43 protein-coding genes (2 of these 43 running past the window's edge) are annotated in these 57,671 nt (G+C 71.0%); 14 read left to right on the top strand and 29 right to left on the bottom strand.

Features of this window, described 5'->3' with window-relative positions; all coding sequences use genetic code 11:
• On the bottom strand, nt 1-622 hold the 5' portion of the coding sequence (gene dapA / locus OG788_RS32315; protein ID WP_266763353.1) for a 4-hydroxy-tetrahydrodipicolinate synthase. The gene continues 278 nt to the left of window position 1, outside the view; 622 of the gene's 900 nt are visible here — the first part of the coding sequence; it begins with the start codon at nt 620-622; its stop codon lies beyond the left edge, outside the window.
• Nucleotides 623-833: 211 nt separating this feature from the next.
• Nucleotides 834-1,574, bottom strand: a complete 741-nt coding sequence (thyX, locus tag OG788_RS32310) for an FAD-dependent thymidylate synthase (protein WP_266763352.1) — start codon at nt 1,572-1,574, stop codon at nt 834-836.
• A 236-nt stretch (nt 1,575-1,810) separates the two neighbouring features.
• Here thyX and OG788_RS32305 point away from each other — a divergent pair, with 236 nt between their 5' ends.
• Nucleotides 1,811-2,050: a hypothetical protein gene (locus tag OG788_RS32305; RefSeq protein ID WP_266763351.1), complete on the top strand. Its 240-nt coding sequence runs from the start codon at nt 1,811-1,813 to the stop codon at nt 2,048-2,050.
• Between the two features lie 90 nt (nt 2,051-2,140).
• Nucleotides 2,141-2,698 (top strand): hypothetical protein, encoded by a 558-nt coding sequence (locus OG788_RS32300; protein ID WP_406374730.1) that lies wholly within the window; start codon nt 2,141-2,143, stop codon nt 2,696-2,698.
• A 93-nt stretch (nt 2,699-2,791) separates the two neighbouring features.
• Here OG788_RS32300 and OG788_RS32295 read toward each other — a convergent pair whose 3' ends face one another.
• The 5 genes from OG788_RS32295 to rpsO all read right to left on the bottom strand — a co-directional run bounded on the left by OG788_RS32295 (nt 2,792) and on the right by rpsO (nt 8,313).
• The gene (locus tag OG788_RS32295) at nt 2,792-3,244 is read right to left on the bottom strand and encodes a hypothetical protein (RefSeq protein ID WP_266763349.1); all 453 of its coding nucleotides are present in this window, start codon (nt 3,242-3,244) and stop codon (nt 2,792-2,794) included.
• 32 nt (nt 3,245-3,276) lie between these two features.
• A complete protein-coding gene (gene dapB, locus OG788_RS32290) occupies nt 3,277-4,029 on the bottom strand; it encodes a 4-hydroxy-tetrahydrodipicolinate reductase (protein ID WP_266763348.1) in 753 nt (250 codons plus the stop codon).
• Between the two features lie 38 nt (nt 4,030-4,067).
• Entirely contained in the window at nt 4,068-5,447 is a 1,380-nt protein-coding gene (locus OG788_RS32285; RefSeq protein ID WP_351552961.1) for a pitrilysin family protein, read from the bottom strand.
• Entirely contained in the window at nt 5,444-7,660 is a 2,217-nt protein-coding gene (locus OG788_RS32280) for a polyribonucleotide nucleotidyltransferase (protein ID WP_351552958.1), read from the bottom strand. Before OG788_RS32280 ends, OG788_RS32285 begins: the two co-directional genes overlap by 4 nt.
• Before the next feature lie 362 nt (nt 7,661-8,022).
• A complete protein-coding gene (gene rpsO, locus OG788_RS32275) occupies nt 8,023-8,313 on the bottom strand; it encodes a 30S ribosomal protein S15 (protein ID WP_081219736.1) in 291 nt (96 codons plus the stop codon).
• Between the two features lie 266 nt (nt 8,314-8,579).
• Between rpsO and OG788_RS32270 the strand changes: the two genes are divergently transcribed.
• The 7 genes from OG788_RS32270 to OG788_RS32240 all read left to right on the top strand — a co-directional run bounded on the left by OG788_RS32270 (nt 8,580) and on the right by OG788_RS32240 (nt 19,671).
• Entirely contained in the window at nt 8,580-8,876 is a 297-nt protein-coding gene (locus OG788_RS32270) for a DUF397 domain-containing protein (protein WP_406374729.1), read from the top strand.
• 703 nt (nt 8,877-9,579) lie between these two features.
• Nucleotides 9,580-13,374, top strand: a complete 3,795-nt coding sequence (locus OG788_RS32265; protein ID WP_406374728.1) for an SCO5717 family growth-regulating ATPase — start codon at nt 9,580-9,582, stop codon at nt 13,372-13,374.
• 328 nt (nt 13,375-13,702) lie between these two features.
• Nucleotides 13,703-15,547 (top strand): ABC transporter substrate-binding protein, encoded by a 1,845-nt coding sequence (locus OG788_RS32260; protein WP_406374727.1) that lies wholly within the window; start codon nt 13,703-13,705, stop codon nt 15,545-15,547.
• A 77-nt stretch (nt 15,548-15,624) separates the two neighbouring features.
• Nucleotides 15,625-16,692 carry an ABC transporter permease gene (locus OG788_RS32255; protein WP_406374726.1) on the top strand — a complete coding sequence of 356 codons (1,068 nt, stop codon included), beginning with the start codon at nt 15,625-15,627 and terminating at the stop codon, nt 16,690-16,692.
• Nucleotides 16,689-17,639 (top strand): ABC transporter permease, encoded by a 951-nt coding sequence (locus OG788_RS32250; RefSeq protein ID WP_406374725.1) that lies wholly within the window; start codon nt 16,689-16,691, stop codon nt 17,637-17,639. The genes OG788_RS32255 and OG788_RS32250 overlap by 4 nt, the downstream gene beginning before the upstream one ends.
• Nucleotides 17,636-18,670: an ABC transporter ATP-binding protein gene (locus tag OG788_RS32245; protein ID WP_406374724.1), complete on the top strand. Its 1,035-nt coding sequence runs from the start codon at nt 17,636-17,638 to the stop codon at nt 18,668-18,670. Before OG788_RS32250 ends, OG788_RS32245 begins: the two co-directional genes overlap by 4 nt.
• On the top strand, nt 18,667-19,671 hold the full coding sequence (locus tag OG788_RS32240) for an ABC transporter ATP-binding protein (protein WP_406374723.1): 1,005 nt from the start codon (nt 18,667-18,669) through the stop codon (nt 19,669-19,671). The genes OG788_RS32245 and OG788_RS32240 overlap by 4 nt, the downstream gene beginning before the upstream one ends.
• A 260-nt stretch (nt 19,672-19,931) precedes the next feature.
• Here the strand turns inward: OG788_RS32240 and OG788_RS32235 are convergent, their stop codons facing one another.
• From OG788_RS32235 to rimP, 9 genes are all read right to left on the bottom strand, one after another.
• Entirely contained in the window at nt 19,932-20,885 is a 954-nt protein-coding gene (locus tag OG788_RS32235) for a bifunctional riboflavin kinase/FAD synthetase (protein WP_266763339.1), read from the bottom strand.
• Nucleotides 20,886-21,026: 141 nt separating this feature from the next.
• Entirely contained in the window at nt 21,027-24,773 is a 3,747-nt protein-coding gene (locus tag OG788_RS32230) for a serine protease (RefSeq protein WP_406374722.1), read from the bottom strand.
• A gap of 278 nt (nt 24,774-25,051) precedes the next feature.
• On the bottom strand, nt 25,052-25,957 hold the full coding sequence (gene truB, locus OG788_RS32225) for a tRNA pseudouridine(55) synthase TruB (protein WP_351552935.1): 906 nt from the start codon (nt 25,955-25,957) through the stop codon (nt 25,052-25,054).
• Nucleotides 25,954-26,403 (bottom strand): 30S ribosome-binding factor RbfA, encoded by a 450-nt coding sequence (gene rbfA, locus OG788_RS32220; protein WP_351552932.1) that lies wholly within the window; start codon nt 26,401-26,403, stop codon nt 25,954-25,956. Before rbfA ends, truB begins: the two co-directional genes overlap by 4 nt.
• Nucleotides 26,404-26,436: 33 nt before the next feature.
• A complete protein-coding gene (locus OG788_RS32215) occupies nt 26,437-26,730 on the bottom strand; it encodes a DUF503 domain-containing protein (RefSeq protein ID WP_351552929.1) in 294 nt (97 codons plus the stop codon).
• A gap of 247 nt (nt 26,731-26,977) precedes the next feature.
• The gene (infB, locus tag OG788_RS32210) at nt 26,978-30,124 is read right to left on the bottom strand and encodes a translation initiation factor IF-2 (RefSeq protein WP_406374721.1); all 3,147 of its coding nucleotides are present in this window, start codon (nt 30,122-30,124) and stop codon (nt 26,978-26,980) included.
• A gap of 148 nt (nt 30,125-30,272) precedes the next feature.
• Nucleotides 30,273-30,551, bottom strand: coding sequence for a YlxR family protein (locus tag OG788_RS32205; protein WP_266763333.1), 279 nt, complete (start codon nt 30,549-30,551; stop codon nt 30,273-30,275).
• Between the two features lie 102 nt (nt 30,552-30,653).
• A complete protein-coding gene (nusA, locus tag OG788_RS32200) occupies nt 30,654-31,652 on the bottom strand; it encodes a transcription termination factor NusA (protein WP_266763332.1) in 999 nt (332 codons plus the stop codon).
• Nucleotides 31,653-31,654: 2 nt separating this feature from the next.
• A complete protein-coding gene (rimP, locus tag OG788_RS32195) occupies nt 31,655-32,152 on the bottom strand; it encodes a ribosome maturation factor RimP (RefSeq protein WP_351552920.1) in 498 nt (165 codons plus the stop codon).
• Nucleotides 32,153-32,404: 252 nt separating this feature from the next.
• On the opposite strand from rimP, the gene OG788_RS32190 reads away from it, so the two are divergent.
• The 3 genes from OG788_RS32190 to OG788_RS32180 are packed head-to-tail and all read left to right on the top strand — an operon-like array spanning nt 32,405 to nt 34,413.
• Nucleotides 32,405-32,986, top strand: a complete 582-nt coding sequence (locus OG788_RS32190; protein ID WP_406374720.1) for a hypothetical protein — start codon at nt 32,405-32,407, stop codon at nt 32,984-32,986.
• Nucleotides 32,983-33,456, top strand: coding sequence for a ferritin-like domain-containing protein (locus tag OG788_RS32185; protein WP_351552915.1), 474 nt, complete (start codon nt 32,983-32,985; stop codon nt 33,454-33,456). The genes OG788_RS32190 and OG788_RS32185 overlap by 4 nt, the downstream gene beginning before the upstream one ends.
• Nucleotides 33,457-33,495: 39 nt before the next feature.
• The gene (locus OG788_RS32180) at nt 33,496-34,413 is read left to right on the top strand and encodes an aminoglycoside phosphotransferase family protein (RefSeq protein WP_406376902.1); all 918 of its coding nucleotides are present in this window, start codon (nt 33,496-33,498) and stop codon (nt 34,411-34,413) included.
• Between the two features lie 523 nt (nt 34,414-34,936).
• On the opposite strand, the gene OG788_RS32175 is transcribed toward OG788_RS32180, so the two are convergent.
• From OG788_RS32175 to OG788_RS32140, 8 genes are all read right to left on the bottom strand, one after another.
• Entirely contained in the window at nt 34,937-36,628 is a 1,692-nt protein-coding gene (locus OG788_RS32175; RefSeq protein WP_406374719.1) for a proline--tRNA ligase, read from the bottom strand.
• 71 nt (nt 36,629-36,699) lie between these two features.
• Nucleotides 36,700-37,269 carry a GNAT family N-acetyltransferase gene (locus OG788_RS32170; protein WP_406374718.1) on the bottom strand — a complete coding sequence of 190 codons (570 nt, stop codon included), beginning with the start codon at nt 37,267-37,269 and terminating at the stop codon, nt 36,700-36,702.
• Between the two features lie 61 nt (nt 37,270-37,330).
• Nucleotides 37,331-38,179 carry a GNAT family N-acetyltransferase gene (locus tag OG788_RS32165; protein ID WP_406374717.1) on the bottom strand — a complete coding sequence of 283 codons (849 nt, stop codon included), beginning with the start codon at nt 38,177-38,179 and terminating at the stop codon, nt 37,331-37,333.
• A 334-nt stretch (nt 38,180-38,513) separates the two neighbouring features.
• Complete coding sequence (gene ispG / locus OG788_RS32160; protein ID WP_351540312.1) at nt 38,514-39,671, bottom strand: flavodoxin-dependent (E)-4-hydroxy-3-methylbut-2-enyl-diphosphate synthase; 1,158 nt, start codon at nt 39,669-39,671, stop codon at nt 38,514-38,516.
• 168 nt (nt 39,672-39,839) lie between these two features.
• Nucleotides 39,840-41,144, bottom strand: a complete 1,305-nt coding sequence (locus OG788_RS32155) for a site-2 protease family protein (protein WP_356752489.1) — start codon at nt 41,142-41,144, stop codon at nt 39,840-39,842.
• Nucleotides 41,141-42,397, bottom strand: a complete 1,257-nt coding sequence (dxr, locus tag OG788_RS32150) for a 1-deoxy-D-xylulose-5-phosphate reductoisomerase (RefSeq protein WP_406374716.1) — start codon at nt 42,395-42,397, stop codon at nt 41,141-41,143. The genes OG788_RS32155 and dxr overlap by 4 nt, the downstream gene beginning before the upstream one ends.
• Nucleotides 42,398-42,588: 191 nt before the next feature.
• Nucleotides 42,589-45,351 (bottom strand): preprotein translocase subunit SecA, encoded by a 2,763-nt coding sequence (secA, locus tag OG788_RS32145; protein WP_406374715.1) that lies wholly within the window; start codon nt 45,349-45,351, stop codon nt 42,589-42,591.
• 247 nt (nt 45,352-45,598) lie between these two features.
• On the bottom strand, nt 45,599-47,530 hold the full coding sequence (locus tag OG788_RS32140; RefSeq protein ID WP_406374714.1) for an acyl-CoA dehydrogenase family protein: 1,932 nt from the start codon (nt 47,528-47,530) through the stop codon (nt 45,599-45,601).
• Nucleotides 47,531-47,956: 426 nt separating this feature from the next.
• Between OG788_RS32140 and OG788_RS32135 the strand changes: the two genes are divergently transcribed.
• Both OG788_RS32135 and OG788_RS32130 read left to right on the top strand, forming a co-directional pair.
• The gene (locus OG788_RS32135) at nt 47,957-48,970 is read left to right on the top strand and encodes a LacI family DNA-binding transcriptional regulator (RefSeq protein WP_356752483.1); all 1,014 of its coding nucleotides are present in this window, start codon (nt 47,957-47,959) and stop codon (nt 48,968-48,970) included.
• A gap of 207 nt (nt 48,971-49,177) precedes the next feature.
• Complete coding sequence (locus OG788_RS32130; RefSeq protein WP_406374713.1) at nt 49,178-51,220, top strand: TIM-barrel domain-containing protein; 2,043 nt, start codon at nt 49,178-49,180, stop codon at nt 51,218-51,220.
• Nucleotides 51,221-51,271: 51 nt separating this feature from the next.
• Here OG788_RS32130 and OG788_RS32125 read toward each other — a convergent pair whose 3' ends face one another.
• The 5 genes from OG788_RS32125 to OG788_RS32105 form a co-directional block, all read right to left on the bottom strand.
• A complete protein-coding gene (locus OG788_RS32125; RefSeq protein WP_406374712.1) occupies nt 51,272-51,988 on the bottom strand; it encodes a glycoside hydrolase family 12 protein in 717 nt (238 codons plus the stop codon).
• 37 nt (nt 51,989-52,025) lie between these two features.
• A complete protein-coding gene (locus OG788_RS32120; protein WP_406374711.1) occupies nt 52,026-54,335 on the bottom strand; it encodes a glycosyl hydrolase family 95 catalytic domain-containing protein in 2,310 nt (769 codons plus the stop codon).
• Nucleotides 54,332-56,338: a beta-galactosidase gene (locus OG788_RS32115; RefSeq protein ID WP_406374710.1), complete on the bottom strand. Its 2,007-nt coding sequence runs from the start codon at nt 56,336-56,338 to the stop codon at nt 54,332-54,334. Before OG788_RS32115 ends, OG788_RS32120 begins: the two co-directional genes overlap by 4 nt.
• Before the next feature lie 113 nt (nt 56,339-56,451).
• The gene (locus OG788_RS32110) at nt 56,452-57,387 is read right to left on the bottom strand and encodes a carbohydrate ABC transporter permease (RefSeq protein WP_406374709.1); all 936 of its coding nucleotides are present in this window, start codon (nt 57,385-57,387) and stop codon (nt 56,452-56,454) included.
• Nucleotides 57,384-57,671, bottom strand: partial view of an ABC transporter permease subunit gene (locus OG788_RS32105; protein ID WP_356752471.1) — the final stretch only. Its footprint extends 777 nt past the window's final position; only the last 288 of its 1,065 coding nucleotides appear in the window; its start codon lies beyond the right edge, outside the window; the stop codon is at nt 57,384-57,386. The genes OG788_RS32110 and OG788_RS32105 overlap by 4 nt, the downstream gene beginning before the upstream one ends.

Genomic DNA, 57,671 nt, shown 5'->3' with positions numbered 1-57,671 from the left:
CCACCGCGCCGACGGAGAGCAGCGGCAGGTTCAGCATGTCGTCGCCGGAGTACCAGGCGAGGCCGGAGCGGGCGATGGCCCAGCTGGCGCGGCCCAGGTCCCCCTTGGCGTCCTTGTTGGCGACGATACGCGGGTGCTCGGCAAGCCGCACCAGGGTTTCGGTGTTGATCGGGACGCCGCTGCGGCCGGGGATGTCGTAGAGCATGACCGGCAGTTCGGTCGCGTCGGCGATGGCCGAGAAGTGCCGGTACAGGCCCTCCTGCGGGGGCTTGTTGTAGTACGGCGTCACGGTGAGCAGGCCGTGTGCGCCGGTCTTCTCGGCGTCGCGGGCCAGCTCGATGCTGTGGCGGGTGTCGTTCGTGCCGACGCCGGCGACGATGTGGGCGCGGTCGCCCACCGCCTCCAGCACGGCGCGTACGAGCTCCGATTTCTCCGCGTTGCTGGTGGTCGGGGACTCACCGGTGGTGCCGTTGATGATCAGGCCGTCGTTGCCTGCGTCCACCAGGTGGGTGGCGAGCCGCTGAGCGCCGTCGAGGTCGAGTGCGCCGTCCGCCGTGAAGGGCGTGACCATGGCGGTGAGGACCCGCCCGAAGGGGGTCTGCGGAGTGGAGGTCGGAGCCATGGGTAATACGCTACTCGCTGCTCAACGCGGGGTCTGCCCTCGGGGGACACGACAAAGCATGACAAAGGTGGAACCCGGCACTGCCTGCTCGGGGGTTCAAGCAGTGCCGGGTCCGTTTGATCAGGCTAGATGAACTTCGCGAAATGCCGCAATACGGACACTTCACTCGGCTGATCCGTACATCTGTGCCGGACCGGTGCGCTGGGGCGCGTTACGGCGCCACGCGCCCGTTGGCGTTGTAGGCCGCGTACGTGAGCGGCATGAGCCTGGCCCACTCCGCCTCCATCTTCTCGCCGACCATCTCGATCTCCCGCTGCGGGAAGGACGGGACCTTGGCGAGCTCGTGCTGGGTGCGCAGGCCGAGGAAGTGCATCAGGGAGCGCGCGTTGCACGTGGCGTACATCGAGGAGAAGAGGCCGACCGGGAGCACGGCGCGGGCCACCTCGCGGGCCACACCGGCGGCGAGCATCTCCTGGTAGGACGCGTACGCCTGGCGGTAGGAGTCCTCCATCACACGGCCCGTGAGCTCCTGCTGCGCCTGCGTGCCCTCGACGAACACGTACTTGCCGGGGCGGCCCTCCTGGACCAGCTTCCGGGAGGCGTCCGGGACGTAGAAGACCGGCTCCAGCTCCCTGTAGCGGCCCGATTCCTCGTTGTACGACCAGCCCACGCGGTGCCTCATGAACTCGCGGAAGACGAAGATCGGGGCGCTGATGAAGAAGGTCATCGAGTTGTGCTCGAAGGGGCTGCCGTGCCGGTCCCGCATCAGGTAGTTGATCAGGCCCTTGGAGCGCTCCGGGTCCTTCTGCAGCTCTTCAAGCGACTGCTCCCCGGCAGTGGAGACACGGGCGGCGAACAGCACGTCGGCGTCGGAGGCCGTGTGCTTGATCAGCTCGACGGTGACATCGCTGCGGAAGCTGGGCTTGAGGTCGTCGGCTGAGGTGTCGGTCACGGTGCGGAGGGTCCTTCCCATCGCTGGCTCGGGCGGCGACCACTCTACGGCCCGGCACTGACAACGGGGCGTTCGGTGCCGTGCCGCGACATTCGCCTGCGAACTTCTGCGAATTCGGAGAATCTGGGCACCTCTTGGACCATTCGACCGTCTGTATGAGTGAGAATGATGAGTTCGAGTCACTTTGTCGCCGGACCGTCGTGTCCTCGCGAGCCCTCAGAGGAGAAGCACCGCCCATGTTCCGTCGGCGCGAGCCCGTCCCGTTCGCCTTCATCGCCGAAGCCGACCAGTTCCGCAGCAATGTCGCTCCCCCGCCGCGCGAGCGGCCCTCCGCCGGGCAGATAACCGGCCGGTGGCTCATCGGCCTCACCGTGATCGCCGGGATCGCCGGGTCCCTGATCCTCGGGATGCCCGCCCTCTCACAGGATCAGTCACCTGCGCAGACGCAGGGTTCCCAGGCTTCGGACGGCCGCTGACTCTTCCGGACCCCCAAGGGTGGTGAGCCGGCATCCGGCTCGATAACCTCACCGGGCACAGCCCATGCGTGGATTGAGTGAGGATCAGTCGTGCCCCTGCCCTTCCTGACGGCGGACCGCGTCTTTGACGAGGCGGCGGAGGATGTCGCGCTGCCCTTCGACGACCGCGACCGCTGGCGGCGCCCCTACCGGCCCGGCCCGTGGCGGGTGGGCGCGGCCGCGCTCATCCTGCTGCTCGCCTCGTTCGTGCTCGTCGCGGCCGTGATCATCGCCGTGGCCGGGACGCTGCCGGCCGCCGGGGCCTGTATGGCCGGGGCGGCGGCCGCCATACTGTGCGCGCTGCGGCTGCTGCGCGTGGGTGTGTGGGTCAGCGCCCGAGGGCTGCGCAGGGTGGGCTTCTTGGTCACGCACACGACTCCGTGGGAGCAGGTCGTGGCGGTGCGCACGGTGCAGCAGCCGGTGCGCTGGCTGGGGTTGCCCCGCACGGTTCAGGGACAGGCCCTGACGCTCGTACGCGGCGATCGTGCGCCCGGGGACGTGCCGCCCCTGATGACCACGCACAACGCCGACTTCCTGGCGCGTACGGAGGCCTTCGACCGGGCGGCGGACGCCGTCGAGGTGTGGGCCGACGAGTACCACCGGGTCTGAGACTCCCGCCTCGGCGGATCTCCGCACACGGCTTCGACGACGAAGGGGCCGGTCCGCTCAGCGCGGTCCGGCCCCTTCGTCGTACGACCTCGGTCAGGCTTCCAGCGTCCGGCCCTCGTGGAGGGCGATGGCCCGCTGCATGGCCTTGCGTGCGCGCGGGGTGTCGCGGGCGTCGTGGTAGGCGATCGCGAGGCGGAACCAGCTGCGCCAGTCGTTGGGGGCGTCCTCGGTCTCGGCCTTGCGGCGGGCGAAGACCTCGTCGGCCGAGTCGCGGTCGATGCGGCCGCCCTCGGTGCGCCTCAGCTCGTCCGGAGGCAGACCTCCCTCGGCGTCGAGCACGGCGGCGAGCCGGTTGGCCTTCCGGACGAACTGGGTGTTCATCCAGAGGAACCAGACACCGATGACCGGCAGGATGAGCACCGCGACACCGAAGGTGACGGTGATCAGGGTGCCGTGCTGGATGAGGAGCACACCCCGGCTGCCGACCAGGACGAAATAGACGACCAGGACGGCGGCCGTGATGGCATAGGTGATCTTCGCGCGCATGTCTGCCGGCTAACTCTTGTACGTCCCCCGGCTCAGCCGAGGTCCAGGAAGTGTTCCAGGCCGAAGGTGAGGCCCGGGGTGGTCACCACGCGGCGGGCGCCGAGCAGGATGCCCGGCATGAAGCTGCTGTGGTGGAGGGAGTCGTGGCGGATGGTCAGGGTCTCGCCCTCGCCGCCGAGCAGGACCTCCTGGTGGGCGAGGAGGCCGCGCAGGCGGACCGCGTGCACCGGCACGCCGTCGACGTCGGCGCCGCGGGCGCCGTCCAGGGCGGTCACCGTGGCGTCGGGCTGCGGGGCGCTGCCCGCGCGCTCCCGGGCCGCCGCGATGAGCTGGGCGGTGCGCGTGGCGGTGCCGCTGGGGGCGTCCACCTTGTTCGGGTGGTGCAGTTCGACGACCTCGACGGACTCGAAGTACGGCGCGGCGACCTCGGCGAACTTCATCGTCAGCACGGCCCCGATGGAGAAGTTGGGCGCGATGAGCACGCCCGTCTCCGGGGAGGCCGCCAGCGAGGTGCCGAGCTGCGCGAGGCGCTCCTCGGTCCAGCCGGTCGTACCGACCACGGCGTGGATGCCGTGCCGGACGCAGAAGTCGAGGTTGCCCATCACCGAGGCGGGCGTGGTCAGCTCGACGACGACCTGCGCCCCCGCGTCGACCAGCGTCTCCAGCTTGTCGCCGCGGCCCAGCGCGGCCACCAGCTCCATGTCCTCGGCGGCCTCGACGGCTCGTACCGCCTCGGCTCCGATCCGGCCCTTGGCACCGAGGACCGCCACGCGCAGCTTGCTCATTGCTTCGTTCCTTAACGAGACGGGATTCGAGACGGGATTTACGCGACCGCGTCGTGCAGCCGGGACGCCTGCTTGTCCTTGACCGGGCCGATGACCGCCAGCGAGGGCCGCTGTCCGAGGACGTCCCGGGCGATCGAGCGGACCTCGTCCGGGGTGACCGACGCTATCCGGGCCAGCATGTCGTCGACCGACATCTGCTCGCCCCAGCACAGCTCACTCTTGCCGATCCGGTTCATCAGCGCGCCGGTGTCCTCCAGGCCGAGGACCGTGGAGCCCTGGAGCTGGCCGATGGCGCGGCCGATCTCGTCGTCCGAGAGGCCGTGCTCGGCGACCTGGTCGAGCTCGTCGCGGCAGAGCTTGAGGACGTCGTGGACCTGGCTCGGGCGGCAGCCCGCGTAGACGCCGAAGAGACCGCAGTCGGCGAAGCCCGAGGTGTACGAGTACACGCTGTAGGCCAGGCCGCGCTTCTCGCGGACCTCCTGGAACAGGCGCGAGGACATGCCGCCGCCGAGGGCGGTGTTCAGCACGCCCAGGGCCCAGCGGCGGTCGTCGGTGCGGGCAAGGCCCGGCATGCCGAGGACGACATGGGCCTGCTCGGTCTTGCGGCCGAGCAGTTCGACGCGGCCCGCGGTGCGGATGCTGCGCCGGCCGTCGCGCGGGGCGATGGGTGCCGCCTCGGCGTTCTTGAAGGCGCCGGCCTTCTCGAAGGCGGCACGGACCTGGCGTACGACCTTGTTGTGGTCGACGTTGCCCGCGCAGGCCACGACGAGGTGCGTCGGGTCGTAGTGCTTCTTGTAGAAGCGGCGGATGCGGTCCGCGGTGAGGGCGTTGACCGTGTTGACCGTGCCGAGGACCGGACGGCCGAGGGGGGTGTCGCCGAGCATGGTGTGCGCGAACAGGTCGTGCACACAGTCGCCCGGGTCGTCCTCGGTCATCGCGATCTCTTCGAGGATCGCGCCGCGCTCGACGTTGACGTCGTCCTCGAGGATGAGCGAGCCGGTCAGCATGTCGCAGACGACGTCGATGGCCAGGGGCAGGTCGGTGTCGAGCACGCGTGCGTAGTAGCACGTGTACTCCTTGGCCGTGAACGCGTTCATCTCGCCGCCGACCGCGTCGATCGCCGAGGAGATGTCCAGGGCGGACCTGCGGTTCGTGCCCTTGAAGAGCAGGTGCTCCAGATAGTGCGTGGCGCCGTTCAGGGACGGCGTCTCGTCGCGGGAGCCCACGTGCGCCCAGATGCCGAACGTGGCGGAGCGCACGGAGGGGAGCGTCTCGGTGACGATGCGCAGGCCGCCGGGGAGGGTGGTCTTGCGGACCGTACCGATGCCGTTCGCGCCCTTGATCAGGGTTTGGGTACGGGCGACGGCCCGCGCCTCCGAAGAGGTGCGGGCCGTCGTCGTGGAGCTACTCGACGTCACTTGTCGGTGTCGTCCTTCTTCTCATCGTCGCCTTCGCCCTCGATCACGGGGATCAGGGAGAGCTTGCCGCGGGAGTCGATCTCGGCGATCTCGACCTGGACCTTGGAGCCCACGCCGACGACGTCCTCGACGTTCTCCACGCGCTTGCCGCCGGCGAGCTTGCGGATCTGCGAGATGTGCAGCAGACCGTCCTTGCCCGGGAGCAGCGACACGAACGCACCGAAGGTCGTCGTCTTCACGACGGTGCCCAGGTAGCGCTCGCCGACCTCCGGCATGGTCGGGTTGGCGATCGAGTTGATCGTGGCGCGCGCGGCCTCGGCCTGCGAGCCCTGCTGGGCACCGATGTAGATGGTGCCGTCGTCCTCGATCGTGATGTCGGCGCCGGTGTCCTCCTGGATCTGGTTGATCATCTTGCCCTTGGGGCCGATGACCTCACCGATCTTGTCCACGGGGATCTTGACCGTGATGATCCGCGGGGCGTTCGGGGACATCTCGTCCGGCGTGTCGATCGCTTCCATCATCACGTCGAGGATGTGGAGGCGGGCGTCGCGGGCCTGCTTGAGGGCCGCAGCCAGGACGGAGGCGGGGATGCCGTCCAGCTTCGTGTCGAGCTGGAGGGCGGTCACGAACTCCTTGGTGCCGGCGACCTTGAAGTCCATGTCGCCGAAGGCGTCCTCCGCACCGAGGATGTCGGTGAGGGCGACGTAGTGCGTCTGGCCGTCGATCTCCTGGGAGATCAGACCCATGGCGATACCCGCGACGGGGGCCTTGAGCGGCACACCGGCGTTGAGCAGCGACATGGTGGAGGCGCAGACCGAGCCCATGGACGTCGAGCCGTTGGAGCCGAGGGCCTCGGACACCTGACGGATCGCGTAGGGGAACTCCTCGCGGGTCGGCAGGACCGGCACGATCGCGCGCTCGGCGAGCGCGCCGTGGCCGATCTCGCGACGCTTCGGGGAGCCGACGCGGCCCGTCTCACCGACGGAGTACGGCGGGAAGTTGTAGTTGTGCATGTAGCGCTTGCGGGTCACCGGGGAGAGGGTGTCCAGCTGCTGCTCCATACGGAGCATGTTCAGGGTGGTGACGCCCAGGATCTGGGTCTCGCCACGCTCGAACAGCGCCGAGCCGTGCACGCGCGGGATGGCCTCGACCTCGGCGGCCAGCGTACGGATGTCCGTGACGCCGCGGCCGTCGATGCGGACCTTGTCCTTGATGACGCGCTCGCGGACCAGCTTCTTGGTCAGCGCGCGGTACGCGGCGGAGATCTCCTTCTCGCGACCCTCGAACTGCGGGAGCAGCTTCTCGGCGGCGATCTCCTTGACGCGGTCCAGCTCGGCCTCGCGGTCCTGCTTGCCGGCGATGGTGAGCGCCTGGGCGAGCTCGCTCTTGACCGCGGCGGTGAGGGCCTCGAAGACGTCGTCCTGGTAGTCCAGGAAGATCGGGAACTCGCCGGTCGGCTTGGCGGCCTTCGCGGCGAGGTCCGACTGCGCCTTGCACAGGACCTTGATGAAGGGCTTCGCGGCGTCGAGGCCGGCGGCCACGACCTCCTCGGTCGGCGCCTCGGCGCCACCCTGGACGAGCGTGATCGTCTTGTCGGTGGCCTCGGCCTCGACCATCATGATCGCGACGTCGCCGTCCTCCAGGACGCGACCGGCGACGACCATGTCGAAGACGGCGTCCTCGAGCTCGGTGTGCGTCGGGAACGCGACCCACTGGCCGTTGATCAGCGCGACGCGGACGCCGCCGACCGGGCCGGAGAAGGGCAGACCGGCCAGCTGCGTGGACGCGGACGCGGCGTTGATCGCCACGACGTCGTACAGGTGGTCGGGGTTGAGGGCCATGATCGTCGCGACGACCTGGATCTCGTTGCGAAGGCCCTTCTTGAAGGACGGACGCAGCGGGCGGTCGATCAGGCGACAGGTGAGGATCGCGTCCTCGGAGGGACGGCCCTCACGGCGGAAGAAGCTGCCGGGGATCTTGCCGGCGGCGTACATCCGCTCCTCGACGTCCACCGTCAGGGGGAAGAAGTCGAGCTGGTCCTTGGGCTTCTTGGAAGCGGTGGTGGCCGACAGCACCATGGTGTCGTCGTCCAGGTACGCGACGGCGGAGCCGGCGGCCTGCCTGGCCAGCCTGCCCGTCTCGAAGCGGATGGTGCGGGTGCCGAAGGAACCGTTGTCGATAACGGCCTCGGCGTAGTGGGTCTCGTTCTCCACTAGCGTTTTCTCCTCGTCTTCGTCCCGTCCTGCCCGTGTGGCAGGGGGACGGTGGCGGAGAGGCGCTCCTTCTGGTGCGGGCCGGTCTTCGATCGAAGCACCCGGGGCTCTTTCGCCCGGGGGCCACTACCGAGGACCGGCGGCGGCGAGGCGCGCATCTCCTCGTTCGTTGTCGTGAGATGCCCTACCCGGCGGGTACGGCGTCATCACGCTGTGTTCGTACGTGCTGTTTCCTGCGTATTGCGTTGTGCTACCACACTACAAAGCGTCGGTGACACTCCGCACGTAGAGAGCGCGTGCGGCAGCACATACAGCAAAAGGAGCGGCTCCCAAGAAGTGGGAACCGCTCCCTTCACGGCGTCTTACTTGGCGCCGCCGGCCGCACCACGACGGATGCCCAGGCGGTCGACCAGCGCACGGAAGCGCTGGATGTCCTTCTTGGCCAGGTACTGAAGCAGGCGGCGACGCTGGCCGACCAGGATCAGAAGACCACGGCGGGAGTGGTGGTCGTGCTTGTGGGTCTTGAGGTGCTCGGTCAGGTCCGAGATCCGGCGCGAGAGCATGGCGACCTGGACCTCGGGGGAGCCGGTGTCGCCCTCCTTCTGACCGAACTCGCTGATGAGCTGCTTCTTCGTAGCGGCGTCGAGCGGCACGCTTACTCCTTGTAGTCTCGTGTCTGCCACCGAGTGCCCCTGGTCGAATTCTCAGGGGAGCTTCCGTGACTCGGAAGGCGGGGATCCGCTGGGCGCGGCCTCCAGAGCGGCGCTCCGGGGGTGCGTACACAAACGGCCGTTACACAGGGTACCAGCCTGGCCGGATGCGTCTGCCAGGGTCGCGGAAGCTTCCCGGTCGGCGTGGTCCAGGCCACTAGGGTGACGCCGCAGAGGTCATTCGTACGTGGGGAAGGGGCCGGCTGAACATGGCCGAGGAAGCGGACAAGGACGTCAAGGCGCGCAAGGAGCGGGAGAAGGACGAGCTCTACGCCCTGGACATCTCGGACGTCGCATGGCAGAGCGCACCGGGTACGGAGGAGCACGAGGAGCGGGTCGAGATCGCCTATCTGCCCGGGGGCGCGGTGGCCATGCGGTCGTCGCTCGACCCCGGGACGGTCCTCCGGTACACGGAGGCGGAATGGCGGGCCTTCGTGCTGGGTGCCCGGGACGGGGAGTTCGACCTGGAGCCCGCGCCGCGCGTGGGCGGTCCGCCGGCGGAGTAGCGAGGCGTCGGGGCGGCCGGCTGTCACCGGCCGACCGGGCACATGGGCGTACGGACGCGACCGGGCGTCGCGGGTGGGCAGGCGCCGACCGAGCCGCACGGCCGCCGGACATCGTGAGCGGACCGGCATCGCCGGCCGACCGGGGATCGCGGGCCGCGGAACGCCGGGAACTGTGGGGCCGGCGCGGAGAGGTTCTCCGCGCCGGCCCCTTATGTCTCTGTCCGCCTTCTCCGTCTGCCTTCTCCGTTCGCCCTCTCCGTCCGCCTTCTCCGTTCGCCTGCTCCGTTCGCCTGCTCCTTCCTCTTTCCCTGCCCGCAGCCGCCTGCCCCTGTGCGCCTCACGGCTCTTGCCCCGTCGGCCGCTCGCCCACAGGCGACAAGTGACCCTCTCGATGGCGCTGTTTGTCCGCTTTGAGGGTCAATGATGAGCGTGCGTACGCCACTTCTGGGCAGGGTGTGACGTTGCGGGCGGTCGCGGGTGGGTGGACAGGCCTGCCCCACGGACAGTCAGGGTGATTAGGCTGGGACCGGGCGCGACGCCAGAACCCGTGGACGGGTGGCTCGTGTTCCAGGGGGAGCCGGGTCAATTCGGACAACCTCGCACGGACTTCGGGCGGCTTCGGTCGTCCAAGGACGTCCATGGACGACAAGTAGACGGTCGCCCCGGCACGGCTTGAGGGTGCTCGACCACACCAGGAGGAATTGTGAACAGCGATCGGGACGGGATCCGCGGGGGCTGGGCCACGCCCGGCGATGACCAGTCCGACGCCGAGTCCGCCGTCGAGACGACGGGCGAGTTCACCATCGACTACGCGCCGCCCGCCTGGTACACGCAGAACGCCTCGGGCGGTTCCGGGGATTCGGGGGATACGGGCGGATCGCGGGCATCGAGCGATTCGGGGGACCCGGAAGGCTCGGCGGACTCGACGGCTTCGGGTGCCTCTACGGCCTCGGACAGCCTGACGGCTTCGGACGGTTCGGCGGCTGCCGCGGTCGGCGCGGAGCCCGTTGGCGACCCCGAGGCCGTCCGGCCGCCCGTCGCACAGTCCCCCGTCGCGCAGCCGCAGGCTCCGGCCCTGGCGCCTGTCGCTGACGCCGGTGGCCCGACCGCTCTTCCCGACCTTCCCGCGGGCGGATTCCAGACGCAGTGGACGCCGCCCGCTCCCCCGGCACCGGTCACCGAGCCCGCTGTGCCGGACGCCACGTCGGTCACCCCGTCCAACGCCCCTTCCGACGAACCGGATTCCGGGAACGGAGACCTGGAGAGCGGCGCGACCATGCGGTTCTCCGCTGTCGCCCTGAAGCGTGAGATCGCGGAACGGTCGGCCTCGGAGGTCACCGGGCCCGCGCCTGCGGATGCGCTTTCGGAAGAACCCTCGGATGTGCCGACGGATACTCCCGCGGCTGCGACAACGACCGGCGCGGACATCGAGGGCCCGGAGGCCCAGGCGGTCTCGGAGGCCGATGGCGCGGCGGAGGCCGTGTCCGTTGCCGAGGGCGGCGCCGAGTCCGGAGGCGAGGGCGGAGACAGTGGCGCCGGCGACGCGTCGTCGGACGTCCAGGACGAGACAGAGGCCGAGACAGAGGCAGAGACAGCGGCCGGGGCCCCGAGCGTGCCGGTGGCCGTGGCCGAGCTCAATCCCGAGGTTCAGCCAGGTGCCGAGGTTCAGCCAGGTGCCGAGGTCCAGCCCGGTGCCGAGGTCCAGCCCGGTGCCGAGGCTCAGCAGCAGCCCGTGGTCCCGCCCGTGATCGTCCCGGAGCCGGTGGCCACGCCCGAGCCCGAGCCCGTCATTGATCCCGTGCTCGCCTACCAGTCGCTGGAGGCCGCCTCCTCCCAGCGGGCGGGCGTGACCGACGCGCAGGCGGCGGACCGCGCCGCCGCGGCCGACGCGGTGGTCGCGTCCCCGGGTGCCGAGTCCGGGGAACCGATCGCCGCCTCCGCCCAGGCCGAGGTCACCGATGCCGGTGCCGATGCCGTGGGGCCGCGTTCCACGGACGACGAGACCGGCACGGACCGTGCGACCCATGAGGCCGACGAGCTCGGATCGCAGGACTCCATCCAGGACGCGGTGCCGCTGCGGGGAGAATCCCTCGTCGGGGAACCGCAGGACGCCGTCCCCGAGCAGGACGAGCCCCAGGACGCGGTGCCCGCGGTCCTGACCGAGGAGCCGGGGGACGTGCAGGACACTCCCCCCGCCTGGGCTCCGCCGCCGCTGCCGCAGGGTGGACTGCCGCCCTTGCCGCCCGCCTACCAGCCCGCGGCGCCCGCACCGGCCCCGCAGTGGCCCGCCTCCACGGAGCCCGCACCGGCCGCGCAGAGCCAGGTGCCGCACCAGGCACCGCCGCAGCAGGCCCCCACCGCACCGGCGCCCGGTCAGCCTTTCCAGCCCCCCGCCGCACAGGCACCCGCGCCCGGCCAGCCCTTCCAGCCCCCCGCCGCACAGGCACCCGCGCCCGGCCAGCCCTTCCAGCCCCCCGCGCCGCAGCCCGTGCCGTCGGCCTGGCCCTCGCCGGGTGTGCCCGTCTCCGCGGGTTCGCCGCAGGGGCCCGCACCCGTGCAGCCCGCCGCGGCCGAGAGCTCCGTGTCCGCTCCGCCGCAGGCTCAGCCGTCGGTACCGCCTGCCCCGGTCGCCGAGGCGCCCGTACCGAATCCGCCGCAGCAGGGGCACTACGGGTTCCCCCAGCCCGGCACTCCGGACCCGGCGTCCGCTCCGCAGGGCAGCTACGGCTTCCCGCGGCCCGGCACGCCCGCCCCCGCTCCGGCCGCCCCGCCCGCCCAGGCGTCGGGGTACGGGTTCCCGCAGCAGGATGCCCCCGCTCCCGGTCAGCAGCCGCCCGCTCCGCCCGCCCCGGGCTACGGATTCCCGCAGCAGAACACCGCGCCCCAGGACCAGCGACCCCCCTACCCGGGCGCCCCACAGGCTCCCGGTTACGGGTTCCCGCAGCCCCCCGCGCCCGCGCCGAACGCCGTACCGCCGAGCGCACCGGCTCCCGCTCCGGTCCCGCAGCAGGGCTACGGATTCCCGCAGCCGACGGCCGACTCGCCTGCCCCGCAGCCCGGTTACGACCTCGCGCAGCCGCAGCCCCCGGCGCCGGCCCAGCCGCAGCCTCCGCACCAGCCGGGCCCGCAGCCCGTGCAGCAGCAGCCCACGGCGCCCGTCGACCCGCGGACGGGCACCGCCTGGCCGCAGCCCGTGCGGCACGATCAGCGGCAGCCCGTGAATCCCGGTGCGGCCCCGCTCGGGTACACCGCGGCGGTGGAGCTGTCTTCCGACCGGCTGCTCAACAACAAGAAGCAGAAGGCCAAGAGTGGTCGCCCGGCCGCCGCGTCGTCGCGTTTCAAGCTGGGCGGGAAGAAGGAAGAGGCCGAGCGGCAGCGGAAGTTGGAGCTGATCCGGACTCCGGTGCTCTCCTGCTACCGGATCGCCGTCATCAGCCTCAAGGGCGGTGTCGGCAAGACGACCACGACCACCGCGCTCGGCTCCACGCTCGCCACCGAACGGCAGGACAAGATCCTCGCCATCGACGCCAACCCGGACGCCGGCACACTCGGCCGCCGGGTGCGTCGCGAGACCGGCGCCACCATTCGTGACCTCGTGCAGGCGATCCCGTACATCAACTCGTACATGGACATCCGGCGTTTCACCTCCCAGGCGCCCTCCGGGCTGGAGATCATCGCCAACGACGTCGACCCGGCCGTGTCCACCGCGTTCAACGACGAGGACTACCGGCGCGCGATCGACGTCCTCGGCAAGCAGTACCCGATCATCCTGACCGACTCCGGCACGGGTCTGCTGTACAGCGCCATGCGCGGGGTGCTCGACCTCGCCGACCAGCTCATCATCATCTCGACGCCGTCGGTGGACGGGGCGAGCAGCGCCAGCACGACTCTGGACTGGCTGTCGGCGCACGGCTACGCGGACCTCGTCTCGCGGTCGATCACCGTGATCTCCGGCGTGCGCGAGACCGGCAAGATGATCAAGGTGGACGACATCGTCAGCCACTTCGAGACGCGCTGCCGCGGTGTCGTGGTCGTGCCGTTCGACGAGCACCTCTCCGCGGGTGCCGAGGTCGACCTCGACATGATGCGGCCCAAGGTGCGGGAGGCGTACTTCAACCTCTCCGCGATGGTCGCCGAGGACATCGCGCGGCACCAGCAGTCGCACGGACTGTGGACGAACGACGGCAACCCGCCGCCGGTGGCCGCGCCGCCGATGCCGGGCCAGTACGTTCCCGGCCAGTACGTGCCCGGACAGCAGGTGCCCGGACAGCCGGCTCCGGGGTACCCCGCGCCGGGTGAGGCTCCGCAGCAGCCGCAGCCCGGGCAGCCGTACGCCCAGCCGGGTCAGCCCTACCCGCAGCAGCAGCCCGGGCAGCCCTATCCGCAAGCGCCGGGGCAGGGCTATCCGGCGCCCGGGCAGGCGTATCCGCAGCCGGGTCAGCCCTACCAGCCGGACCAGGCTCAGACCCCGCCGCCTCCGGCACCCCCGCGGCAGTAACCCGATCGGCCCCATCGAGGACCGATTTCCCGCGAAGGCCCGCACCGTTCACCGACGGTGCGGGCCTTCGCGTTTCCCGGACGGCAGCAGTGCGTGTCCAGGGACGTCAGAAGCCGTCAGGCCGTCACCTGCGGTGCTTCACCGGTCTGAACCAATGAGCGAAAAATTCGCGTCAACTCGTTATTTCCGCAGGCCACATGGGGTTCATGCGCCGTTGACTCGCGCAGACGAGCGCTGGTAGACACACACATCAACCCGCCGGCGCCAGCCCGATCACGTCGTTCAACCAGCCATCTCTGTGCAAGCGATGACGCGAGGTCACCGACCCATGAACACACAAGATCAGCACCACAGAGGCCTGCTGCGCCCCCGGCTCGTCGCCGCCGCAGGGGTCGCCGCCCTCACCCTCTCCGCCGGTCTCGCGACCCCTCTCAATCCGGCGCCGCAACAGGCTCAGGCCAAGGAGAGCAAGAAGGTCCTCACCGTCGCGGTCGCGCAGAGCGTCGACTCGCTGAGCCCCTTCCTGGCGTCGCGGCTCGTCAGTACGAGCATCCACCGGCTCATGTACGAGTACCTGACCAACTACGACCCGGCGGACAACCACGCGATCCCGGGCCTCGCCACCAAGTGGGAGCCGTCCGCGGACAAGCTGACCTGGACGTACACGATCCGCTCCAACTCCACGTGGTCGGACGGACAGCGGGCCACCGCCGAGGACGCGGCGTGGACGTTCAACAAGATGATGACCGACGACGGCGCGGCCACCGCCAACGGCAGCTTCGTCGCCAACTTCAAGAAGGTCACCGCGCCGAGCGCCACCCAGCTGGTGATCGAGCTGAAGAAGCCGCAGGCCACGATGGCCGCGCTCGATGTGCCGATCGTGCCGAAGCACGTATGGGAGAAGGTCGGCGACTTCTCCAAGTTCAACAACGACAAGAGCTTCCCGATCGTCGGCAACGGACCGTTCGTCCTGACGGACTACAAGGCCGACAGTTACGTACGTCTGAAGCCCAACAAGAGCTTCTGGCGCGGGGCGCCCAAGTTCGACGAGCTGGTGTTCAAGTACTACAAGGACGGGGACGCGGCCGTCGCGGCGCTGCAGAAGGGCGAGGTGTCCTTCGTCTCCGGTCTGACTCCGGCGCAGTCGGCCGCGCTCGAGTCCGAGCGGAACATCAAGGTCAACGACGCCCCGGGGCGCCGCTTCTACGCCCTGGCCACCAACCCCGGCGCCCAGGCCAAGGACGGCAAGCGCTTCGGTGACGGCGCCGAGTCGCTGCTGAACCAGAAGGTCCGCCAGGCGCTGTTCCTCTCGATCGACCGGCAGACGCTGATCGACAAGGTCTTCCAGGGGCACGCCGTCGCGGGCGAGGGCTACATCCCGCCGCGGTTCTCGACGTACTTCTGGAAGCCGTCGGCGAGCCAGACGATGGCGTACGACCCGGCGAAGGCGGCGAAACTCCTCGACCAGGCGGGCTACAAGAAGAACGGCGACGGCAAGCGCGTCGAGAAGAACGGCAAGCCCATCAACTACCGGATCCTGTGCCACGCGACCGACCCGAACGACAAGGCGGTCGGGCAGTACGTGAAGGAGTGGTTCGGGAAGCTGGGCATCGGGGTCACGCTCAACTGCCTGGACAACGTGACCGACCCCTGGCTGGCCGGCACGTACGACCTCGCCTTCGACGGCTGGTCCGTCAACCCGGACCCCGACTTCGTCCTGTCGATCCACACCTGCGCCGCCCTGCCCGCCACGGCCAAGGACACGGGCGCGACGGACAACTTCATCTGCGACAAGAAGTACGACGAGCTGTACGACCAGCAGCTCGCCGAGTACGACACCACCAAGCGGACGGACCTCGTCAAGCAGATGGAGTCGCGGCTGTACGACACGGGGTACATGAACGTCATGGCGTACCCGAACGCGGTCGAGGCCTATCGCACCGATCAGATCAAGTCGATCGAGACGATGCCGAAGGCCGCGGGCAACATCTACGGCCAGGACGGTTACTGGAGCTGGTGGTCGGCGGTTCCGGCGGGCTCCGACGGTGCGTCCTCCGACGGTTCGGACTCGACGGGGGTCATCATCGGCATCGTCGCGGGCGTCGCCGTCCTCCTGGGGGCCGGTGTGTTCTTCGCGATGCGCCGCCGCTCGACGGCCGAGGACCGTGAGTAGCGCACGCACCGCACCCGAGGGCACCCCGCACGAACATCCGCGGGGTCCCGATGAACGTACGAGCGAATGAGTAGTTCATGACCGCTGAGGCAACACCCTCGCTGGTCGAGGCGACCGGCGGTCCGGCAGCGGCCGGGCCGTCGGTCCGCGGTACGAGGGCGCGCACCCGGACCGCCTACCCGCGTTATGTGGCGGGCAAGTTGGGCGGCGCGGCCGTCTCCCTGCTCGCCGTCCTCGTCACCAGCTTCTTCCTCTTCCGACTCATCCCCGGCGACCCGGTCAAGTACATGACCGGCGGCCGCCAGGTATCCGCCGAACAACTAGCCAACTACCGCAAGGAGTTCGGGCTCGATCTGCCCATGTGGGAGCAGTTCACCGACTACTGCGGCAAGGCGCTCACCGGCGATCTCGGCACCTCCTACCAGTTCCGCGCCCCCGTCATAGACAAGATCACCGAGGCGCTGCCCAACACCCTTCTGCTCACCGGGACGGCGTTCGTCCTCTACACGGCGCTCGGCATCTTCATCGGCACCCGCTCCGCATGGCGCAACGGCGGGAAGAGCGACCGCTTCAACACCGGTCTGGCGCTGACGCTGTACTCGATCCCGTCCTTCTGGCTGGGGCTGCTGCTCATCATCGTCTTCTCGGTGGGCATGGGCCCGATCCCCGGTCTGTTCCCGACCGGCGGCATGGAATCGGGGGGCGAGGAGGGCTTCGCGTACGTCCTCGACGTCGCCCACCATCTGGTCCTGCCGGTGGTGACGCTGGTCGCGGTCGAGTACGGGCAGACCCTGCTGGTCACGCGCTCGGCGCTGCTCGACGAGATGGGCAGCGACTATCTGACCACGGCCCGCGCCAAGGGGCTGCGGGACGACCTCGTACGCCGTCGGCACGCCGTGCCCAACGCGCTGCTGCCCACGGTCACGCTGATCTTCATCAACCTCGGCCGGACGGTCGCGGGCGTGATCCTCGTGGAGACCGTCTTCTCCTGGCCCGGTCTCGGCGGGCTCTTCTACCAGGCGCTGAGCGTGCCCGATCTGCCGCTGGTGCAGGGGCTGTTCTTCGTCTTCGCGGCAGCGGTGATCGTGATGAACACGCTGGCCGACCTGATCTATCCGCTGCTGGACCCACGGGTGGGCCGATGACCACGACCGAGCCGGACGGGCCGATGACGGCCGAAACACCCCCGCGGGTGGCCCAGCCGGGTCCGCGCACCCTCGCGTGGCAGCGCCGCCGTCGCTCCGCCGCCCGTTTCTGGAAGCAGTACCGCACCCACCGGGCGGGCGTCTTCGGGCTCGCCGCCCTCGGCCTCTTCGCGCTGATCGCGGTGACCGCGCCACTGACGGTGGGTTCCGACGTGCAGAGCGTGACCAGCGCGCCGGGCGACCCGCTGGAGAGCCCGAGCGCCGAATTCCCCCTCGGCACCGACCAGTTCGGCCGGAATCTGCTCGGTCTGGTGGTGTGGGGCGCCCGTGTCTCACTGCTGGTCGGACTGCTCGCCGCCGTGCTGTCGGTGGCGATCGGGGCGCTGATCGGGATCACCGCCGGGCACTTCCGCGGCTGGTACGCGACCGTCCTGATGCGGATCACGGACTGGTTCCTGGTGATGCCGACGCTGGTCCTCGCCATCGCGCTGGCGACCGTGATGACCCGCTCCCTGGGCACGATCATCCTGGCGATCGGTGTCACCACCTGGCCCACGACGGCCCGGCTGGTGCGCGCGCAGACCCTCGCGGTGGAGTCGCGGCCGTACATCGAGCGGGCCAAGGCGCTCGGTGGCGGCCACTGGCACATCATGTCCCGCCATGTGCTGCCCAATGTGATGCCGCTGGTCCTGGCCCAGACGACGCTCATCATCTCCTCGGCGATCCTCGCGGAGGCGACGCTCGCGTTCCTCGGCCTCGGCGATCCGACCGTCGTGTCGTGGGGCGGGCTGCTCCAGGACGCGCGCGAGGCAGGCGCGGTCAGCGCGGGCAAGTGGTGGTACCTGGTGCCGCCGGGTGTCGCGATCGCGGTGGTCGCGCTGGCGTTCACGCTGTGCGGGCGCGCGGTCGAGTCGGTCCTCAACCCGAAGCTGGGGGTGGCGCGTTGAGCACGGCGACCGAGGGAACTCCGAGTGCTCCGAGCACGTCGAGCCGGCAGCGGCTGCTGGAGGTCAGGAACCTCGACGTGACGTACCCGGGCGGCGCCGCCGCGGTGCGCGGGGTGGATCTCTCGCTCGACGCGGGCCAGAAGCTCGGCATCGCGGGCGAGTCCGGCTGCGGCAAGTCCACCCTGGCGCTGGCGCTGCTGCGACTGCTGCCCGCGGGCACCCGCACCAGCGGGGAGATCCTCCTCGCCGGAGAGGACGTGCTGAAGATGAAGTGGGGGCGGGTGCGGGCGGTGCGCTGGGCGGGCGCGTCCATCGTCTTCCAGGGCGCGATGCACTCGTTGAACGCCGTGCACCGCGTCGGCGACCAGATCGCCGAGCCGATCCTGCTCCACAAGAAGGCGACCCCTGCGGGCGCGCGGAAGAAGACCGGCGAACTGCTCGAACAGGTGGGACTCCCGGCCGCCCGCGCGGACGCCTATCCGCACGAGCTCTCCGGCGGCCAGCGCCAGCGCGTCATGATCGCCATGGCGTTGGCGTGCGACCCCTGGCTGGTCATCGCCGACGAACCGACGACCGCGCTCGACGTGATGATCCAGGCGCAGATCCTCCGTCTGATCCAGCAGCTCGTCAGCGAGCAGGAGGTGGGGCTCGTCATGATCAGCCACGACCTCGCCGTGCTGGCCGACACCTGTGACCGGCTCGCGGTGATGTACGCGGGCCGCGTGGTCGAGGAGGGGCCCGCCCGGCAGGTCTACGACGACGCCCGGCATCCGTACGGCAAAGCCCTCTCGGCGGCGTTCCCGCGCATCGGCGACGCGGCGTCGCGTTTCGCTCCGCGCGGGCTGCCCGGCGATCCGCCGGACCCGTCGGCGCTGCCGTCCGGCTGCACCTTCCACCCGCGCTGCCCGGTGGCACTGGACGTGTGCGCGACGGAGGACCAGGTGCTGCGGGACGCGGGAGCGGGACGTTGGGCGGCCTGTGTCCACGCGGGCACGACCGTGGGCACGGAACCGGTCAGGAGCACTCCATGACGACAACCCCCGTGACGACCGGGCCGCTGCTGCGCGCCGAGGGCCTGCACGTCTCCTTCCCCGGCCGGCAGGGCGCCGCCCGTGCCCGTGCCGTCGACGGCGTCGACCTCGACATCCGGCCCGGTGAGATCGTCGCCCTGGTCGGCGAGTCGGGCTGCGGCAAGACGACGCTGGCCCGCTCGCTCCTCGGCCTGGTCCCGCCGACCGGCGGCGGTGTCACCTTCGACGGCAAGGCGCTGGACTACTCCTCACGCGCCCTGAAGGCGTACCGAAAGCGCGTCCAGCTGGTCCTCCAGGACCCCAGCGGTTCGCTGAACCCCCGGCACACGGTCTACGACGCGGTGGCCGAGGGCCTGCGCATCCACCGGTACGGCGGCGACGAACGGGCGGCGGTCGCCGAGGCCCTGTCCAGGGCGGGCCTGCGCCCTCCGGAGCGCTTCTTCCTGCGCTACCCGCACGAGCTGTCCGGCGGCCAGCGCCAGCGCGTCGTCATCGCCGGCGCGCTCGTCCTGGAGCCCGAACTCATCGTCGCCGACGAGCCGGTGGCCTCCCTCGACGCCTCGGTGCGCGGTGAGATCCTCGCGCTGCTCCTGCGGCTGCGTGACGAACTCGGCCTGTCCGCCCTGGTGGTGACCCACGATCTGGGCCTGGCGTGGAACATCGCCGACCGCGTCGCGGTGATGTACCTGGGCCGCATCGTGGAGACCGGAGCGGTCGAACAGGTCCTGACGGCACCTCAGCACCCGTACACCCAGGCACTGTTGTCCGTCCTTCCGGAAGCCCCGGGCGATCCCGTCGTGCTGAGCGGCGAGCCCCCGGACCCCTCCCGCATCCCCGGAGGCTGCCGGTTCCACGCCCGCTGTCAGATCCTGGCGAGCGGTGAGGCCGAACGGGCGGGCGTGGCGGACGCCTGCCGGAGCAAGGACCTGGAGGTGCTGGACGGCGGCGGCGGAACGCAGGTGGCGTGCCACTGGGCACGGGCGGTGCGCGTCGACGGCTGAGCGCGGCCGAGGGGCGGCCGGAGCCGGCGAAGGCAGCGGGCGCCCCCGTCCTCGTACACCGGAGCGCGCCACCCGCGAACGACCCGGCCGGGACCGGCCGTTCGGGGAGAATGCCCGCGAACGAGCGGCCGTGCGGGACAGCGGAATCCCGGAGCGCGGACGCTGAACGGCACGGACACGGGCACGGCACCGGCACCGGCACCGACCAGCGACCAGCGACCAGCGACCAGCGACAGCCCAGCGGAACGGGACGCGGAGGTCTACTCCCCGTCGTACGCCTCGATCAGTTCACGTGAGCGCTTCACATCGTCGCCGATGGCTTCCAGCAGAGCCTCGATGGACTCGAACCTGGCCTGGCCGCGGACGAAGGCGAGGAAGTCGACGGCGACGTGCAGACCGTAGAGGTCGAGGCCCACGCGGTCGATGGCGTACGCCTCCACCGTGCGCTCGGTGCCGTCGAACTGCGGGTTCGTGCCGACGGAGATCGCGGCGGGCATGGCCTCGCCCTGGACGTGCAGCCAGCCCGCGTACACGCCGTCGGCGGGAATCGCGGTGTGCGGGAGGGTCTCGACGTTCGCCGTGGGGAAGCCGAGCTCGCGGCCGCGCTGGGCGCCGCGGACGACGATGCCCTCGACGCGGTGCGGGCGCCCGAGGATCTCGCGCGCGCCCTCGACATCTCCCTCGGCGACGAGCCGCCGGGTGAGCGTGGAGGAGAACGGCTCGCCGCCGCCCGCCTCGCCGGACACGTAGAGATCCACGACCTCGACCTCGAAGTCGTACGTCTCCCCCTGCTCGCGCAGGAAGCCGACGTTGCCCGCGGCCTTGTGGCCGAAGCGGAAGTTGGGGCCCTCGACGACGGCCTTGGCGTGCAGCTTGTCGACCAGCACCTTCGCCACGAAATCGGCGGGCGACAGCTTCGAGAACTCGGTGGTGAAGGGCAGGATGAGCAGCGCGTCCACGCCCAGGTCGGCCATCAGTTCGGCGCGCCGGTGGTGCGGGGCGAGCAGCGGGGGGTGGCTGCCGGGGCGCACCACCTCACTGGGGTGCGGGTCGAAGGTGACCACGACGGAGGGAACGCCCAGCTCGCGGGCGCGGTCCACGGCATGCCGGATGATCAGCTGGTGTCCGCGGTGCACCCCGTCGTAGGAACCGATGGTGACGACGCTGCGCCCCCAGTCCTCGGGGATGTCCTCCAAGCCACGCCAGCGCTGCACTGTGACCGCTCCTTGTCGAACCCGTGTCCGTGATTGCCTCATTCGCAGCTCTAAGGGTGCCATGCCGTGTGCGCTCGGCTTGCATCGGCATCGGGCTGTGACGTATTGCTCAGCGCCACGGAGTGCCGTGGCGGGCGTGGTTCAGACGGGAACCCCTGCCCCGGCCAGGTTCTCGATCATGCGGCGGGTGCTGGGGCCGACCACGCAGGACCACTCCTCGGGGGTGCCGCTCAGCCAGCGGGCGACCAGGGCGGCGAAGCCCGGGACGCGCCGGGCCAGGTCGACGAGGCCGCGGTCGAAGCCGGTGGCCCCGGCCGGTGTGCGGACGAGGAGGAGGCCGACCCGGTGCACCAGCTCGCGGGTGGGCTCCTCGCCCCGCCGGTCGGCACCGTCTGCGGCGGCCCTCAGGACGGTTTCGAGCACGACCGGATCCCGTTCGTGCGCCAGCAGCAGGTCGAGCAGCTCGCGCCGCGACGAGGCCGACGCCTTGCCGCCTGGTGCCGCGAGGACCTGGGCGAGCGCCGCCCGCAGCGATGCGGCACACCCTTCCAGCAGGCCGCTGACCAGGAGAAACAGCACGGCGTCGGTGGCACTCCCGTGGTCGAGGCGCCGGTCCACGTAGGCGGCCAGGTCTACGGCGGCACCGGGGCACAGCTCCAGGGCCTCCCGCATCGTCGCGGCGACACGGCGGGCCAGCGCCGGTGTGGTGGCGTCGGCGAGGGTCCGCAGCAGCTCGGCGGTGTCGGGGCCGGGCCGCCGCAGCCGGTCGCGGAAGGCGGCGAGCACGGGCTCCGGATGGGTGGTGAGCGCGGCGGCCGGTGCGCTCGGGGGCAGCCGTGGGTCGCCGTCCGCGAAGCGTTCCAGGGCCTGCGGCAGATAGCGGGCGCGCGTGAGCGGGTCCCGTACGAGGATGCCGAGCGCCCCGCCGTGCAGCGTGCAGTCGGCCGGGCGGGCGAGCAGGGCGAAGGCGGCGTAGCGCAGCAGCTCGCGGTCGGCCCGGGTCCCCACGAACGGGGCCGCCCGCAGGCCGTAGGCGACCGCGGCCACCCGCCGCGCCGGCTGTTCGTCGTGCGCCCACCGGTCCACCGCCCGGCACACCGCCGACGGCTCCTCCTCGGCCAGGACGGCCAGCAGCTCGTCGCCCCGCCGGTGCGCGCAGGCCACCAGGGCCTCGGCCAGATCGTCCAGGGCCCGCCGCCGGTGCGCGTACAGCAGTGCCTGCGCGGCCGTCGCCACGGTCGCGTGCGGGGTCGCGGGCAGGGGTCGCTCGTCGTCGAACCAGCGGGTGAGGTGGCGGTGCACGGCGACGGGGTCGGCGGCGAGGAGTCGCGAGACGGTGTCGAGGTAGCGCGGGGCGGTGCAGGCCTCGCCGGGGCGCGGGGGCTCGGCCCCGGGGACTCGGCGGGGGTCGGCGGTCACCAGGCGCCTGAGCAGGTCGAAGCGTTCCGTGTCCGGTACGGGCAGGGCCGCCCAGAAGGCCGGACCGAACTCCGCGGGAACGGCCCTCCCCTGCTCCCGCCAGGCCACGATCCGCTCGGTGAGCAGCCGCAGCACACCGAGGTACGGGGTCGCGTCGGGCACCCGGAGCAGGACGGTGGAGCAGAGGTGACCGGCCCACCAGAGGGGGGCGTCGAGCGGGTCCTGCGCCCGTGGCAGCAGCTCGTCCACCGCGTGGACGAGATCCTCCAGACGGAGGCTCAGTTCCGCGGTGCCCTGTTGACGGGCCAGCAGGAGCAGGGTCTCCACGACGGGTCCGATGCGGTGACGGGGGACGGGAAGGACGTCCGCCGCGGAGTCCGGCGCCGTGGTCCGGGAGCGGCGGGCGTGACGACGGCTCGATGCGATGGGCCCCGTGCCGGCGGAGTCGGTGTCGGGTGCGGCGCGCCTCCGGTGGACCAGGCTGTGCAGCGCCGCGTCCAGGTCGAGGTGGGTGCCCTGGATCCAGTCGGCGAGCTCCTCGTGGGCGAAGCGGTAACCGTCGCCCGCGGGAACGAGGAGCCCTTCGGCGAGCACGGCGGACGCCCATCCGGTGATGCCCGCGAGACGGCGTCCCGGGGCGGGGCCCCAAGGAAAGACGGATTCGAAGGACGCCCGGTCCAGTTCGCCCTGCCCGGGGCCGAGGCAGCGTCGCGCGGCCTCGTGCACCTGGCCGGAGACCCGGGCGGCGAGGCGGCGGACGGCGGTGCCGCGCAGTCCGTTCGCCGCGGCCAGCCGAACGGCGACGCGCAGGCACATCAGGTCGAGATGGGCGGCGAACACGTCGTCACGGCCGAGCGGCGCGGCCGGTGGCTCGGGCAGCGTGGCCCGAACTTCGGAGAGCAGTCGCAGCATCAGCGGATGGCGGGCGTCGGCCGGCGCGAGAAGGCCCTCGGGGATCCCGGCCCGGGACCGCGCCCGCAGAGCCTCCTCCTCGGTCAGATCGCCGAGCCGCACACAGGCGGGCAGGGACCCGTCCGCGTCCGGCGACGGCCGTCCTCCCGGGTACGCCGACGACGGGCCGGCCGGCCGGTGCAGCAGCTCCGCGGGAAATCCCGCCCCGGCCCGCTCCCAGTGCTCCGCCCGGCACCCGACCACGAGGCGTGCCCCGGTCTCGCCCAGCCAGGCCGCCGTTCCCCCGGTCCAGGCGGAGAGCCGGTGGGCGAGCTCGGGCGGCATCTCCTCGGGACCGTCGAGAAGGAGCAGCAACGGCCGGCCGACGGCGCGCGCCAGCCGGGCCAGCCGGTCGGGCCCGATGTCGCCGAGTTCCCCGCCGTATCCCTGGGGAGGCAGCACATCCGCGTCCGCCGGCCGCCGCGCGGCCTCGCTTCCCCTCTCCCCGGGGCTCTGCCGCGACGCCGCCACGATCCGCCCGGCGCGCTCCAGGGCACGTGCCGCCGCGTCCGCCACCGAGCTGTCGTCGGCGAGGAGGTCGGCGCCGCGCAGCCACAGGGTGGGGGCCGGTTCCGCGCCCCGCAGGCGGCGGGCGGCGAGGGCGGCCAGTTCCGTCGTACGGCCGCTGCCGGGCGGTCCGACGAGTCCGAGGACCGCGGCCGGTCCTGCCTCGAAGGCGGTGAACTCCCTGATGACCTCGGCTCGTTCGACGGGTCCGTGGTCCGTGCCCGCGCTCCCGGCCGGGGCCGGTGGACGGGGTCCGTCCGATCCGACCGAGGTCGCGGTGAGCTCCAGCGCGCCCGCGAGATTCAGATCGGCGCCGTAGGCGGGCACGGTCGCCGCGTTGCGGGCCAGCAGTTCGGCGAGCGGCCCCGTGACGCCCCGCAGGGGGACGGCGAAGCCGGGGGCCCGATGGCCGGCCGGGGTCTCCCCCGGCGCGGTGCCGTCCAGGGCCCGGGGCAGCAGGGCGGTGCCGACGACCGCCACCACGGCGCCGGTGCCGGCGTCGAGGACCGGTCCCCCGGCCGCTCCGCCGCCCAGCCGGAGCGCGTCCGCGCCCGCGGTTCCGATCGCCAACTCCAGTGCGTCGCCCAGGAGATGGAAGCGGTCGGTGGCCGTGTACGTCACGGCGGAGGAGCCCAGCACCCGCGCCTCGCGCCAGCCGCCCGCCGCGATCCGGACGTACGTACCGGTCTCGACCCGGTCCCGCACGGTGACGGGGAGCGGGCCGAGGCCGAGACCTTCGGTGCGTACGAGGGCCAGACCGACGTCGGGCAGGAGCGTGACGGCGTCGTCGGTGACGACGCAGGTGCGGTCGTCCGAGGCGTGCAGGACGAGTCGGGCCAGGCCGTCGACGGCCTCGTGGCTGGTGATCACGGTGCCGTGGTGGTCGGCCGCGAAACCCGTGCCGCGTGGGCGCCCCGCCAGGTCGCAGACGCGTACCAGGGCTTCGTCCGCCAGCTGTCCGGCGTCGTCCGCCGCCTCTTCGTTCCCGGTCCGCGGGCCTCGTCCCGCCATGCTCGAACCTCCCCGCCGCGCTCCTGCTTCCGACGGTAGGGGCGAGGTGATCAGCGGGACAGATCGTGTGGCGAACGCGCCCCCTTCTACTCCCTCGGTTCACTCCGAGCGCCCGCCCGATGGGGTGAATACGGGAGGTCGGATGGATACACCTTGGGTGGGGGAACCGAGGGGGGACCGTGGAGCGGCGGGCACGAGACCCCGTGATCGCCGCTCCACGGGCGGAGTGTCCGCCCGGCCGCCGCACGGCCTTCGCAGCCGGCGTCCGCGCGGGGAACTCAGCCGAAGACCGCGAGGCTCTTCGCCTTGCCCTTCTGCTCCTCGACCAGCGCGAGGAACTGCCCCTCGGGGTCGAACACCGCCACGGTGCCCTTGCCCGCGTACTCCTCGGGCATCTCGAGCCGGACACCGTTCAGCAGCAGCCGGGCCCGCTTGGTGTCCACGTCCCAGCGCGGGAAGGCGGCCGCGGCCGCCTCCGCGATCGGCATCACGGTCAGCTCCTCCTGGAGCTGGTCGAGGGTGCGCGCGGAGTCCAGCTTGTAGGGGCCGACGCGGGTGCGGCGCAGGGCGGTGAGGTGACCGCCGACGCCCAGGTCCGCACCGAGATCGCGGGCGAGCGCCCGGATGTACGTCCCGGACGAGCAGACGACGGAGACGACCAGGTCCAGCACCGGGGTGCCGTCCTCGGCGACGGCGTCACGGATGTCGTACACCGCGAAGGACGAGATGGTCACCGGGCGGGCCGGGATCTCGAACTCCTCGCCCTCACGCGCCCTCTTGTACGAGCGCACGCCGTCGATCTTGATGGCGCTGACCTTGGACGGCACCTGCATGATGGCGCCGGTCAGCTTGGCGACCCCGGCGTCGATCGCGTCGCGCTTCACGCCGGAGGCGTCCGCCGAGGAGGTGATGTCGCCCTCGGCGTCGTCGGTCAGCGTGTTCTGGCCGAGCCGGATCGTGCCGAGGTACTCCTTCTCGGTGAGCGCGAGGTGACCGAGGAGCTTGGTGGCCTTCTCGACGCCGAGGACGAGCACACCCGTCGCCATCGGGTCGAGGGTGCCTGCGTGGCCGACCCGGCGCGTCCTGGCGATCCCGCGCATCTTGGCGACCACGTCGTGCGAAGTGAAGCCCGACGGCTTGTCGACAATGACAAGCCCGTCGGGCGTCTTGGGCTTCTGCGTCATTCCGCCGCGTCGTCCTCGTCGTCCTCGTCCGGCTTCTTGTACGGGTCCGCGTCACCCGCGAAGGCGGCGCCGGCCGAGACCTCGCGCACCTTCGCGTCCGAGGCCCGTGCCTTGTCGAGCAGGTCCTCGATGGTCTTGGCGGTGTCCGGCAGGGCGTCCGCGACGAACGTCAGCGTCGGCGTGAACTTCACGCCCGCCGCGGCGCCGACGGCCGAGCGGAGCACGCCCTTGGCGCTCTCCAGTCCCGCGGCCGCCTCGGCACGCTGCTCGTCGTCCCCGTACACCGTGTAGAAGACGGTGGCCTCCCGGAGGTCCCCGGTGACCCGGGTGTCCGTGATGGTGACGTGAGTGCCGAGCCGCGGGTCCTTGATCCCACGCTGCAGCTTCTGGGCCACCACCTCTCGGATGAGGTCCGCCAGCCTCTTCGCCCGCGCGTTGTCGGCCACTGGTCCGTCTCCTTCTTCGCCTTGCTTGTTTCGTCAGTCTTCGTCTGTGTGGAGTCTGCGTCGTACCGACAGCAGTTCCACCTCCGGCCGCGCCGCGACCAGCCGTTCGCACCGGTCCAGCACGTCGGTCAGGTGCGTCGTGTCCCCGGAGACCACCGCCAGGCCGATCTCTGCCCTGCGGTGAAGGTCCTGATTGCCCGTCTCGGCGGCACTCACCGCGTACTTCCGCTGGAGTTCGGCGACGATCGGCCGGACGAGAGAGCGTTTCTCCTTCAGCGAGTGGACATCGCCGAGGAGCAGATCGAAGGACAGCGTCCCCACATACATGTGTAACCGGATGTCCCGCCGGTACGGGATAGATGGCCTGCCAATGCGCTTGGCAGGGACATCAGAACCGTACAACGAACCGTCGGCTCGCTCGACGGGGTTTCCGGGCCCCCGGGTCGTTCGCCGGCCGGGGCCGGTCACGCGTTTCCCCGCGCCCCCGAAGAGGGACGCGGGGAATTGCGTGAGCTGGTAAACGGCCAGGCTGGCCGGCGGTGACTGCTCACCGCCGGCCAGCCTGGGAACCGCTTTACGAGCGCGGCTTCTCGCGCATCTCGTACGTCGCGATGACGTCGTCGACCTTGATGTCGTTGAAGTTGCCGAGGTTGATACCGCCCTCGAACCCTTCGCGGATCTCGGTGACGTCGTCCTTGAAGCGACGCAGCCCGGAGATGTTGAGGCTCTCCGCGATGACCTTGCCGTCGCGGATGAGGCGCGCCTTGGTGTTGCGCTTGACCTCGCCCGAGCGAACCAGGACACCGGCGATGTTGCCCAGCTTGGACGACTTGAAGACCTCGCGGATCTCCGCCGTGCCGAGCTCGACCTCCTCGTACTCCGGCTTCAGCATGCCCTTCAGGGCCGCCTCGATCTCCTCGATGGCCTGGTAGATCACCGAGTAGTACCGGACGTCGACGCCCTCGCGCTCCGCCATCTGCGCCGCGCGGCCCGCAGCGCGGACGTTGAAGCCGATGACGATCGCGTCGGAGCCGGTCGCCAGGTTGATGTCGGACTCGGTGACCGCACCCACACCGCGGTGCAGGACACGGATGTCGACCTCTTCGCCGACGTCGAGCTGGAGCAGCGAGGACTCGAGAGCCTCCACCGAACCGGACGCGTCGCCCTTGATGATGAGGTTGAGTTCCTGCACCAGACCGGCCTTGAGGGCCTCGTCCAGGTTCTCCAGGGAGAACCGGACACCCCGGCGGGCGAAGTTGGCGTTGCGCTCACGCGCCGCGCGCTTCTCGGCGATCTGACGCGCCGTGCGGTCCTCGTCGACAACCAGGAAGTTGTCGCCGGCGCCCGGGACGTTGGTGAGACCCAGGACCAGGACGGGGGTCGACGGACCCGCTTCCTCGACGTTGTTGCCGTTGTCGTCGAGCATCGCCCGGACACGGCCGTACGCGTCGCCGACCACCATCGTGTCGCCGATGCGCAGCGTGCCGCGCTGGACCAGGACCGTCGAAACGGCACCGCGGCCGCGGTCGAGGTGGGACTCGATCGCAATACCCTGCGCGTCCTGCTCCGGGTTGGCCCGCAGGTCGAGCGAGGCGTCCGCGGTCAGGACCACGGCCTCCAGCAGGCTCTCGATGTTGAGGCCCTGCTTGGCGGAGATGTCGACGAACATCGTGTCGCCGCCGTACTCCTCGGCCACCAGACCGAACTCGGTGAGCTGACCGCGCACCTTCGTCGGGTCGGCACCCTCGACGTCGATCTTGTTGACCGCGACCACGATCGGCACGTCGGCCGCCTTGGCGTGGTTCAGCGCCTCGATCGTCTGGGGCATCACGCCGTCGTTGGCCGCCACCACGAGGATCGCGATGTCGGTCGACTTGGCACCACGGGCACGCATGGCGGTGAACGCCTCGTGACCAGGGGTGTCGATGAAGGTGATCCTGCGCTCTTCACCGTTGACCTCGGTCGCGACCTGGTACGCACCGATGTGCTGCGTGATACCGCCGGCCTCGCCCGCGACGACGTTCGTCTTGCGGATGGTGTCGAGAAGGCGGGTCTTACCGTGGTCGACGTGACCCATGACGGTCACGACCGGCGGACGGACCACGAGGTCGTCCTCGTCGCCCTCGTCCTCGCCGAACTCGATGTCGAAGGACTCGAGCAGCTCGCGGTCCTCCTCCTCGGGGCTGACGATCTCGAGGACGAAGTTCATCTCGTCCGCGAGGAGCTTCAGCGTCTCGTCGGAGACGGACTGCGTGGCAGTGACCATCTCGCCGAGGTTCATCATCACGCCGACGAGCGACGCCGGGTTGGCGCCGATCTTCTCCGCGAAGTCGGTGAGGGACGCACCGCGGGACAGACGGACGGACTGTCCGTTGCCACGAGGCAGCATCACACCGCCGACCGACGGGGCCTGCATGGCCTCGTACTCCTGGCGCCTCTGCCGCTTCGACTTGCGACCACGACGCGCGGGACCGCCGGGACGGCCGAACGCACCCTGTGTGCCACCACGGCCACCGGGACCACCCGGACGACCGCCGAAGCCGGGACGGCCACCGCCGCCACCACCCGGACCACCGGGACGACCGGCGAAGCCGCCGCCGCCACCACCGGGACCGGCCGGACGACCGGCGAAACCGCCACCGCCGCCACCGGGACGACCGGCGAAGCCGCCGCCACCCGGACGACCGCCGCCGCCACCGGGACCACCGGGACGACCGCCGCCGCCACCGGGACCACGGCCACCGGGGCCGCCACCGGGACGGGGGCTGCCCGCGGCCGGACGCTGAGGCATCATGCCGGGGTTCGGACGGTTACCGCCCGGACCGCCGCCGGGACGCGGAGCCTGCGGACGGGGCATGCCGCCCGGAGTGGGACGGGCACCGCCCGGACCGCCCTGCGGACGCGGAGCGCCGCCGGGACCGCCCTGGGGACGGGGAGCACGGTCCTGGCCGCCTGCGCCCTGCGGACGCGGGCCGCCGGGGGCACCGGCGCCACCGGGACGCGGGGCACCGCCCGGACGGGGCGTCTGCGGACGCGCCATGCCGGTGGAGCCACCAGAGGTGAACGGGTTGTTGCCCGGACGGGGACCGGCCGGACGGGCACCGGGACGCGGAGCCTGGCCGCCGGGACGCGGGGCGCCCTGACGGTCGCCGCGCTCGGGACGCTCGCCACGCTCGGGACGGTCGCCACGACCCTGACCACCCTGACCGGGACCACCGGCCGGACGGGCACCGGGACGCGGAGCCTGACCGGCGGGACGCGGGGCGCCCGGACGGGGACCCGCGGCGGGAGCCGAGGGGGTCGACGGCGCCGACGGGGGCGCGGTGAACTCGGCCGCGACCGGAGCCGGAGCCGCCGGAGCGGGCTTCGGAGCCGGCTTGGGACCCGGAGTCGGGCGCGGACCCGCAGCGGCCGGGGTGACCGGAGCAGCCGCGGGCTTCTCGGCCGCGGCCGGCTTCGGGGCCGGCGGGCGCGGGGCGGCCGGACGGGCAGCCTGCGCCGGAGAGGGGGCGCCCGGCTTGGCCGGGGCAGCCTTGCGGGGGGCGGGCTTGCCGCCACCGTTGCCCTGCTGGAGGGCATCTGTCAGTTTGCGTACGACGGGGGCCTCGATCGTCGAGGACGCCGAACGGACGAATTCACCGAGTTCTTGGAGCTTGGCCATGACGACCTTGCTCTCCACGCCGAACTCCTTGGCGAGTTCGTATACCCGGACCTTAGCCACTTCGCTCCTTTTAGGTCCGGGTCTGCGTCCGGACCGTCGCTACTTCATGGGCGTACTCATCGCGTGCTCATCGAGTGCTCATCGCAATCTCGACCTACTTCCAACTCGCGGAATACCAGGGCCGCACGGGGGTTCCGCACGACGCTTCTTACGGGTTTGCCTGCTCGACGTAGAGGCGCAGCGCCTCGGTGTCGAGCGGTCCCGGGGCGCGCAGCGCCCGTGGGATCGCCCGGCGGCGGACCGCCAGATCGAGACAGACCAGGGCGGGGTGCACGTACGCACCCCGGCCGGGCAGCGTACCGCGATGATCGGGGGCGCATTCGCCCTCGACCGCCACGATGCGCAGCAAGTCTCTCTTGGCCGCTCGCTCCCGGCACCCCACACAGGTGCGTTCAGGGCATGCGCGGGCTCGCGTCCGGCCAGACACTCTTAAGTCTACCTCCCCGTACCGACCTCACCCCTTTGGGGCAAAAATCGAACGGTTGTTGTCGTGATGTAAGCGATCTACGGCTCGGATCTATTCCCCGGACTACTCGCCGCGCTGCTCGGCGGGCTGCTCGGTGTCCGGACGGATGTCGATCCGCCAGCCCGTGAGGCGGGCGGCGAGGCGGGCGTTCTGGCCCTCCTTGCCGATCGCCAGCGACAGCTGGTAGTCGGGAACCGTCACGCGCGCGGACCGGGCCGCGAGGTCGACGACCTCGACCTTGGAGACGCGGGCCGGGGAGAGCGCGTTCGCCACCATGTCGGCCGGATCGTCCGACCAGTCGACGATGTCGATCTTCTCGCCGTTCAGTTCGGCCATCACATTGCGGACCCGGCCGCCCATGGGGCCGATGCAGGCGCCCTTGGCGTTCAGACCGCTGCGGGTGGACCGGACGGCGATCTTCGTGCGGTGGCCGGCCTCGCGGGCGATGGCCGCGATCTCGACGGAACCGTCGGCGATCTCCGGCACCTCGAGCGCGAAGAGCTTCTTCACGAGGTTGGGGTGCGTACGGGAAAGGGTCACGGACGGACCGCGGACACCCTTCGCCACCCGTACGACGTACGAGCGCAGGCGCAGGCCGTGCTCATAGTTCTCACCGGGGACCTGCTCCTGCACCGGCAGGATGGCCTCCAGCTTGCCGATGTCGACGAGCACGTTCTTCGGGTCGCGGCCCTGCTGGACCACGCCGGTCACGATGTCGCCCTCACGGCCCGCGTACTCGCCGAGGGTCGCGTCGTCCTCGGCGTCACGCAGGCGCTGCAGGATGACCTGCTTGGCGGTGGTCGCGGCGATCCGGCCGAACCCCGACGGGGTGTCGTCGAACTCGCGCGCCTCCTGCCCCTCCTCCAGATCCTCGGGATCCTCCTTCGCCCACACGGTCACATGACCGGTCTCCCGGTCGAGTTTCACGCGCGCACGCCGGCGGCTTCCCTCGGTGCGGTGGTAGGCGATGAGGAGGGCCGACTCGATCGCCTCGACCAGCAGGTCGAAGGAGATCTCCTTCTCCCGTACCAAACCCCGCAGGGCACTCATGTCGATGTCCACGGCTACGCCTCCTCTTCCTTCTTGTCCTTGCGGCTGAACTCGACCTGGACGCGGGCCTTGGCGATGTCCTCGAAGGCGAGACGCTTGGCGGTGGGCTTGCGCCCCTTCACACCCGGCACTTCGACATCGAGGCCGTCGTCCTCGACCAGCAGGATCCGGGCGAGCAGTTCGCCGCCTTCCGCCAGCTGGAACTTCACCAGGCGGTCGGTGGCGCGTACGTAATGGCGGTGCTCCTTGAGCTCGCGCTCGGCACCGGGGGTTCCGACCTCGAGGGTGTATTCACCCGCACCCATCGCGTCCGTCTCGTCGAGCTTCGCCGAGAGCGCGCGGCTCACATCGGCGATCGCGTCCAGGTCGGCACCCTCGTCCGAGTCCACGACGACGCGCAGAACACGCTTGCGGCCTACGGACTCCACTTCGATCTCTTCCAGATCGAGGCCCTGGGAGGTCACGAGCGGATCCAGGAGTTCTCGCAGCCTCTCGCTCTGGGTCGTGCTCATCCGGGTGACTCCTCGGCCGCGTGTGCTGTTGTGGGTTGGTCGCGTGTCAGGTCAAAGGGTATCCGGTCGCGGAGGGTGTTGCCGTCCACCGGGACGGGTGCGCCTGCCCCGACTCCTCCCGGAGGGCGTCCGTGAAATCGCGCCGGAGACAGATGGGAGAGAGCCGCTGGGCGGTGATCGGCCGATGCGCGGGTACCGTGATCACGGGCAGCTCGCCCATACATTCGTACGAGCCCTCCGAGGACGTCTGCCGTGTCGTTCCCCCTGCCGTCGCGCACCCCGTCGGGTCCGCGCCGAAGGACCCTGCTCGCGGCCGCCGCGGGCACCTTCGCGCTCGCGGGCTGTTCCACTCCCGAGCCGTCCAGTGACACGACGGGCGGCAGCCCCTCGGCCGCGGACCGGGCACGCGCGCGTGCGGCCCGCGACAGCATGACGCTGGCCGGCCGGTACACCGCGGTGATCGCCGCCCATCCCGGCCTGGAGGAACGGCTGGCCCCGCTGCGGGCGGAGGCCGTCCGGCACGCGAAGGCGTTCGGGGCCGGCAGCGGCGGAGCGTCGGCCTCCTCGTCGCCCTCGGCGCCGGACCCGGCGTCCGCATCCGCTTCGGCGTCCGGATCGGCTTCGGCGTCGGCTTCCGCGTCGGCGAGCGCCTCCCCCGGCGTCGCGGACCGTCCGAAGGACGCGCTCGCCGACCTCGCCTCCGCCGAGCTCGCGCTGGCGGACGAGCGGACACAGGCCCTGGTGGAGGTTCCCGGCGAGCTGGCCAGGCTGCTCGCCTCGGTGGCGGCGGCCGGGGCGGCCCACGCGTTTCTGCTGACGAAGGCGGCGAAGTGAGCAAGCGGAACAGGACCGAGGAAGCCGAACTCAAAGCTCTGCAGGCCGCGTTGGCCGCCGAGCACGCGGCCGTCTACGGCTACGGCGTCGTCGGCGGCCGGATCGGTGAGGCCCGGCGGGCGGACGCCCGTTCGGCGTACGACGCCCATCGGGCCCGCCGGGACGAACTGGCGCGGGCGGTGCGGGACCTGGGCGGGACGCCCGAGGCCGCGTCGGCCGCGTACGTGCTGCCGTTCCCGGTGACGGGCTCCGCCACGGCCGTACGGTTCGCGGCCGAGCTGGAGGAGCGGGTGGCCGCCGTGTACTCCGACCTCGTACGCGCCGCCACGGGCGACCGGCGGCGCTCGGCGGCCGGGGCGCTGCGGGAAGCGGCGGTCCGCGCGGTGCGCTGGAGCGGCGAGAGCGTAGCCTTCCCTGGGCTCGCCGAGCGGGCGGGCACGCCGTCCGCCACGGCGTCCTCGCCGGCGTAACGCGACCTGAAAGGAAACATCTCGCGCATGGACTCGCGCATGGCCTTCGAACCGCCGCAGCGCCTTCTTCGGGCGCTCGGCGAGACCCGGCGGACCGGGTCGGAGGGGGCCGACGAGTGGCTGGAGAAGCTGCCCGAGCTGGCCCGACAGGCCGTCGATCAGCGCGAGTTGACCGTGGAGCGGGTACAGGCACCGGGTGGCCGCAGCAGTCTGGTCCTCCTGGTGCGGCGGACCGACGGGACGCCCGCCGTGCTGAAACTGGCGCCCGAGCGGGCGCGTCCGGAGAGCGAGCGGGCCGCGCTCGCCCACTGGGACGGCCGCGGCGCGGTCCGGCTTCTCAACCCCGGCGACACCCACGGTGTCCTACTGCTCGAGCGACTGCAACCGGACCTGTCCGTGCGGTCCCTGCCCGAGGCGAAGGCCCTGCTGGAGGCGGCGGGGACGCTGCGGCGGTTGTGGGTCGAGCCGCCCGCCGGCCACGTCTTCGAGACCGTCGCGGAACGGACCGGGCGGCAGGCCGAGGCGATGCGGGCCACGGCCGGTGCCGACGCCGGGGCCGAGGTCGGCACCCTGGTCGACGCGGCACTCGCGGCCCGTGACGAGCTGCTGGCCGGGCCGCCCGAGGCACGGCTGCTGCACGGCACCTTCCGGCAGAGCAAGGTGCTCGCCGGGGAACGCGCGCCCTGGCTGGCCGTGGGACCGGACCCGGTGGTCGGCGAGTGCGCGTTCGACCTCGCCCGGCTGGTCCGCGACCGGGTGGAGGATCTCATCGCGTCGCCCTCGGGACCGTCGATCACCCGGCGCCGGGTCAAACGGCTCGCCGAATCGCTGGAGGTGGACCAGGAGCGGCTGCGCGGCTGGACGCTGTTCCGCGCGGTCGAGTCGGGAGTCCGGGCGCGCCGCGTCGGCAGGCTCCGGGACGCCGAACTGCTCCTGGAGTTCGCCGACTGGCTCTAGCGCCGGCCACCGCTCGGCGATGACGAGTTCGAGGAGAGCGACCATCGTGGCGAGCGTCGTGGCGAGCGCCTCCGGCGTCGACCACCGCCCTGCGGCGGCCAGTTCGACGATCTCGGCACGTCGTGACGAACTCCGGGCCGGACAGCGGCCCTCGCCCGGCGGAGCCGAGGTGGAGCCGAGGTGGACGCGGCGAAGCCGCCGGAAGACGCCGGGCCGCGGATGGACGGCCGGGGCGGACGGGGGGGCGGAGCGGACGGGCCGACAGGCCCACGGCTGACGGCTGACGACCCAGAGAGGCGTTCGCGGACGAGTGGTCCGGCGAGGCGTCGACGCCGGGACCCGGCGGACCGCCGCGGGGGCACGCCCGCCGCCCGCTGCCCGCCGCGGCAGGCTCCACCGCACGGCGTACGGCGCGCAGGACGTTCTCTCGCATCGCACGCGGGCGGAAACCCCCGTGAGCGGAAACGACGGGCGGCGCCCACCGGCCTCGGAGGAGGCCGGCGGGCGCCGCCCGTCGGAACGGCTACGCCGTCAGGCGGGCGATCGCCTCTTCGACGGTCAGCTCCTCGCGCTCACCGGTGCGGCGGTCCTTCAGCTCCACGACGCCCTCGGCCGAGCGGCGGCCGGCGACCAGGATCGTCGGTACGCCGATGAGCTCCGCGTCGGTGAACTTCACGCCCGGGGAGACGCCGGCACGGTCGTCGACCAGGACGCGGACACCGGCGGCGCCCAGCTTCTCGGACACGTCGAGCGCCAGCTCGGTCTGCAGGGCCTTGCCCGCGGCGACCACGTGCACGTCGGCGGGAGCGATCTCCTTGGGCCAGCACAGGCCCTGGTCGTCGGCCGACTGCTCGGCCAACGCGGCGACCGCGCGGGAGACTCCGATGCCGTAGGAGCCCATGGTCACGCGGACCGGCTTGCCCTGCTGGCCGAGAACGTCGAGGCCGAAGGTGTCGGCGTACTTGCGGCCGAGCTGGAAGATGTGGCCGATCTCGATGGCACGGTCCATCTTGAGGCCGGTGCCGCACGCCGGACAGGGGTCGCCCTCTTCCACCACGACGACGTCGAAGTAGTCGTCGACCTCGAAGTCGCGGCCGGCCACGACGTTCTTCGCGTGCGTGTTGATCTTGTTGGCGCCGGTGATCCAGGCCGTGCCGGGGGCGACGCGCGGGTCGGCGATGTAGCGGACCTTCTCCAGGCCCTGCGGGCCCACGTAGCCGCGTACGAGATCCTCCCGGCCCTCGAAGTCCTCGGCCGTGACGAGCTCGACGACGGCCGGGGCGAGGTGCTCGCCCAGCTTGCCGAGGTCGACCTCGCGGTCGCCGGGGACCCCCACCGCCACGATCTCGCCGTCGACCTTGACCAGCAGGTTCTTCAGGGTCGCGGAGGCGGGCACGCCGAGGTGCTCGGCGAGCGTCTCGATGGTCGGGGTGTCGGGAGTGTCCAGCTCCTCGACCGGGCCGTGCTCCTCGGAGACGGGCGTGAGCTTGAAGGTCACGGCCTCCGTGTTGGCGGCGTAGTCACAGGCCGGGCAGTCCACGAAGGTGTCCTCGCCGGCGGCGGCGGGCGCGAGGAACTCCTCGGAGGCCGAGCCGCCCATGGCGCCGGAGACGGCGGACACGATGCGGTAGTCGAGGCCGATGCGCGCGAAGATCTTCTGGTAGGCCTCGCGGTGCAGCCCGTAGGACTCGGCGAGACCCTCGTCCGTGATGTCGAAGGAGTACGAGTCCTTCATCTGGAACTCACGGCCGCGCAGCACGCCGGAGCGCGGACGGGCCTCGTCGCGGTACTTCGTCTGGATCTGGTAGAGCATGACCGGCAGGTCCTTGTACGACGCCACCTGGTCCTTCACCACCAGGGTGAAGATCTCCTCGTGCGTCGGGCCGAGCAGGTACTCCGCGCCCTTGCGGTCCTTGAGACGGAAGAGGAGGTCGCCGTACTCCTCCCAGCGTGCCGAGGCCTCGTAGGGCTCCTTGGGCAGCAGGGCCGGCAGGAGGACCTCCTGGGCGCCGATCGCGTCCATCTCCTCGCGGACCACCCGGGAGATGTTGTCGAGGACCTTCTTGCCGAGCGGCAGCCAGGTCCAGATGCCCGCGGCGTTGCGCCGCACGTAGCCGGCGCGGACGAGCAGCTTGTGGCTGAGCGTCTCGGCATCCGCGGGGTCGTCACGCAATGTCTTGACCATCAAACGGGACATGCGCTGGACCTGGGCCATGATTCTCGACTCCTGCTGCGTAAGGGTGATGCCAGGAGGTTAGCCGGGCAGCGCCCGTCCCCGGAAATCCATTAGCGGTGGCGCAGCGGGAGCGGGGCGCCCATCACGGCGTACGGCTTGGGCGCGCTGGGGAACAGGACCTGCCGTGCGAGGTCCTCGTAGCCGAGGGAGCGGTAGAGGCCGCGGGCCGGGCTGTCGAAGTCGATCGCGGACAGGATCGAGCGGGGTTCGGCCGCGGTGTCGGTGATGGCGGTGATCAGGGCGCGGCCGACACCCCGGTTCTGGAAGCGGGGGTGGACGTGCAGTTCGGTGATCACGAAGGAGTCGTCGAGCCAGCCGTCGTGGCCCTGGCTGCGCAGATACGGTTCGACGACGGTGGACCACCAGTGCGCGCGGTCGTTGGGCATGCCGTAGACGAAGCCGACGAGCCGTCCGTCGACGGTGGTCGCGCCGAGCGCGTGGGCTCCCGGGTAGGTGACGTGGCGCAGCACGATCTGACGTCGTACGGCGATCTCGTCGGCGCCGAGCCCGAAGGCGAGCGCCTGCACGGCGAGCGCCTCGTCGACGCGCGCGGCGAGATCCAGCGGGCCGATGACCACGTCGTCGGAGTCGCGGTGGCCCTGACCGGGGAAGCGCAGCATGCCGGGAGACTACCTGGCGGACAGCGGGACATGTGAGGTCCCGCGGGGCCTGCGCCGGGCGTCAGAACAGGACACTCATGAACGCGCCGACCTCTTGGAACCCGACCCGGCGGTACGTCGCGCGCGCCGCCGTGTTGAAGTCGTTGACGTAGAGGCTGGCGACCGGGGCGACATCGGCGAGGGCGTAGCGCAGGACGGCCGCCATGCCGGGGGCCGCGACTCCCCTGCCGCGGTACTCGGGGGCCACCCACACGCCCTGGATCTGGCAGGCCTGGGTCGTCGCGGCGCCGATCTCGGCCTTGAAGACGACCTTGCCGTCCTGGTCGAGGCGGGCGAAGGACCGGCCCGAACCGACGAGTTCGGCCACCCGGGCCTGGTAGAGCAGACCGCCGTCACCGGCCATCGGCGAGACGCCGACCTCCTCGGTGAACATCGCCACGCACGCCGGCATGATCGTCTCCATCTCGTCCTTGCGGATGCGGCGGACGAACGGATCCGGGGTGATGTCGGCGGGCAGCCGGTCGGTGACCATCAGCGGCTGGTGGGCGCGGACCTCGCGGGCGGGGCCCCAGCTCGGTTCGAGCAGCCGCCACAGCTGGGCGGTGGGGTCGGCGGGGCCGACGATCGAGGAGCAGCGGCGGCCGCCCCGGCGGGCCCGGTCGGCGAAGCCGCGCACGGCGCGCGGGGTGGCGCAGATCGGGACGAGGTTGGCGCCCGCGTAGCAGAGGGACTGCAGCATGCCGTCCTCGTACCAGCCCCACATCTCGCCGCCGAGCCGCCATGGGTCGAGCCCCGCGACGTGTACGCGGGAAGCGACGAAAGCGTTCGCCACCGGCTCGCGGCCGAGGACGGCGAGCGCGGCGTCCAGGTCACTCGGTTCGAGGACCCTGGTGGTGGTCTGGGTCAACACGTGCGGGGGCCTCACCCTGGGATCTGCTGATTTCCGCACTGTACCCGGAGAGGTTGTGCCCCGCCGCCCCTTGCACGGGGGTCCGGCGGACGGCCGGGGCCGGGCTCCGCCGCCCGGCCGCGGGTGCGCGGGGGTTGCTCGCGCAGTTCCCCGCGCCCCTGATGGCTCCGCCCGGCCGGAGTTCCGACCGGGGCCGCTTCACCGCCCCCGCCGGGCCACCGGACCGGGACCGGGCGCGGTCGCCCGGGCCGCCGGTGCGCGGGGGTTGCTCACGTGGTTCCCCGCGCTCCTCGGTTCCACCTGGGTGGGGTCGAGGGGCGGGGTTCCGATGTGGTCAGCCCGCTACCGAGATCGTGGGCTCGCCGGAGGCGATGCCCTCGGCCTCCATCTGCTCGGCGAGCTTCATCGCCTCTTCGATCAGGGTCTCCACGATCTTCGACTCGGGGACGGTCTTGATGACCTCGCCCTTGACGAAGATCTGGCCCTTGCCGTTGCCGGAGGCCACACCGAGGTCGGCCTCGCGGGCCTCGCCCGGGCCGTTCACGACGCAGCCCATGACGGCGACGCGCAGCGGGACCTCCATGCCGGTGAGACCGGCGGTGACTTCCTCGGCCAGCTTGTAGACGTCGACCTGGGCGCGCCCGCAGGACGGGCAGGAGACGATCTCCAGGCCGCGCTGCTTGAGGTTCAGCGACTCCAGGATCTGCAGGCCGACCTTGACCTCCTCGACCGGCGGGGCCGACAGGGAGACGCGGATGGTGTCGCCGATGCCCTCGGAGAGCAGGGCGCCGAAGGCGACGGCGGACTTGATGGTGCCCTGGAAGGCGGGGCCGGCCTCGGTCACGCCGAGGTGCAGCGGGTAGTCGCAGGCGGCGGCCAGCTGGCGGTAGGCGTTCACCATGACGACCGGGTCGTTGTGCTTGACCGAGATCTTGATGTCGCGGAAGTCGTGTTCCTCGAAGAGGGAGGCCTCCCAGAGCGCGGACTCGACGAGCGCCTCAGGCGTCGCCTTGCCGTACTTCTGGAGCAGGCGCTTGTCGAGCGAGCCCGCGTTGACGCCGATCCGGATCGGGGTGCCGGTGTCGTTCGCGGCCCGCGCGATCTCCTTGACCTGGTCGTCGAACTGCTTGATGTTGCCGGGGTTGACGCGGACGGCCGCACAGCCGGCGTCGATCGCGGCGAAGACGTACTTCGGCTGGAAGTGGATGTCCGCGATGACCGGGATCTGGGACTTCTTGGCGATCGTGGCGAGCGCGTCGGCGTCGTCCTGGGTGGGACAGGCGACGCGCACGATCTGGCAGCCGGACGCGGTCAGCTCGGCGATCTGCTGAAGCGTGGCGCCGATGTCCGACGTACGCGTGGTCGTCATCGACTGCACCGAGACGGGTGCGTCTCCACCCACGGCCACGGTCCCGACCTGGATCTGCCGGGTCTTGCGGCGCTCGGCCAGCTTGGTCGGAACGGACGGCATGCCGAGAGAAATCGCAGTCATCTGCTGTGCAACCCCAAGTTGTGGATCAAGGTCCCGGAATCGTGGGCTCCAGGCTTCGAGATTACGGTATGGGCGCACGGCCGAGCACATCACGCCCCCGCCCCTAAACCCACTCGATGGAAGGCGGCCGGACACGCAGAGTGCCCGGCCGCCTTCAACGCGGTCCTGCTAGGAGATCTTCACCGGGTTGACCACGTCGGCGATGAGCACGAGGACCGTGAAGCAGACGAAGATTCCGGCCACCACGTAGGCCACCGGCATCAGCTTCGCCACGTCGAAGGGGCCCGGGTCGGGCCGCTTCAGCACCTTCGCCGTGTTCCGCCGCAGCGACTCCCACAGCGCGCCCGCGATGTGCCCGCCGTCGAGCGGGAGCAGCGGGAGCATGTTGAACAGGAACAGGGAGAGGTTGAACCCGGCGACCAGCAGCAGCATCATCGCGACCTGCTGCGATGCCGGGATGTCCAGCGTGAAGACGTCGCCGCCGATGCGGGCCGCGCCGACCACGCCCATCGGGGAGTCGGCCTTGCGTGGGCCGTCGCCGAAGGCCGCGTCCCACAGGTCGGGGACCTTGGCGGGCAGCGCCACCAGGGACTCGACGCCGTTCTGCATCATGTCGCCCATGCGTTCCACGGACTGTCCGAAGGACTGCTGGACGATGCCGGTGGCGGGCGTGAAGCCGAGGAAGCCGGCGTACACGTACTTGCCCTCGACATAGCCGCCGTTGCCGTCGGTCTTGCTCACCTGGTTCTTGATCAGGTGGGCCTTCAGGTCGACCTGCTGCCCCTTGCGCTCGACGGTGATCGTGACGTCCTTGCCGGGGTTGGCCCGGATGTCGTCCTGGAGGGCCGCCCAGTCCGCGACCGCCTTGCCGTCGAACGCGACGATCTTGTCGCCGCCCTTGAGGCCCGCGGCCTTGGCGGGCGCGGCCTCGTCGCCCTTCGCGCACTTCGACCGGTTCTCGCTCTGCTCGATGACACAGTCCGAGACCTTGCCGACCGTGGTGGTCTGGGCCTGGACGCCGAACGTCATCATCACGCCGAGGAAGATCACGACGGCGAGGACGAGGTTCATGAAGGGACCGGCGAACATCACGATCACGCGCTTCCACGGCTTGCGCGTGTAGAAGAGGCGGGTCTCGTCGCCGGGCTTCAGCTCCTCGAAGGCGGCCGACCGGGCGTCCTCGATCATGCCCCGGAAGGGGGATGTCGAGCGGGCCTCGATCCGGCCGTCCGGGCCGGGCGGGAACATGCCGATCATGCGGATGTAGCCGCCGAGCGGGACGGCCTTGATGCCGTACTCGGTGTCGCCCTTCTTGCGTGACCAGATGGTCGGGCCGAAGCCGACCATGTACTGCGGCACCCGGATGCCGAAGAGCTTGGCCGTCGACAGATGTCCCAGCTCGTGCCACGCGATCGAGATGAGCAGGCCGACCACGAAGACGACTATGCCGAGGATCATCATCAAGGTCGTCATGCACGAGCCTCCGCGGTTGTCGTCTGTGCCGTGAGTTCACGGGCCCGGGCGCGCGCCCAGGTCTCCGCTTCGAGGACGTCCGCGACCGTCAGAGAAGTTCCCGTACGCGGTGTGCCGTGTTCCTCGACGACCCGGGTGACGGTCTCCATGATCCCGTTGAACGGCAGGGTGCCGTTCAGGAACGCGTCCACGCATTCCTCGTTGGCGGCATTGAACACCGCCGGGGCCGTACCCGCGAGCTGCCCCACGTGCCGGGCGAGCCCCACCGACGGGAACGCGTCGTTGTCGAGCGGGAAGAACTCCCAGGTCGACGCCTTCGTCCAGTCGAAGGCGGGCGCCGCGTCCGGGACCCGCTCGGGCCAGCCGAGCCCGATGGCGATGGGCCCCCGCATGTCCGGGGGTGTCGCCTGGGCGATCGTCGAGCCGTCCGTGAATTCCACCATCGAGTGGACATACGACTGCGGGTGCACGACCACCTCAATCCGTTCGAAGGGAATGTCGTAGAGGAGGTGGGCCTCGATGACTTCCAGTCCCTTGTTGACCAGGGTCGCGGAGTTGATCGTGATGACCGGGCCCATGGCCCAGGTGGGGTGGGCGAGGGCGTCGGCGGGTGCCACGTCCGCCAGTTCGGCCTTGGTACGGCCGCGGAACGGGCCACCGGAGGCGGTCACGACGAGTTTGCGCACGTCCGCACGGGTGCCGGAGGCCAGCGCCTGGAACAGGGCGGCGTGCTCGGAGTCGACGGGGATGATCTGACCCGGCTTGGCCAGCGCCTTCACCAGCGGGCCGCCGACGATGAGCGACTCCTTGTTGGCGAGCGCGAGGGTGCGGCCCGCCTCCAGGGCGGCGAGGGTGGGCGCGAGGCCGATGGAACCGGTGATGCCGTTCAGGACGGTGTGGCAGTCGGAGGCGGCGACCTGGGTGGCCGCCTCGGCTCCGGCGAGGATCTCGGGAAGGGGTTCGCCGGGGCCGTACCGGTCCGCGAGGGCCTCCCTGAGCGCCGGGACGGCGTCCTCGCGCGCGACGGCGACCGTCCGCACCCGCAGCCGGTGGGCCTGCTCGGCGAGCAGGGCGACCCTGCCGCCGGCGGCGGAGAGCGCGGTGACCCTGAACCGGTCGGGGTTGCGCAGCACGAGGTCGATGGCCTGGGTGCCGATCGAGCCGGTGGATCCGAGGATCACCACATCCCGGACTCCGTCCACGGGATCGAAGACGAGATGCGGATCAGCGAGGGGGGCTGGACTGTCGCTCATCCCCCCATTGTGGCCGCATCGCGTGCGCGGAAGGACAGGGCGTCCCCCATTCCCGTCGCCGCGCCCCCGATTCCTGGAGCTCGGCCGTGCCGAGGGGCTCGCGCGAGAGGGCGACGCTCCGCACGGGCGGCTGCGGGCGGGTGCGCCCCGGCGGGGTTCCGGCGTGACCGGGCGCCGTACTGATCCGCAGGTCAGCGCTTGCGGCGGCGCCCGGCTCCGGACCGCGGCGGCCGGGTGCGGCCCCGGGCCGGCGGGCCGGCCGAGGGTTCGGGGGCGGCCGGCGGGGTCGCGGAATCCTCTGTTCGGGCGAACGCGCCCTCGGCCACGCCGTCCGCCGTGTCGAGCGTCGGCGCGGTGAAGGTGAGGCCGCCGGCGCGGTCGCGGCGTTCGAGGGACCCGGGGGCCGGGGCCGCGGCGTCGAGGTTGAAGACGTAGCCGACGGACTCCTCCTTGATCGCGTCGGTCATGGCCCCGTACATGTCGAAGCCCTCCCGCTCGTACTCGATGATCGGCTCGCGGCCGAGTGTCCAGCGCAGGCCGATGCCGTCGCGCAGGTAGTCCATCTCGTAGAGGTGCTCGCGCCACTTGCGGTCGAGGACGGAGAGGACGACGAGGCGCTCCAGATCGCGCAGGGTCCCGGGGCCGAGTTCCGCCTCGCGCTCCTCGTAGCGGGTGCGGATGTCGTCGGTGACCGTCTCGACGATCAGCTCGGTGGTCAGGTTGTCGCGGCCGCCCTCGCGGTCCTCCAGCTCCTCGACGGTGATCCCGACGGGGTACAGCTGTCCGAGCGCGCCCCACAGCCGCTCCAGGTCCCATTCCTCCCCGAAGCCCTCGCCGGTCTCCTGCTCGACGTACTCCCGGACGGTGTCCTCCATGAAGTGGACGATCTGTTCGCGCAGGTCCTCGCCGTCGAGAACGCGGCGGCGTTCGGCGTAGATGAGCGTGCGCTGCCGGTTGAGGACCTCGTCGAACTTGAGGACGTCCTTGCGGGACTCGAAGTGCTGCTGCTCCAGCTGTGCCTGGGCGGAGGCGATGGCCCGGGTGACCATCTTGTTCTCGATGGGTACGTCGTCGGGGACGTTCGCCATGGCCATCACGCGGTCGACGACGTTGGCCCGGAAGAGGCGCATCAGGTCGTCCTCCAGCGAGAGGTAGAAGCGGGAGGCGCCTGGGTCGCCCTGCCGGCCCGAGCGGCCGCGCAGCTGGTTGTCGATGCGCCGTGACTCATGGCGCTCGGTGCCGAGCACATAGAGCCCGCCGAGTTCCTTGACCGCCTCGTGCTCGGCCTCGACCGAGGTGGTGATCCGGTCGAGTACACCGCGCCTCTCCTCCGGGTCCGCGTCCTCGCCGGTCTCGGCGAGGGCCATGGCCTCCGGGTTGCCGCCGAGCATGATGTCGGTGCCGCGGCCGGCCATGTTGGTGGCGACGGTGACGGCGCCCCGGCGTCCCGCCTGGGCGACGATCTGGGCCTCGCGCCGGTGGTTCTTGGCGTTGAGGACCTCGTGCCGTATCCCCTGCCTTCCGAGCCGTGCGGAGAGCACCTCCGACTTCTCGACCGAGGTGGTGCCGACCAGGACGGGCCGGCCGAGCTCGTGCTTCTCGGCGATGTCGGCGATGATCGCGGCGTACTTCGCCTCCTCGGTCCGGTAGATCTGGTCGGGGTCGTCGATCCGGACCATGGGCCGGTTGGTGGGGATCGGCACGACGTGCAGCTGGTAGATCTGGTGGAACTCGGCCGCCTCGGTCATGGCGGTGCCGGTCATGCCGGCGAGTTTGCCGTAGAGGCGGAAGAAGTTCTGGAGGGTGATCGTGGCGAGGGTCTGGTTCTCGTCCTTGACCGTGACGCCTTCCTTGGCCTCGATGGCCTGGTGCAGACCTTCGTTGTAGCGCCGGCCGGCCAGGATGCGGCCGGTGTGCTCGTCGACGATGAGCACCTCGCCGTCCACGACGACGTAGTCCTTGTCCTTCTTGAAGTGCTCCTTGGCCTTGAGGGCATTGTTGAGGTGCCCGATCAGCGGGGTGTGGTCGGACTCGTAGAGGCTGTCGATGCCGAGCTGGTCCTGGAGGTACTCGACGCCGCGGTCCAGGATCGCCACGGTGCGCTTCTTCGGGTCGTACTCGTAGTCGTGCCGGATCCGCAGTCCGGCGAGGCGGTCCTTGTCGGACGGCGTGGTGAACTGCTCCTCCTGTACGCGTACGCCCTCCATGTGCCGCGCGAACGCGGCGAAGGCCTCGTACCAGTGCGTCGGCTGGTCGGCCGGACCGGAGATGATCAGCGGGGTGCGCGCCTCGTCGATGAGGATCGAGTCCGCTTCGTCGACGATCGCAAAATGGTGTCCGCGCTGGACGAGTTCGTCCTTGGACCAGGCCATGTTGTCGCGGAGGTAGTCGAAGCCGAACTCGGTGTTGGTGCCGTAGGTGATGTCGCAGGCGTACTGGGCGCGCCGTTCGGCGGGGGTCGACTCCGTCTCGAGGACGCCGACGGTCAGCCCCAGGAAGCGGTACGCGCGCCCCATCCACTCGGCGTCGCGCCGGGCCAGGTAGTCGTTGACCGTGACGAGGTGGACACCCTTTCCGGTGAGGGCGTTCAGATAGACAGGGAGGGTGCCGACGAGGGTCTTTCCCTCGCCGGTCTGCATCTCGGCGATGTAGCCGAGGTGGAGCGCGGCTCCGCCCATGATCTGTACGTCGAAGTGGCGCATGCCGAGGACGCGGCGGGACGCCTCGCGCATCGCGGCGAAGGTCTCGGGCAGCAGGTCGTCGAGGCTCTCACCGGCGGCGTGGCGCTCCTTGAACTCCGGTGTGAGGGCCTGGAGTTCCTCGTCGGTCAGCGCCTTGAACTCCTCCTCCAGGGAGCCGACCTGCGCGGCGAGGTGCTCGAGGCGGCGCAGCATCCGGCCCTCGCCCGCGCGCATGATCCTGCCGGTGATGGCGTCGAGACCTTTTCCTGACATGGGAGTCCTCGCACTTCGGCGCGGCCGAACGGCGTCCATGAGCATCCCTGTCCAGCGATCGGCCCGCTGGAGAACAGGGTCACCCTGCTGATTCGCGAGGTGTGCGGAAACGCCGTGGCTGTGTTCTTCCCCGACTCCTCGGCGTATCCGCCGTTCCCGTTCGCCGTTCCCTTCATTGTTGACGCACGGCTGCGGTGCGGCAAGCAGCGGAAGGGCGAACGGGACCGTTGTCCATGACCGGGAAAGGTCAGCGAATGGGCCGGTGGACGTTCTCCAGTTTGCTCGCGCCGGGGGTCGCGTCGGCGATCCAGGGGCCGTCGCCGGACGGGTCGAGGACGCCTTCCTCCAGCCAGGTGTAGGTGCCCGACAGAACGCCCTTGACCACCTTGGCGTCGAGGTCGTCGGTGTTGGTCCACAGGCGTCCGAAGAGTTCCTCGACGCGGATGCGGGACTGACGGCAGAAGGCGTCGGCGAGCTGGTAGGCCTCGCGCCCGTGGTCTCCCGTGGTGCGTAGGAGTTCGGCCCGCACGCAGGCCGCGCTCATCGCGAAGAGCTCGGCGCCGATGTCGACGATCCGGCCCAGGAAGCCCTGCTTGGTCTCCATACGCCCTTGCCAGCGCGACATCGCGTAGAAGGTGGACCTGGCGAGCTTGCGTGCGCTGCGTTCGACGTACCGAAGGTGCGGGGAGAGGTCCACTTCGTGGTGGAACTCGTTGAACGAGCGCGGGAGTTGACCGGCTCCGGCGACCAGTTTCGGCAGCCACTTGGCGTAGAAGACACCGGCGTTCGCGCCCGCCTTCGCCTTGTCCGAGAGGGTCTTGTCGGGGTCGATGAGGTCACCGGCCACCTTGAGATGGGCGTCGACGGCCTCCCGGGCGATCAGCAGATGCATGATCTCCGTGGAGCCCTCGAAGATGCGGTTGATGCGCAGGTCGCGCAGGACCTGTTCGGCGGGGACGGCGCGCTCGCCGCGGGCCGCCAGCGACGCGGCCGTCTCGAACCCGCGTCCGCCGCGGATCTGGACCAGTTCGTCGGCCATCAGGCAGGCCATCTCGGAGCCGTACAGCTTGGCGAGGGCGGCCTCGATGCGGATGTCGTTGCGGTTCTCGTCGGCCATCTGCGACGACAGGTCGAGGACGGCCTCGAGGGCGAAGGTGGTGGCCGCGATGAAGGAGATCTTGGTGCCGACTGCTTCGTGGAAGGCGACCGGCTTGCCCCACTGCTCGCGCGCCGCCGACCACTCGCGGGCGATCTTCAGGCACCACTTGCCCGCGCCCACGCACATGGCGGGCAGCGAGAGGCGGCCGGTGTTGAGGGTGGTGAGGGCGATCTTCAGGCCCGCCCCCTCGGGTCCGATGCGGTTCGCGGCCGGCACCCGCACCTGGTGGAAGCGGGTGACGCCGTTCTCCAGGCCGCGCAGGCCCATGAACGCGTTGCGGTGCTCGACCGTCACGCCCTCCGAGGCGGCTTCCACCACGAAGGCCGTGATGCCGCCCTTGTGGCCCTCGGACTTCGGAACGCGCGCCATGACGACGAGGAGGTCCGCGACGACGCCGTTGGTCGTCCACAGCTTCACCCCGTCGAGGACGTAGTCGTCCCCTTCGGGCACGGCGGTCGTGGCGAGCCGCGCCGGGTCGGAGCCGACGTCCGGCTCGGTGAGCAGGAAGGCGGAGATGTCGGTGCGGGCGCAGCGCGGCAGGAAGGTGTCCCGCTGCTCCTGGGTGCCGAAGAGTTTCAGCGGCTGCGGTACGCCGATCGACTGATGGGCGGAGAGCAGCGCGCCGATCGCCGGGTTCACGGAGCCGACCAGGGCGAGGGCCTTGTTGTAGTACACCTGGGTGAGGCCGAGCCCCCCGTACTTGGTGTCGATCTTCATGCCGAGGGCGCCGAGTTCCTTGAGCCCGTTGATGGTCTCGTCGGGAATGCGCGCCTCCCGCTCGATCCGGGCGGAGTCGATCTTCGTCTCGCAGAAGTCGCGCAGTTTGGCCAGGAACTCCTCGCCGCGCTGGGTGTCCTCGTCGGGCGGGAGCGGGTGCGGATGGATCAGGTCGAGCCGGAAGCGGCCGAGGAACAGCTCCTTGGCGAAGCTGGGCTTCTGCCAGTCCTGTTCGCGCGCGGCCTCGGCGACCTGCCGGGCCTCGCGTTCGGTGACTGTGGGCTGGTGGGGTGTTGCGGACATGAGGCTCACCTCGCCGCGAATAGGGATCATGGGGCTGTTCGTTACCGACCGGTTCTACTCGATCGTATTTACCTGATTCCGGGTGACCCCACCAGTCCTCGCGCAGCGTTCGGCCCCATGGGCGCCCGCCGGAACGCGGGCCGGCACCACCCCTCGCCCGGGCCCTCACCAGGCCCCGCCTCCTCGGACAGGCACGTCGACGGTATTGCGCCGAAGGTTCCTTCCGGGGGACGGTCTGTGTACGCCGGTCAGGGGGCCGACGCACGCTCACGAGGGTGCCGAACCGCGTTCAGGAATTTCGCTGTCGAAGCGCTTCGACAACCTATGGACACTCCACCGCCACCGGGCTAGGGTCGAGCCACCCTCACTCGCCCCTATCCGCACCACGCGCACTGTCGAAGCGCTTCACAAAGCTTGGAGAGCTGGATGGTCACCCTCGCCGAGGTCGCCCAGCACGCCGGAGTCTCGGCGAGCACGGTGAGCTATGTCCTCAGCGGCAAGCGGTCCATCTCCGCGGGCACCCGGCAGCGGGTCGAGCGGAGCATCCAGGAGCTCGGCTACCACCCGAACGCGGGCGCCCGGGCCCTGGCGAGCAGCCGGTCCAACATCATCGCGCTGATGGTTCCGCTCCGCACCGACATGTACGTACCCGTGATGATGGAGATCGCCATCGCGGTGGCCACGAACGCCCGGACCCACGGGTACGACGTCCTGCTGCTCACCGGCGAGGAGGGGCCCGACGCGGTACGCCGGGTCACGGGCAGCGGGCTCGCCGACGCGATGATCCTGATGGACGTCGAACTCGACGACGAGCGGCTGCCGTTGCTGCGCGAGAGTGACCAGCCGTCCGTGCTCATCGGCCTCCCCGCCGTCACCACGGGCCTGACCTGCGTCGACCTCGACTTCGGAGCGACGGGCGCACTGTGCGCCGAGCATCTGGCGATGCTCGGTCACCGTGACATCGCTGTCATCGGCGAGGCGCCCGCCGTCTACGAGCGGCACACCGGCTTCGCCGAACGCACGCTCGACGGTCTCCGTTCCCGTTCGCGGGAGCTGGGCCTGCGCGTACTGCACCGCCCCTGCGAGGGCGGCTACGACGCGATGGCCCTCACCCTCGCCCGCATCCTCGACGAGCGCCCGGGCACCACGGGCTTCGTCGTCCAGAACGAGTCGGCGGTCGAACCCCTGCTCGCGCTGCTGCGCCAGAAGGGCCGTGCGGTGCCCGAGGACGTGTCGGTGATCGCGATCTGCCCGGACCAGGTCGCGACCCAGGCCTCGGTGCGGCTGACCTCGGTCGCCATCCCCGCACAGGAGATGGGCCGGCACGCAGTCGAGCATCTGATCGCCAAGCTCGAAGGGCACGGCAAGGACGAAGTCGTGCTGATCGCACCGGAGTTGACGGTCAGGGCGAGCACGGGTCCGGCGCCCGCCGCTCCCTGACCAGGACCCCTTCTCCCTGACCCACCACAACGCCTCGCCCTCTCCCTGCTCCAGGGCCCTTTCTCCCTGACCCGGGGCCCTTCTGCGGGCCCCTCTTCGCACCTCCGTGTCCCCTGCCAGGGCGCCTCCTCGTGCCTTCGCGCCCCTTCCCGGGCACCTCCCTGTCCGCAACTCCTTCATGTCTGCACTCCTTCAGGAGCACACCACGTGAATCAGCCTGCCGAAAACCAGCCTCAGGTCAGCCTCGCGCAGTCCTCCCCGACCGTCGGCACGTTCCGTGAGCGGGACGGCGCGCTGGAGTGGAGCGGTCGCACCGAGACCCTCAGGATCGAACCCTGGGGCCCCGACGCGGTCCGGGTCCGCGCCCGTCTCGGGGGTCCCGTGCTCGAAGGCCTTCCCGGAGCCCTGCTCGACGAACGGCAGGCCACCGAGAGAACGCTCGAACTCCGCGACGGCGAGGGCCGGTTGACCGTCGGCGCGCTGACCGCCGAGGTGAGCGCCGAGGGACTCGTCCGCTTCACCCGCACCGACGACGGCGGTGAGCTCCTCGCCGAGGAACGCGCCCACTTCTGGTGGCCCGGCCCTCGGCTCTACACCCCGACCGGCAACGGCCACCACCGTCTGGAGCAGCGCTTCGCCGCGTACGACGGCGAGAAGCTGTACGGGCTCGGGCAGCACCAGCACGGCCTGTTCGACCAGAAGGGCGCGGTTCTGGACCTGATCCAGCGCAACGCCGAGGTCACCATTCCGGTGCTCACCTCCAGCCGCGGCTACACGCTCCTGTGGAACAGCCCGGCCATCGGGCGGGTGGAGCTCGCGGGCAACGGCACCCGCTGGGTCGCCGACTCGGCCCGCCAGATCGACTACTGGATCACCGCGGGCACTCCGGCCGACGCCCAGCGCCGCTACAGCGCGGCGACCGGGCGTACGCCGATGCTGCCCGAGTGGGCGGCCGGATTCTGGCAGTGCAAGCTGCGCTACCGCACTCAGGACGAACTCCTCGACGTGGCACGGGAGTACAAGCGCCGGGGCCTGCCGTTGTCCGTCATCGTCTGCGACTTCTTCCACTGGACCCACCTCGGCGACTGGAAGTTCGACCCGGCCGAGTGGCCCGACCCGGCCGCCCTCCAGGCCGAACTCGCCGCACTCGGCGTCAAGCTGGTCGTGTCGGTCTGGCCGTCTGTCTCCCCGCTCTCCGAGAACCACCAGCTCATGGAGCAGCGGGGCTACTTCATCGGCACCGAGTACGGACCGATGGCGCACGCCGACTGGCCGGACAAGCAGGTCGCCTCCACCGTCCAGGTGGCCTTCTACGACGCCACGAACCCCGAGGCGCGCGACTTCCTGTGGTCACGGGTGAAGGACAACTACCTCGATCCGTACGGCATCTCGGCCTTCTGGCTGGACGCCTGCGAGCCGGAGCTGAAGCCGGGCTTCTCCGAGAACCTGCGCTACCACGCGGGCCCGGGTCTCGAGGTCGGCAACCTGTACCCGCGCGAGAACGCCCGCACCTTCTACGAGGGCCTGCTCGCGGCCGGGGAGACCGAGATCGTCTCCCTCAACCGCTCTGCCTGGGCGGGCAGTCAGCGCTACGGGGCCGCCCTGTGGTCCGGCGACATCGGGACCGACTTCGCGACCCTGCGCCGCCAGATCGCCGCGGGCCTCAACACCGCGCTGTCCGGCATCCCCTGGTGGAACACCGACATCGGCGGCTTCCACGGCGGCGACCCGGACGACCCGGCGTACCGCGAAGTCATGGTCCGCTGGTTCCAGTTCGGCGCGCTGTCCCCGCTGATGCGGCTGCACGGCTTCCGCGACCCGGGCCTGCCGCTCGGTCCCGACATGACCGGCGGCCCGAACGAGGTCTGGTCGTACGGCGAGGAGGCCGGCACGATCATGGAGAGGTACCTCCGGCTGCGCGAGCGCCTGAAGCCGTACGTGCTGGACGTCATGCGGGAGGCCCACGAGGAGGGGCTGCCGGTGATGCGCCCGCTGTTCCTGGAGTTCCCGGGCGATCAGGCGGCCTGGTCGGTGGACGACGCCTATCTCTTCGGCCCGGACCTGCTCGTCGCGCCGGTCCTGACCGCGGGCGCGACGGCCCGTACGGCGTACCTCCCGGCGGGCGCCCGCTGGACGGACGCGTGGACCGGGAAGACGTACGAAGGGGGCGCGTCCGTGACGGTCGAGGCGCCGCTGGACCGGATCCCTCTCTTCCTGCGGGACGGGGCGAGCCTGCCGGTGGCCGAATAGCCGGGTGCGGCCCGGCTCCGGGAGGGGCCGGGCCGCACTGTCACGCGGTGATCAGCTGCTGCTGACCGTCAGGTTGTTGGCGACGAAGTCGAGACCGCCCGCGGACGAGGTGATCTCGAAGCCGAACTGCACGTCGCCGATGGTCTCGGCGCTGGACATCCAGCCCTTGGTGTTCGCGATCCACCTCATGATCGGGAGGATGTTGACGGTGCCGGACGTGGAGTCCGAGGTGCGCAGGAACGAGAAGACCTCGTTCGCGCCGTTGTTGCCCTTGTAGACGGTCCAGGTGTTGCCGTTCAGCGTGAGCGTGCCCTGCGAGGTGCCGAGCGCGCCGACGGCACCGTTGTAGTTGACCCAGAGCATGGTCTCGTAGTCGTAGTCGGTGTCCCAGATGTCGTACGAGGTGTTGTACGCGCCGGACGACGGGACGGTGACGTTGTAGGTGCTGGTGAGGGAGGACAGCCCCCCGATCGTCTTGCCGACGTACTTCTTGGAGTTGGGGTAGGACTTGATGCCGCCGGTGTCGGGGTGGTCGGCCCAGACTCCCCAGTTGGTGCCGGAGTTGGCCCAGACACACTGGCTGCCCGCGCCGGAGCCCCAGATGTTGTTGTAGAGCGTGTAACCGTTCAGCGTGGTGTTGCCCCACTGGTCGCAGGAGGACCAGACGGCGGCCTGGGCGGGGGCCGAGGCGAGGCCGATCGTCGCGCCGAGCGCCAGCGCGGGGGCGACGAGAGCCTTGGTGATCCTGTTCAGTGCGCGAAGTGCCATGGGTGTCCCTTCCATGGGTGGGGGGAAGTGCGGGGGTCTACCGCGGCCCCAGGGTGAGGACGCGGTCTTCTCCGGCGCTCAGGGAGAGCGGTCGCGCGCCGGCGGAAGTCCGGAGTTCGATGCGGCAGGTGCGGCCCGGTCGCAGGACGGCCGTGGCACCGTCGGGGGTCCAGGTGAGGTCGGCCTCGGCGCCGAACCTCGTCCGGATGCCGCGGAGTTCGCCACTCGGGAGGGCGGCCGGCAGCGCGGGGAGCAGGACGAGCCGCTCCGGCGTGGAGTGGATCAGCGCCTCGATGAGCACGGCGGGCAGTGTGTGGGCCGCGTCGGCGTTGTAGACGTGCCGGTTCGGGTAGTGGCCGCTCATCAGGGAGACGTGGAAGAAGTCACCGGCCAGGACGTTGTCGAGAGCGCCCGCCACGCGTTCCGCGTCCCCGAGCCGGGCGGCCACCAGGGCGTGGTGGAGGTGACCGTGCGCCGAGTCGTTCTCGGCGCCCCGCAGTTCGAGGGCCCGATGGGCCGCGGCGGCGAGCTCGGGGGTGTCGTACGGGTTGATCTCGTCGAGCGGCCAGACCCCGTAGAGGTGGCTGAGGTGCCGGTGGTCGTAGCTGTCGTCGAGTCCGGGCCAGGCCCACTCGGCCAGCGCGCCCTCGGCGTTGATCCGGTGCGGCGGCAGCCGGTCGGCGAGCGCGCGCCAGCGCTCCGCGTCGGGTCCCGGGTGGTACGAGGCGGCCGTGCGCAGGGCGTGCCGGGCCGCCGAGACATCCATGGCGGCGTTGACGGTGATCCATCCGGCGTTCGCGGGACGGTTCTCCGGGGAGTACGACGGCACGATCACCAGGTGGCCGTCGTCGTCGGTCCGGGTCAGGAAGTCCTCGTAGAAGCGGGCCGCTTCGGCGAGTGCGACGGCGAGGCGCGGGTCGCGTCGGCCGCAGGTCTCGTCGTGGTCCACGAGGGGCTTGAGCAGCCAGTCGGCGCCTGCGGTCCACACGTGCAGCGGGTAGGCGCGGCTGAGGTGATAGATGTGGCCGGACTCTCCGTCGGTGTGGGCGGGGGCCACGACACCGCGTGCGCCGAAGACCGCCCGGGCGTTGTCCCGCCAGTCGGGCAACTGGTCCTGGATCAGGGCGGCATGAGCCTCGGTGACCTCGGGGAGCGCGGCCGCGGCGGCCGAGGCGGTCTGCAGATTGAGGTTGGCGTCCGTGGTGAACGCCCCGGACCAGGCGGTGTCCCAGTCGCCGGTCCAGAGCCCGGTCAGCCGGGGCGGCAGCGTCCCGGCCGAGGACAGCAGGTGGTGGCGGCCGGCCGCGAAGAGCCGTTCCAGGAGGGCGGGGCTCTTCGGGCGCCGGACCAGTTCCGAGCCGGGAAGGGCCCGTTCGGAAGGGTCGGCGTGCAGGTCGAGGGTGACTCGGAGGTAGGCGGCCCCGTGCAGGGCGGTGTGGCGGGCGAGCAGGTGGGCGTAGGCACGCTCGGCGACGTCCTCGGCATGGCCGGCCTCGGGCAGCAGTTCCCGCAGCGCGCGGGCCTCGGCGAGAACGTCCGGTTCCCCCGGGTGCCGGCGCACCCGGGTGAGCAGCAGCATCGAGCGGGCGCCCCGGACCCGTACGCCGGGGAGGGCGGGACGGGTCCGGCCGTCGGTGACGAGGAGCGTGACCCCTGTGTACCCCAGGTCAGCGGCCGGATAGCGGGCGCGCAGGGTGAGGAGGGCGCCCTCGGGGGTGAGGACGGCTCCGTGTCCCACCGCGAGGTCGGCCGGCGCGCCCGGCAGCCGGTGGTCCAGCGTCACGTCGAGGGTGAGATCGGGGGCGGTCACGTACTGCGCGATCACGTCGTCGGCTCGTGAGACGAAGACCTCGCTGCGCCGGTCGTCGCACAGGGCGCGGACGACGCCGGTGCTGAAGTCCGCCTCCCGCCGGTAGGCGCGCCACCGCACGGCCGGGCGGCTCAGCCGCACCTGGAAGCCGGGGTGGAAGGGCTGCACCCACAGCAGCGGCCGTCCGTCGGTGAAGTCCTCCCCGGCGGTCACGTCTCCGGCCAGCAGTCGGTCCTGTACGTCGGTGAGGCGGTCGGCGAGCTCGGGCGGGCGGGCGTCCGCGCTGCCGTTCGGACGGATCAGGCGGTGATGGTTGACGATCAACCGATCGTCGTTCGGATCGCCGAACACCATGGCGCCGTGTGTGCCGTTCCCGCTCAGGAAAGCGTCCTCCCAGCGGGCGGCGGGCCGGGGTTCCCAGGTGCCGTGGACGGGGGCCGCGGTACGGGCGCCGTCCGTCCGGGTGGCGGCGGTGGCAGTGTCTTCGCCGCGGGCGTCGCCACGGGGGGCGCCGTCGGCGCGGACGTGGTCCGTCATCGGGCGAGCACCACCGCTCCGTGGCGCTCCAGTCGTACGGAGTCGGTGAAGGCAGTTCCGCCGAGCAGGTCGCGGTGGCTGCCCGGGATCTCGACGGTCACCGCGTCGCGCCCATGGTTGAGCAGGAAGAGCAGATCGCCGCGCCGGACGGCCTCGACCCGGTCGGGCAGTCCGTCGAGCACCGGCCGGACGCCCGCGCCGTGCGCCGCGCCGGCCAGCAGTTCACGCAGGGCCGCCGGTTCGGGAAGGGTGGAGAGGTACCGGGCGGTGCCCTTGCGGAGCACGGCCGGCAGTCCTTCCAGCTCGCCGCCCCTGTAACGGGTCTCGACGGCCCCTGTCCCGTCCGGCTCGATCTCCTCGGACCAGAGCGTGCCCGCGAAGCCGTCGCACGCCACGGTCTCTCCCGCGTCCAGCGGCCACCACTCGTGCAGCGTGCGGATGCCGAACAGCTCGCGCAGCCGCTCGTCCATGCCGCCCGGCCGTACCCGGTCGTCCTCGTCGGCGACGCCGGTGAGGAAGCCGCAGACGAGCGTCCCGCCCGATCGCGCGTAGGCGAGGAGGTTGTCGATCGCCGCGTCCGTGAGCAGGTACAGCTGGGGCACGACGACCATCCGGTAGGCGGAGAGGTCGTGCTCGGGATGCGCGAACGCGGTGGTGAGATGGGCCTCCCACAGGGCGCGGTGCCAGGCCCGTACGACCTCCGCGTAGTCGGCCTCCGAGGACAGCCGGCCGTCCTGCGCTCCCGCCCACCAGGAGTTCCAGTCGTGCAGGATCGCAATGTCCGAAAGGACATGACCACCCGTCACATGGGCGCTGATCCGCGCGAGTTCGGCGCCGATCTCCTTGATCTCCTGGAAGGTCCTGCCCCGCTCCCCCGCGTGGCCGATCATCCCCGAGTGGAACTTCTCCGCACCCTGCCGGGACTGCCGCCACTGGAAGTAGCAGACGGCGTCGGCGCCGCGCGCCACGGCCTGGAGCGACCACAGTCGGTTGAGGCCGCGCGGCTTGGGGTGGTTCACACCGCGCCAGTTGACCGCTCCGGCCGCCTGTTCCATGAGCATCCAGGGTCCGCCCGCGGCCTGGGAGCGCGTCATGTCCTGGACGAGCGCGCCGTTCTGCGCGCCGAGGGGGTCGCGCGGGTCCGGATAGAGGTCGACCGAGACGACATCCTCCTCGGCGGCCCACCGCCAGGCGTCCTGGCCGGCCCACATCGGCATGAAGTTGCTGGTCACCGGTATACGCGGGCTGTGGCGGCGGACGATGTCCCGCTCGGCGGTGTAACACTCCAGGAGCATGTCGGAGGTGAACCGCTTGAAGTCGAGCACATGCGTCGGGTTCTTCATGTAGTGCGCGTGACGCGGCGGCAGCACCTCGGGCCAGCCGTCGTATCCCTGGCTCCAGAAGGCCGTTCCCCAGGCCGTGTTGAGGGCTTCGAGGGTGCCGTACCGGTCCTGGAGCCAGCGGCGGAAGGCGGCGGCCGCCTCGTCGCCGTAGTCGAAGGTGCAGTACTCGTTGTTGATGTGCCACATCGTGAGAGCGGGGTGGTTCGCGTAGCGGGCCGCCAGGTCCTCGGTGATGGCGGCGGCACAGCGGCGGTAGACGGCGCTGGAGTGCGAGAAGTGCTGCCGGGAGCCCCACCATTCGGTGCGGCCGTCCTCGTCCCGGGGCAGCGTCTCGGGGTGCAGCCGTCCCATCCAGGGGGGTGGCGCGGAGGTGGGGGTGGCGAGCACGACGCCGATGCCGTTCTCGTGCATCAGGTCCATCAGCCGGTCCAGCCAGCCGAACTCCCTTGCTCCCGGGCGTGGTTCCAGCTTGGCCCAGGAGAAGACGCCGAGGGTGACGGAGTTGACGCCGGCCTCCTTCATGAGGCGTACGTCCTCGTGCCAGGTCTCCTCGGGCCACTGCTCGGGGTTGTAGTCGCCCCCGAAGAGGATGCGTCCCCAGGTGGCGTCGCTCAGAGTCGGCCGCCCGGACTCAGGACCGGTTCCGCTGGGCGTGCGCATGACCTACCTCGATCGGGGGGAGTGGACCGCCGCGGCCGACCGCTGGTCAGGAGCAGGTCGGCCGCGGCGAGCGGAGGGGTGCGGCGGAGCGAGGGGCACGGGGGCGGCCGGGGTCAGCCCTTGACTGCCCCGGTGAGCATGCCCTTCTTGAAGTGCCGCTGGACGAAGGGCGAGAGGACCGCCACCGGCAGCAGCGCCATCACCATGACGGCCATCTGGATGGCGAGCGGCGACAGTTGGCCGGTGTTGATCTGTGTGGCGAGTCCGACGGGACGCTCCTGCTTCTGCACCAGCTGGATCATGACGTTCTGGAGCGGCATCATGTCCTGGTCGGTCAGGTAGATGGAGGCGTTGAACCAGGCGCTCCAGTAGCCGACCGCGTAGAACAGCGAGATCACCGCGAGGACCGCGCGGGAGAGCGGCATCACGATCTGCCACAGGACGCGCCACTCGCCGGCGCCGTCGATGCGGGCGCTGTCGACGAGTTCGGGCGAGATGCCCATGAAGAACGCGCGCAGCACCAGGATGTTGAAGACGCTGACCGCGCTGGGGAGGATCAGCGCAAGGTAGCTGTCGGTGAGGCCGAGGGCCTGCACCAGCAGATAGGTGGGGATGAGTCCGGCGCCGAAGAACATCGTGGCGAGCAGCAGCATCAGGAACCAGCGGTGGCCGAGCGACCCGATGCGTGAGAGCCCGTAGGCGCACAGGACCGAGACCGCCATGCTGAACAGGGTGCCGACCAGGGTCACGCCGACGCTGACGAGCGCGGCGCGCTGCACCTGGCCGCCGGTGAGCAGCTCCTGGTAGGCGATGAAGGTGACGCCCTTGGGGATGACCACCAGGCCGCCCGCCGCGTCGATGGTCTTCTTCGACTGGAGGCTGGTGACGATGACGATCCAGAGCGGGAAGAGGATCGCGAGGGCGGCCAGGGTGAGGATCAGCCCCTTGCCCGCGAGGCCGGCCTTCGACGGCTCCTCCTCCCAGGGCGGCCGGGGCGGCGCCGACCAGCGGCCGGGTTTGTCACGCGGTTCGTACGTCACGGCGGTCATTTCTTGTACACCCCCTGCTCACCCATGAGATGGGCGACCTTGTTGGCGGTCAGGACGAGCCCCAGGCCGACGACACCCTTGACGAGTCCGGCGGCTGCCGCGTATCCGAAGTCCTGGTTGCGGATGCCGTTCCACCACACGTAGGTGTCGAGGACCTCGGAGGCGCCGGGGCCCACCGAGTCGCGCTGGAGCAGGAGTTGCTCGAAGCCGACGGTGAGCGCGTCGCCGACACGCAGGACCAGGAGCAGGGCGATCACCGGGCGCAGGGCGGGCAGCGTGACGTG

The organism is Streptomyces sp. NBC_00647 (assembly GCF_045207245.1).
In the GTDB taxonomy this organism is placed as follows: Bacteria; Actinomycetota; Actinomycetes; order Streptomycetales; family Streptomycetaceae; genus Streptomyces.
This window is presented reverse-complemented; position numbering and strand designations above follow the sequence as displayed.

Excerpts from the sequence above, each read along its gene's own strand:
- OG788_RS32305 (WP_266763351.1), top strand. The coding sequence starts at position 1,811 with ATGTTCCGTCGGCGCGAGCCCGTCCCGTTCGCCTTCATCGCCGAAGCC.
- OG788_RS32295 (WP_266763349.1), bottom strand. The coding sequence starts at position 3,244 with ATGCGCGCGAAGATCACCTATGCCATCACGGCCGCCGTCCTGGTCGTC.
- dapB (WP_266763348.1), bottom strand. The coding sequence starts at position 4,029 with ATGAGCAAGCTGCGCGTGGCGGTCCTCGGTGCCAAGGGCCGGATCGGA.
- OG788_RS32270 (WP_406374729.1), top strand. The coding sequence starts at position 8,580 with ATGGCCGAGGAAGCGGACAAGGACGTCAAGGCGCGCAAGGAGCGGGAG.
- OG788_RS32260 (WP_406374727.1), top strand. The coding sequence starts at position 13,703 with ATGAACACACAAGATCAGCACCACAGAGGCCTGCTGCGCCCCCGGCTC.
- OG788_RS32255 (WP_406374726.1), top strand. The coding sequence starts at position 15,625 with ATGACCGCTGAGGCAACACCCTCGCTGGTCGAGGCGACCGGCGGTCCG.
- OG788_RS32250 (WP_406374725.1), top strand. The coding sequence starts at position 16,689 with ATGACCACGACCGAGCCGGACGGGCCGATGACGGCCGAAACACCCCCG.
- OG788_RS32240 (WP_406374723.1), top strand. The coding sequence starts at position 18,667 with ATGACGACAACCCCCGTGACGACCGGGCCGCTGCTGCGCGCCGAGGGC.
- OG788_RS32230 (WP_406374722.1), bottom strand. The coding sequence starts at position 24,773 with ATGGCGGGACGAGGCCCGCGGACCGGGAACGAAGAGGCGGCGGACGAC.
- truB (WP_351552935.1), bottom strand. The coding sequence starts at position 25,957 with ATGACGCAGAAGCCCAAGACGCCCGACGGGCTTGTCATTGTCGACAAG.
- OG788_RS32215 (WP_351552929.1), bottom strand. The coding sequence starts at position 26,730 with ATGTATGTGGGGACGCTGTCCTTCGATCTGCTCCTCGGCGATGTCCAC.
- rimP (WP_351552920.1), bottom strand. The coding sequence starts at position 32,152 with ATGAGCACGACCCAGAGCGAGAGGCTGCGAGAACTCCTGGATCCGCTC.
- OG788_RS32180 (WP_406376902.1), top strand. The coding sequence starts at position 33,496 with ATGGCCTTCGAACCGCCGCAGCGCCTTCTTCGGGCGCTCGGCGAGACC.
- OG788_RS32175 (WP_406374719.1), bottom strand. The coding sequence starts at position 36,628 with ATGGCCCAGGTCCAGCGCATGTCCCGTTTGATGGTCAAGACATTGCGT.
- OG788_RS32170 (WP_406374718.1), bottom strand. The coding sequence starts at position 37,269 with ATGCTGCGCTTCCCCGGTCAGGGCCACCGCGACTCCGACGACGTGGTC.
- ispG (WP_351540312.1), bottom strand. The coding sequence starts at position 39,671 with ATGACTGCGATTTCTCTCGGCATGCCGTCCGTTCCGACCAAGCTGGCC.
- OG788_RS32155 (WP_356752489.1), bottom strand. The coding sequence starts at position 41,144 with ATGACGACCTTGATGATGATCCTCGGCATAGTCGTCTTCGTGGTCGGC.
- dxr (WP_406374716.1), bottom strand. The coding sequence starts at position 42,397 with ATGAGCGACAGTCCAGCCCCCCTCGCTGATCCGCATCTCGTCTTCGAT.
- secA (WP_406374715.1), bottom strand. The coding sequence starts at position 45,351 with ATGTCAGGAAAAGGTCTCGACGCCATCACCGGCAGGATCATGCGCGCG.
- OG788_RS32140 (WP_406374714.1), bottom strand. The coding sequence starts at position 47,530 with ATGTCCGCAACACCCCACCAGCCCACAGTCACCGAACGCGAGGCCCGG.
- OG788_RS32135 (WP_356752483.1), top strand. The coding sequence starts at position 47,957 with ATGGTCACCCTCGCCGAGGTCGCCCAGCACGCCGGAGTCTCGGCGAGC.
- OG788_RS32125 (WP_406374712.1), bottom strand. The coding sequence starts at position 51,988 with ATGGCACTTCGCGCACTGAACAGGATCACCAAGGCTCTCGTCGCCCCC.
- OG788_RS32120 (WP_406374711.1), bottom strand. The coding sequence starts at position 54,335 with ATGACGGACCACGTCCGCGCCGACGGCGCCCCCCGTGGCGACGCCCGC.
- OG788_RS32115 (WP_406374710.1), bottom strand. The coding sequence starts at position 56,338 with ATGCGCACGCCCAGCGGAACCGGTCCTGAGTCCGGGCGGCCGACTCTG.
- OG788_RS32110 (WP_406374709.1), bottom strand. The coding sequence starts at position 57,387 with ATGACCGCCGTGACGTACGAACCGCGTGACAAACCCGGCCGCTGGTCG.